Consider the following 54,972-nt stretch of genomic DNA (forward strand, 5'->3'; position numbering starts at 1 on the left):
GGTGGTCGTGGTGGCGGGCGTGGCGGCCTGGGCGGCGGCCGGGCTGAGCGCCAGGGCGGTGACGGCCATCGAGCCGGCCAGGGCGGCGGTCGCGAGGGTCTTACGCATGATCGGGCTCCGTTTCCTTCGTGTCGGTGCTGCCGGGCTTGTCCCGACAGCAGGGACACTACGGAGACCGCGAGCGATCATCTGTGCAGGAATCCACACATCGGCCGTGATCAGTGCCACACGCGATCACGTCATCCGGCGGGCCCTCTCGTTCGTACGCGCGCCGGTCAGCGGGGCGTCAGGCGCATCCGGATGTCGTCCTCCGCCCACAGCACGAACCGCTCCACCGGCACCACCGGGTGGCCCTCGACCGGCTCGAAGCGGAACCGCTTCAGCAGCACCGCCAGCACCAGCTCGGCCTCGACCATGGCCAGGCTCGCGCCCTCGCAGCTGCGCGGCCCCAGCCCGAACGGGACGTAGGCGTAGCGGGGGCGGCTCGCCGACGCCTCGGGGGTGAAGCGTTCGGGGATGAAGGCGTGCGGGTCCGGCCAGTGCTCCGGGTTCAGGTGGACGGCCCAGAACGGGTAGAAGATGGTGGTGCCGGCCGGGATGGGGTGGCCGCCGAGGGTGAGGTCCTCAGTGGTCTCGCGGGCGCCGTACGGGCCCGGCGGGTAGAGGCGCATCGACTCCTTGAGCACCATCTCCAGGTAGGGCAGGCGTTTGAGGTCGGCGTACGACGGGGCGGGCCGCTCGCCGAGCACGTCGTCCAGCTCGGCGGCCACCCGGGCGGCGGCGTCGGGGTGGCGGGCCAGGAGGTGGAGGGTCCAGGAGACGGCCACGCCGGTGGTGTGGTGCGCGGCCAGCATGATCATGAGGACGGTGTCGCGGATGCGGGCCGCGCTCATGTCGGCCTTGACCAGGGCGGCCACCAGGTCGCTGCCGCCGGCCGCGAGGACGCCGTCCACGACCGCGCGCAGGTGGGCCAGCGCCTGCTCGGCCCGCGCCAGGTCGTCGTCGCTCTCGTGGCCGCGGCCCAGGTAGACGGTCAGCACGGTCTCGAACGCGCTGACCACCCCGGCGGGGTCGTCGATGTCGCCGCCGAGGGCGTACTGACAGATCATGCGCAGCGACAACGCGCTCAGGTCCTGCTGGAGCGCCACCTCGCCCGCGGCGGCCCAGCGGTCGGCGAGGTCCGTGGCCAGGGCGGTGAACGCGGGGAAGTGCGCCTCATGGGAGCGGCGGCCGGCGAGGACCGACAGCAGCGCGCGACGGAACGGGCCGTGCTCGTCGGCGGGCAGGGTCTGCAGGTTGCCCGCCTCGCACAGCGGCTCCAGGAACGCGAACAGCCGGTCCGGGCGGCTGTTGACGGCGGCCGTGGCCTCCAGGAGCACGGGATCGGCCACCGAGACGGCCGACGGGGCGCCGGGGAGCTGGAAGCGCACCAGCGGGCCGTACCGTTCGTGCAGGTCGAGCTGGTAGGCGTGCAGGCCGCCCGCCGCCGTGATGGCGCTCAGCCCGCTGTCTGACTGGGTGGGAGGTCCGGGGATATCGCGCACGCCGCCACGGTCTCCCGATCTCGTTCGCTTGGCAACCCTCAGGACGGTTCCGTCAAGATCACCGTATGGTGTGATCAGGCGTGCCGCTCGTGGCGGTGCCGCTGTTCCTCGGTGCGGCGCCGATGGCACCGCACAGGGCGTTCGAGGACGAGGCCGCCCTGGCCGTCCGGGCCTGGCGGACCAGCGGCGCGGCAGCACACGTAGGTAGACGCTCGCGTATGGAAGCGAGCGCATCACCGCTGGACCGTCTCACTCGGCGGGCGTCACGATAAGACCATGCTTGCACTCGCGCTCATCACCCTCCTGCTGCACGGCGCCCTCACGGGCCTGTTCTACACCTTCTCCATGTCCGTCATGCCGGGCCTGAACGCCATCGACCCCGCCCAAGCCGAGGCCGCGATGCGCAGCATCAACCGCAAGATCCTCAACCCGTGGCTCTACCTCGCCTTCCTCGGCTCGCCGCTGGCGGCGCTGGTGGCGGGCATCCTCGCGAACGGCCCGGCCGCCCTGTGGTTCTTCGCCGCCGCCGCGGTGAGCTTCGTGGGCTCGTTCCTCGTCACCGTGGTGATCAACGTGCCGATGAACAACGCGCTGGACGCCGGTTCCATGTCGTTCAAGGACTACTCGCCGCGGTGGACGGCCTTCAACACGCTGCGCGCCGTGGCGTCCGCGGCCGGGCTCGTCCTGGTGGGGGTCGGGCTCGTCCAGCTGTAGGGATCGGAGCCGGCCGGGTTGACGGCGGGCGCCGGGAGCGCGCAGGCTCGGCGTCCGTGATCGAGATTCGCCGTGCCGGGCCCGACGACGCGCCCGCCCTGCTCGACCTGCGGCTGCGGCTGGACGAGGAGAGCAGTTTCATGTTGCTGGAGCCGGGCGAGCGTGACCCGGTGCCGAAGCCGCTCCGATCTGATGGGGCGTCGTTCGTGGTGGTGGCCATGGCGGAGGGCGGGGTGGCGGCCGGGTACGTGGAGGTGGAGGTGCTTCCGTACAGGCGCGCCCGGCGTACCGGATATGTCGTGATGGGGGTGCGGGCGGCACACGCGGGGCAGGGGCTGGGCCGGCGGTTGCTGGAACAGGCCGTGCGGGAGGCGCGGGCGGCCGGGATGGCGCGGCTGGAGCTGACCGTGATGAGTCACAACCTGCGGGCGCTCGGGCTGTACCTGGCGTGCGGCTTCCAGGTGGAGGGGTTGCGGCGCTCCGCGCTGGACGTGGACGGGCGGCGGGTGGACGAGTACTACATGGGGCTGCTGCTGGCGGCCTGACATGGAGGCGAGTGCCGCATGAGGCGGTTGCCGGCGGTCTGAAAGGATCGGAGCACGTTCTGAAGTGAAAGGCATCGAGATGGCTCCGAACATCGCTACCGCCCGCCGCGTCGACCTGCCCGAACTGCTCGACTTCCTGCGCCCCCGGCACCACGGCCTGCTGTCCACGACCCGGGCGGACGGGCGGCCGCAGCTCTCGCCCGTCTCCTGCGGCGTGGACGAGAGCGGCCGGATCGTGGTCTCCACCTATCCCGACCGCGCCAAGGCGGTCAACGCCCGCCGTGACGACCGGGTGTCGATCTGCGTGCTGTCGGACGACTGGAACGGCCCGTGGGTGCAGGTGGACGGGCACGCGGAGGTGCTGGACATGCCGGAGGCGCTGGAGCCGCTGGTGGAGTACTACCGGTGCATCGCCGGCGAGCACCCCGACTGGGACGAGTACCGCGAGGCCATGCGGCGCCAGGACAAGTCGCTGATCCGCATCGCCATCGACCGCTGGGGGCCCATCGCGACCGGTGGTTTCCCGGCGCGCCTGGTGTCGGCGGACTGACCTGATCAGGAAAGCGGTTCGCGCGCCAGGGCCTCGCCCCACCACCGCTCGACCCGATCCGGTGACCAGCCCCGTTCGACGGTGAGCGTGGTGTAGACGTCGATGCTGCACAGGCCCGCGTACACGTCGGTCGCGGCCCGCACGTCGAGGCCCGCGCGCAGGGTGCCGGCCGGCCAGGAGGAGAAGACCGCCACGCGGGTCTCATCGGCCCGGGCGCGGGCGTCGTCCTGTGGCGCTCCGAACGTGAGCGCGCCGAGGCGTGGTCGCTGCGCGCCGGGTTCGTCCGGCTCTGGCATGGGGTGCTGGGGTTCGTGACGGCGGCGCTCCAGTTCGCCTCGGCCACGCTCGCTACGCGGTCGTGCGGGAGGAGGGGCCGCTCGGGCTGATCGGGCTCGCCGGCTGGCTGCTGTGGGTGGTCTGGATCGTCGTGTACGGGGTCCGCCTCGTCCGCGTTCCTCACACCATCGCCAGGTAGGCGGCCAGGTCGTCGGCCGAGGAGGTGGCGATGCCGACGTAGCCGTCCGGCCGGACGAGGGTGTGCCGTTCCGTGCCGTACGGCCGCGCGGGCACGTACGCCCGGACCTCAGGACCACCGGGGATGCGCGGCGCCGGGTCCGGGGACAGCAGCGTGAAGTGCGGCCCCCTGAGCAGGTCGAACATGCGGGCCCGCCGCCCGTCCGCGAGCGTGATCGGGCCGTCGGGCACCCGCTCGCCGCCGCTCCTGGCCAGCGAGCCGCCCCGGTAGCTCAGCGAGAGCTGGTAGGTCTTCTCGTCGCGTTTGACCGACTTCCTGTCGTGCAGGCCCGCGCTGAGGCCGAGCACCCCGGCCGCGATCGGCCTGCGCTCCTCCTCGTACGTGTCCAGCAGCGCCTCCGGCGCCCCCGCCAGCACCCTGGCCAGCTTCCAGCCCAGGTTGTAGGCGTCCTGCACGCCGGTGTTGAGGCCCTGGCCGCCCGCCGGCGGGTGCACGTGCGCGGCGTCGCCCGCCAGGAAGACGCGGCCGCAGCGGTAACGGTCGGCGAGCCGGATGTTGACCCGGTAGAGCGAGGACCACAGCAGCTCCGTCAGCCGCACGCCGCGCAGCATCGACCGCTCCGCGAACAGCCGCTGGTACCAGGCCAGCGTCCGCTCCGGCTCGACGCCGGGCCTCAGCGTGGCGAGGAGCTGGAAGGTGTCGGTGCCGGCCATCGGGTGCAGCGCCACCATGCCCTTGCCCGGCCGTACCCAGACGTGGATGTGCTCCCTGTCCAGGCCCGCCACCCGCACGTCGGCCAGCGCGCTGCGCTGCTCTTCGCGAGTCTCGCCGGTGAAGCCGACGCCGAGCGCCTTGCGTACGGGGCTCCTGCCGCCGTCCGCGGCGACCAGGTAACGCGCCCGCACGCTCCGCCCCGAGCCGAGCCTGGCCGTCACCCCGTCCGCGTCCTGCTCGAACCCGGCCAGCGCCACCCCCTGCTCCACCTTCCCGCCCAGCTCGGCCAGCCGCTCGCGCAGCACCGCCTCGGTGCGCCACTGCGGGTGCATCATGACCGTCGGGTACGGCACCGCGTCCGTGGCGGCGGCGGGCTTGTGCATGCGGGTCCGCCAGACGGGCACCCGGCCCACCCTGACCAGCAGCGGCGGGTACGGGGTGGCGGTCGCGAGTATCGGTGCGACCACGCCGAGATCGTCGAAGACCTCCTGCGTGCGGGGCTGGAGGCCCTTGCCCTTGGAGCCGCCCGCGGGCTCGGGCGACTGCTCGACGACGCGGCAGGCGACGCCGCGGCGGGCCAGGTCGACGGCGAGGGTCAGGCCGGTCGGGCCGGCACCTGCGATGAGAACGTCCGTGATGTCCATGGCCGCGACGGTGCCAAAAGGCTCTGCCGGATCGCTGCCGGATCGCTGTCAGCCGCTGTCGTCCTCTGCCGCGCCCCGGCCGCTGTCGTTCTCCGCCGCGCCCCAGTCGGTGTCGCCCCCTGCCGCGCCCCAGTCCCACAGTGCTTGGAGCACCGGGCCGAGACGGTGGCCGCGCGGGGTGAGGCGGTAGGAGGTGCGGGGCGGCCAGCCGGGGCGGCGGTCGCGGACGAGCACGCCGCTGTCGGCGAGCTGCGCCAGCCGGTCCGTCAGCACCTTGTCCGACAGCGCCGGCAACGCCTGCGCGAGCTGCGTGAACGTGTGCTCGCCCTTGAGCAGCTCGCGCACCACCAGCGTCGTCCACCGGCCGCGCAGCGCGGCGAGCGTGATCTCCACCGGGCAGGACGGGGTGGGCTCGGCCACGGCGGCCCGGGAGTCGTCCGGCAGCCCGGGCGCGTAACGAACCGTTTGGTGAGCCACCGAGAAGCCTCCTAGCGTTGCCGTCACCTGTTTTCTACCTGCTCAGAGGGAGTGGTGGACGATGCGTGAGCTCGCGGAGCGGCCGCAGGACGTGCCCGGCGTGTTCGCCGAGCGCTTCAACAGCGGCGACCCGGCGGCGGTGGCCGAGGTGTACGAGGGCGGGGCGATGTTCGTGCCCGCGCCGGGCAGGGCGCTGACCGGCGCCGACGCGCACGCCGCGAACGTGGCGTTCATGGGGCTGGGGGTGCCGATCACGGTACGTCCCCGGCACGTGTACGCGGCCGGCGACCTCGCGTTGCTGGTCGTGGACTGGGAGATCGACGGCACCGGCCTCGACGGCGAGCACGTCCACATCGAGGGCACCGCCACCGACGTGGCCAGGCGCGGCGCGGACGGCCGGTGGCGGTACGCGATCGACAACCCGTTCGGAACGGCCCGCTGAGCCGGCCCGCTGAATTGTCGGTGCCGCAGGTCATGATGGGTGCATGACCGAGACACCCCCCTTCACCGCCCTCGCCGACGACACCGCCTACGCCGAGGCGGTGCAGCTCGCGGTCGACTCCGCCGCCGCCTACTACGGCGACGGCACCTCCACGATCGACGACGACGATTACGACCGGCTGGTGCGCGGCATCCAGGCGTACGAGGAGGAGCATCCCGAGTCGGTGCTGCCGTCGTCGCCCACCGGGAAGGTGGCCGGCGGCGCGGTGGTGGGCGACGTGCCGCACACGGTGCCGATGCTGAGCCTCGACAACGTCTTCGGCGCCGAGCAGCTCGCCGACTGGGCGGCGGGGGTGGAGCGCCGGCTGGGGCGGCCGGTCACGGCGTGGAGCGTGGAGCCCAAGCTCGACGGGCTGGCGATCTCGGCCCGCTACCGGCACGGCCGGCTGGCCCAGCTCGTCACGCGGGGCGACGGCACCGCCGGCGAGGACGTCTCGCACGCCATCGGCACCATCGTCGGCCTGCCGGAGCGGCTGGCCGACGCCGTGACGGTGGAGCTGCGGGGCGAGGTCATGATGACGGCCTCGCAGTTCGAGCAGGCGTGCGCGAAGCGGCAGGCGCACGACGGCACCACGTTCGCCAACCCGCGCAGCGCCGCCGCGGGCACGCTGCGCGCCCAGGACCGGCCGTACGTGTGCGAGCTGACGTTCTTCGGCTACGGCGCCCTGCCCGCACCCGGCGACACGTCCGATCTGGCCGTGGGCCTGCGCGAATGGCCGCACAGCACGATCATGGAGTGGGTGGCCGGGCAGGGCGTGCAGACCACGGCCGCCACTCCGGTGGCCGGCATCGTGGCCACCACGCTCGAGCAGGCGCAGAGCCGCATCGGGGAGATCGCGGCGGCGCGGGCGGAGCTGCCGTTCGGCATCGACGGCATCGTGATCAAGTGCGATCTGGCGGCCGACCAGGCGGAGGCGGGGTTCAGCTCGCGGGCGCCGCGCTGGGCGGTGGCCTACAAGCTGCCCGCCACGGAGAAGATCACCAAGCTCCTTGACGTCACGTGGAACACCGGCCGCACCGGCGTCATCGCGCCCCGCGCCGTGCTGGAGCCGGTCGAGCTCGACGGCAGCATCGTCACCTACGCCACCCTGCACAACGTCGCCGACATCACCCGGCGCGGCCTCATGCTGGGCGACAGCGTCACCGTCTACAAGGCGGGCGACGTCATCCCCCGCGTCGAGGCGCCGGTGGTGCACCTGCGCACCGGCGACGAGCGGCCGATCCCGATCCCCGAGGTCTGCCCGTCGTGCGGCGACGCGATCGACAGCTCCCAGGAGCGGTGGCGGTGCGTGCGCGGGCGCGGCTGCCGGGCGATCGCCTCCATCACGTACGCGGTCGGCCGCGACACCCTCGACATCGAGGGCCTGGCGGAAAACCGCATCAAGCAGCTCCTCGACACCGGCCTGATCGCCGACTTCGGCGACCTGTTCTTCCTGACCCGCGAGCAGCTGCTCGGCCTCGAGCGCATGGGCGAGACCAGCACCGACAACCTCCTGGCCGCCATCGAGCAGGCCAAGACGCGGCCGCTGAGCAGGGTGTTCGCGGCGCTCGGCGTGCGCGGCACCGGCCGCTCGATGAGCCGCCGCATCGCCCGCCACTTCGCCACCATGGACGCCGTGCGCGCCGCCGACGCCGAGGCGATCCAGCAGGTCGACGGCATCGGGCCGGAGAAGGCGCCGGTCGTGGTGGAGGAGCTGATCGAGCTCGCCCCGCTGATCGACAAGCTCGTCCGCGCCGGGGTGAACATGGTGGAGCCCGGCGCGACCCCGCCCAGCGAGGAGCCGAAGGCGCCGGCCGAGGGCCTGCCGCTCGCCTCGATGTCGGTGGTCGTGACCGGCGCGATGACGGGGCCGCTGGCGGCGCTGACCCGCAACGAGGTCAACGAGCTGATCGAGCGGGCCGGCGGCAAGTCCTCCTCCAGTGTGTCCGCCAAGACGTCGCTGCTGGTGGCGGGCGAGAAGGCCGGGTCGAAGCGGGCCAAGGCCGAGACGCTGGGCGTGCCGATCGTGAGCCCGGAGGAGTTCGCCGAGCAGGTGGCCGCGTTCATCCCGGCGCCCTCGCTTTAGTCGTTCTCCGACATCAAGGGCATTTCTCCACAAAGGACCGCGGGCTCGAATTCTGTCGGTGTCACCGTTCATACTCGCCATCAGCACCAACCTTCGGGAGGAAACGATGGCGAAGCGGCACGGACGTCGCAGGAAGCGCTCCAAGTCGAGCGCGCGGGAGCAGTTGTTGCTGCTCGGCCTCGTGGGCGCCGCCATCACGGTCGCACTCATGGCCAAATTCGCCATGGAGAATCCGGCGCAGGCGGTCGGCATCGCGGTGCTCCTGATCGCCGTTTTCTGCGGGGCCATATTCCTGCGATATCGGGTTATCCAAGCGCATCGGCGGCAATTCCTCGCGGCCAACACCGAATTGGCGAAGGTCGATCTCATGACCGGGTCCCAGTTCGAGCATCTCGTCGCCGAGCGCATGATCGCCGAAGGGTTCCGGCGCGTCCGCGAGCGGGGCCGTGCGGGTGACGGGGGCGTCGACATCACCGCCGTCGCGCCGGGCGGCACCCCGTACGCGGTGCAGTGCAAGCGTTACAGCCGCACGGTCGGCGCCCCCGAGGTCCGCAACTTCCTGGGGGCGCTGGCCAACACCTTCGCCGGCCACACCGGCGTCCTCGTCACCTCCGGCCGCCTCACCCGCCAGGCCCGCACCGAGGCGTCGAACGCCCGCCAGCCCCTCCTCCTGATCGAGCGCGACCAGCTCGCCGACTGGCTGATCGGCCGCACGACCCTGACCCCCCAGCGGGTGCCGCCACCGATGGCCGTGGAGGGAGACGAGCTGGCCGGATAGCCTCCTCGACGCCTTTCCGCCGCACCGCTAGGGTTGGGCGGTTTGTTCCTTCGCCCCCCGAGGAACCTCCCATGCTCCGCTACCGCCTCGGCCCCATCCTCATCGCCGCCCTCGCGGTCCTGGTCGCCGCGTCCGGCGCCGCCGCGCTCCTGAGCGGCGACGCCCGCCTGCTCCTGCTGCTCGTCTACGGCCGGTACGCCGGGGATCCCGACGAGCTGGACACCGACCACCTCCTGATGCTGGTCCTGGTGGGGCTCGTACGCGTCTGGGGGCTGTGGCAGCTCCTCCCGAAGCGCCACGACGGCTCCGGCGGAAGGCCGGGCGCGGACGAGCGGTGGCTGCGGATCACCCTGTACGTGTGGGCGCTGTGCGAGCTCACCGACCGCCTGCCCTGGGTGGACCTGCCGGAGATCGTCGTATGGGCCGCCGCCGTGGTGCTGCTCTATCGCGTGATGCGCGGGGTGTCCCGGTCGTTGCGGCTGGTGGCACTCGTCGTAGGGCTCCTGCAACCGGTGCGGGCCCTGGCCCACCTGGCACTGGAGCCGGCCTCGATCGATGCCGAGATCCTGTACCGGGTCCTGCCGCTGGGCGGGGTGACGTGGCTGCTCTGGCTCGTGCTGACCCTGGTGGCGCAGGCGAAGGACGGGCGGTGGCGGCGGGGCACCCTGTGGGCGGGCGCCGCGGTCGCCGCCGCGCCCGTGCTGGTGCCTGATTTGTCGTTCCCGTTCAGCCCGGCGTACATCTGGGGCGAAGGGGCCGGGCTGGTGATCGAGGTGATCACGGCTGTGTGGCTCGGCCGCTCCGCCCGCGAAGCCGGCAACCCGCCCAGGGCAGCGAACAACGCCACACCCCCAAGCCTTGGGCCCCGCGTCGCGCCGCCGGAGCCGCACGACACCATATCCCCGAGCCCGCCGAGCACCACGCTCCCGAACCCGCAACCCGCCACGTCCGCGAGCCCGACCGGCGCGTCCGCCAGCCCGCCGTCCACCGCACCGCCGAGGCCGCACAGCACCACAGCCGTGAGCGCCGCCGAGCCCCGCGTGCCACCGCAGCCGCACAGTGCCGCATCCACGAGCACCCGGCCTCCTGCATCACGCAGTGGCACAGCCCTGAGTCCCCAGGCTCGTGGTGGTGCTGCCACGGTTCGGTTGCGGTGGTGGCCGGTGCAGGTGGTGGCGGTGGTGCTGCCGTTGGTGCCTGCCGTCGTGAACTGCGTGGACGGCGTGTTCACCTGGGTGGGGCCGCGTGGCCCGGTCGCGTCGTGGTTCGACACGGGCGGCTGGTTCCTGCGGCAGCTCTGGCTGCCCCTGGACATCCTCGTCGGCATCGGCGGCGCGGCGGGGCTGGTGCTGGCGGCCGTGCTGGTGCGCACGCCCCGGCTCGTGCTCGGCACGGCCGGGGTGCTGCTGGTCGCGGCGGTGGTCGGCGCGGTGAGCGGTGTCGTCGGCCCCTCCAGCACTCTCCTGCCGGATTCGGCCTTGTACGAGAGCCCGTTACGTGGTGTCCCGATATTTCCGGATCAGATGCTTTCGGCCGGCCCCGGCATCTCCCCGCTCTGGTACAGCGCCACCTTCACGGCCTCCGCGCTGCTCCTGCTCCTCGCCCACGGCGGCAGCCCGCGCAGGCGCCGCCCGTACCAGACGGTGGTGGCGAGCGCGGCGACGGCGGCGGTGCTGGCCTTTGTGCCGCCGTCGGATCAGGCGCCCGGCCGGTTCACGACGGCGAGCGACTGCGAGGCGGCGGACCCGAGGATGTCGGGCGAGCAGCGGTTCGTCTGCGCGGTCCGGCGCATCGAGAGCCCGCCGTTCGGCAAGGAGATGCCCGACGAGCGGCTGATCGCGTACGGGCGGCGGCTCTGCGGCGTCTACACGCGCGGGGACCTGCGCGAGGCGGCCGAGTTCCGGGCCGCGCACGGCGTCGCGGTGCTCGACGAGACCGCTCTCCTTGGCGACATCTGCCCCAAAGCCAGGGCGGACGTGGATGCGGCGGTCGCCGAGGAGGAGGCCGAGATGCTGGCGTGGGAGGCCGAGGAGCAGGCCCAGTGCGACCGGGCGCCGCGGCACCGGCCGCTGATCGAGCCCGTGCGGGCCACCAGGGAGAAGGAGCCGGTCTGGCCCGAGGTCTGGCTGGAGGCGTACGAGGAGGAGGGCATACCGGACGACGGGGCGTACGAGCAGGACCTCGACCTGGTGGCCACCTCGCCCGGCCGGCTGCTCATCGAGGTCGACACCACCTACCGCGTCTGCGTCACCACCGAGACCTACGACCGCCGCCCGCCGGTCGAGACCAAGGGCTGGGAGCACGTGGTCGAGGTCGGCTACGACAGCCCGACCGGCAGCATCGTCCTCACCGACAACCTGGCCGGCGTCGAGCTCCCCGACCTCGCGCTGCGCGGCAGGAAGGGGCACTACCGGATCCGCGTCCACTACGACCCGCCGGACTGGGAGAAGAGGGTGGGGCAGCGGCTGCTCGTCATGGCCTGGCCGGGACGCGGCGACGACAGGGTGGTGCACCGGGCGGCTGTCCAACGCTGACGGGTGTCCCGGGCTGTGGCTCAGCGCTGACGGGTGTCCCGGGCTGTGGCTCAGTGCTGAGAGCAGAGGGCGGTGTCCAGGGTGGCTTCGACCTGCTGTTGAGCGGGGGCCGAGGTGGGGATGTGGGTGACCGCGATGGCGGCGGCGCGGCCGTCCTCCGTGGCGGCGTTGGAGGTGTAGTAGCCCGGGATGGAGCCGCCGTGACCCCAGGCGGTGACGCCGCACGACAGCTTCACGCGGATCAGGCCCAGCCCGTACCCGCCGTCGCGGCCGATCTGCGGCGCCGCGACCGTGGTGCGCATCTCCTTGAGCTGGGCGGGCTTGAGCAGCTTGCCGCCGAGGAGAGCGGTGAAGAAGCGGTTGAGGTCGCTGGGAGTGGAGATCATCTGGCCGGCGGTCCAGGCCCCGGAGGGGTCGAGCTCGGTGACGTCGGTCATCGGCTGCTCAGCCTCGTCCCGGTGGTAGCCGGTGGGGTGCGGGTCGCGGATCTTCTCGTCGCCGTCCGCCGGGAAGTAGGTGCGCTTGAGGCCGATCTTGTCGACGGTACGCCTGGTGATCTCCTCGCTCGCGCGGTGACCGGTGACCTTCTCGATGAGCAGGCCGGCGACGATGTAGTTCGTGTTGGTGTAGACCCACTTGGTGCCGGGGGCGAACTGCGCCTTCTTCCGCAGCGCCATGTCAAGAAGCTCACGGGGCTCGTGGTGCTCGTGCAGCATCGGCAGGATGCCGTTGGTGAACAGGGTGTCGGTGTACTCGGGCAGCCCGCTGGTGTGCTGCAGGAGCTGACGTACGGTGATGCGCCGCCCGTCGATGCCCTTGCCGCGCAGCAGGCCCGGCAGGTACTTCTCGACGGGGGCGTCCAGCTTGACCTTGCCCTCGCCGACGAGTTGCAGCACGGTCACGGCGGTGAACGTCTTGGTGTTGCTGCCGATGCGGACGTACCCGTCGGCCGGCGGACGTTCCTCTCCCTTGGCGGTGAGGTTGCGCAGCTTGCCGTCGCGCGCCTGCACGGAGGCCAGCGCGGCGGGGAAGCCGTTCTTGGCGACGAGGTCGTTCAGGGTCGCCTGGAGCGAGGGGGCGGTGGCCGCGGCCTGCGTGGCGGTGCCGCCGAGAACGGCGAGGGCGAGGGCGGAGGCGCCGGTCCACCGGCGGAGGCTCGTTACGATCATGCGGTCAAAACTACGGACGGTCAGGGATGATCTCGATCCCGTACACGGGAAACCTCGCGGTAGGGCCTGCCCTACCGCCCCTCCCCGAAGCGCGCCGGCCCTCCCTGGCGCGGAGGGACGCTTCCAGCTCGGCCCGTACGGCGGGCCGCGTCAGCCCTCCCTGGCGCGCCCAGGATCGCTTCCCGTGCAGCCCGTACGTCGGCCCGCGTCAGCCTTCTCTGGCTCGGAGGAACGCTTCCAGTTCGGCCCGGACGGCGGCCCGCGTCGGGTCCAGGGCGATGCCGTGCTCCCACAGGAGCTTGCCCACCGTGCCCGACTTGTCGTGCAGGAGGCCGAGGAGCATGTGCTCGGTGCCGATGTAGTTGTGCCGCAGCTCGGCCGTCTCGGTGAGCGCCGCCGCGAGGGCGCGCCGGGCGTCGGCGCCCACCGAGAGCGCCGCCGGCGACCCGGGGCCGGTGGGCAGCCGGCGTTCCAGCCCTTCCCGTACGGCGGCCGGGTCCGTGTCCTGGGCGGCGATGGCGCGGACGGCCAGGGTGTTCGGGTCGTCGAGGATGCCGAGCAGCACGTGACCGGCCTCGATGGAGGCGCGGCCGAGGCGGCGGGCGTGCGCTTCGGCGCGTTCGAGGGTCTCCTTGGCCCGGCCCGTGTACCGCTCGAACGCCCCCGACCTGGCCAGATCGGCGATGGTCAGGCTGGACCAGCGCCGCCCGTAACGCTGCTGGGCCGCCTGGCGGCTGATGCCGAGGTGGTCGCCGATGTCGGCCCATGAGCAGCCCTCGGCCCTGGCCAGCTCGACCAGGTAGCCGAGCAGGCGGTCGCCGACCTGCCGCAGGTCGGACAGCACGCCTTCGGCCACGGTGAGGCGGGTCAGGGCGTCGGTGTCGTCGGCGCTGCGTGCTTCGACGATCGACAGCAGCTCGGCGAGGTCGGGTAGCTCTGGCACCGTACCATTATGACTGTCAACGTTCACCTTGACGATATGGCAGCGTCAATGCCAGCCTTGACGCATGGACATCAGCACGCTGGGAGAGGCGCTCGACACGTTCGTGCCGGAGATCATGGAGCACTGCGGCACCCCCGGCCTGTCGATCGCGGTGGGGCTCGGCACGGAGGTGGCGCTGGCCAGGGCGTACGGCGTCGCCGACCTGGCCACCGGCCGCCCGATGACGACCGGCACGGTCGCACCCACGGGCTCCGACTGCAAGCCGTACACCGGGGTCGCCGCCCTCCAGCTCGTCGAACGCGGCGTGATCGGGCTGGACGAGCCCATCGAGCCGTATGTTCACGCCGTCAACCCGCACGGGCCGCGCCCCATCACGCTGCGGGACCTGCTCACCCACCACAGCGGGCTCGGCGCCGGCATGGGCAACTTCGACCGCGTGCCGCCCCCGCCGCTGGGTGAGCACCTGCGGCGGGTGCTCGACGCGGAGCGCTCCGACGCGTACGGGGGCACGATGGTGCCGTTCTGGGCGGGGCCCGTGGGAGCGCGCTACCAGTACAGCAACGTCGGGATCGCCGTGGCCGGCCACCTCGTCGAGCTGCTCAACCCCGACGGGGTGACGTTCTCCGAATGGGTGGGGCGGCACGTGTTCGCGCCGCTGGGGATGGAATCGACCGTGTTCCCGAGGGCGCAGCACCCCGACTTCGTGCCGGACGACCTGCTCGCCCGGCGCTCCACCGGCTACGCCACGCTGCCCGGCCTGCGGCTGCCGCTGCCCGACCTGTACCCGGGCGACTACCCGGCCGGCTCGGCGCTGAGCACGCCGTCCGACCACGCCCGGTTCGTGCTGGCGATCCTCGGCGGCGGGTCCCCCGTACTTTCCCCGGACCTGGCGCGGCAGATGATCACCGCCCAGGCTCCCGGGAGCACGCTCTTCGGGCCGCAGCCCGGCATGTCCGTCGGGTTCGTGTTCAACGTCTTCGGCGGCGAGCGCCCCTACATCGGGCACGGCGGCGAGTACCCCTGGGGCTGGACCCACTTCACCCGCGGCTGGACCGACGACCGGGTGGCGCTGGTGATCTCCGCCAACCAGTTCGACCTGGGCGACTTCGGCCTGTCCGACCGGCCCGGGCACGCGGCCGCCCGCCTGGTCGCCGAGATCGTCACCGCCTGGGTCCACGGCGCCGACCCCCGCCCCCGCCGCCCGCTCGCGACCGGCCGCGCCTACCTGGCCGGCCTGCTCGTCGGCGACCGCCTCACCTCCCGGCTCGGCATCGCCTCACAGCCGTCCCCCGAGGACGTCACCCGGATCGCCGAACGGGCCGAGGTCTCGTTCCCATGGGACCCGCAGGCGTTCCGGGAGGCTGTCGAGCAGGTACGGCTGACCGCTTCGCCGCTGGTGGACGGCGTGGCCACCATGCGGCGGGAACTGCCGGCGCACGAGCTAGCACTGCTGGCCCGGCAACTCGGCGTGCCCGGCTTGGCCACCCAACTCGCGACCGGCCCGGGTCCGCAGGCGGCGGGAGACGCCGCTCGTACGGAGAACAGCCCGAGCCCGCAGACGGCCGGGGACGCAGGTCCGACGAACAACCCCAGCCTGCCGGCAGCACGTGCGGCGAGCAGCCCGGGCGTTCAGGCGACCGCAGACGCACGTGCGGCGGACAACTCGAGCCCGCCGTCGACGGGAGACGCACACGCGACCGGTGACTCCGGACCGCAGGTGGCGGGGAGGTGAGCGTGGGAGACAGCCGCACGGTGCTGGAGGCGTTGGCGATCGCGGTGTCGGCAGGCGTGCCGACCCTGCTGTGGGGCAGCCCCGGCACCGGCAAGACCTCGGCCGTCGTGGCCCTCGCCGCCTCCCTGAACTGGCCCATCGAGGTGGTCATCGGCTCGATCAGGGAGCCGAGCGACTTCGCCGGCCTGCCGGTGATCTCCGACGGCGCCGTCCGGCTGACCCCGCCGGCCTGGGCCCAGCGGCTGGCCGCCGCCGGGCACGGCCTGCTCTTCCTCGACGAGCTGACCACCGCTCCCCCGGCGGTGCAGGCCGCGATGTTGCGGGTGGTGCTGGAGCGGGTGGTCGGCGACGTCCGGCTGCCGGACAAGGTGCAGGTGGTCGCCGCAGCGAACCCGCCCGACGAGGCCGCCGACGGCTGGGACCTGGCGCCGCCGCTGGCCAACCGGCTCGTGCACCTCAACTGGCCGGTGGACGGCCGGCACATCGCGCGGGGCCTGGCGGTGGGGTTCCCGGCGCCGTCGCTGTCCGGGTTCGCGCAGCCTCCGTCCCGCGAGCAGGTGATGGAGGCGCGTGCGACGGTGGCGGCGTTCCTGGAACTCCGACCCACCCTGGCACTCCAGGTCCCATCGAACGGCGGCGCGCGGGGACCGAGCGGTGGCGCGCCGGGCGCGGGCGGTCATGGGATGGGGACGGGCGGCGGTGGGCAGGGGTGGCCCAGCCCGCGTTCCTGGGAGGCGACCGCCAAGCTGATGGCCGCATGCAAGGCCGCCGGCGCCCCGGACGACGTGCTGGCCGTGCTCGTGACCGGCGCCGTCGGGGAGGGCGCGGCCCTGGAGTTCCTGTCCTGGCGGGACCACCTGGACCTGCCCGACCCGGCGGCGGTGCTCGCGAACCCGGACGCGTTCGAGCTGCCCCGGCGCGGCGACCGCGCCTTCGCCGTGCTCACCTCGGTGGTGGCGGTCGCGGTGTCCGCAGGTGACGTGGAGCGGTGGGACGCCGCCTGGCGGGTGATCGCCAAGGCCGCCCGTACGGCACCGGACGTGGCCACCCTCGCGGCCCGCACGCTCGCCGCCCACCGCCCTGCCGGCGCCCGCATCCCGGACGCGCTGCTGGAGCTGACCCCGATCCTGCGCGCGGCCGGGCTGCTCGATGGCTAGCCCCGAGCTGTGGGAGAAGTGGTCGGCCGCCCGCGTCCGCGCCGCCCACCAGGCCCCTTACCTCGCGAACGCCCTGCTCTCCCTCACTCCTGTCCTGGTCAGCGGCCCCTCCGCGGGCGAGCTGCGCCGCTTCCCCGCGGATCCCGGGTGGCACGTGTACGTCGGGACGGAGGAACTGGCGCGGCAGAGCGTCCAGGAGGTGAGCTTCTGGCTCATCCACCAGGTGACCCACCTCCTGCGCGAGCACTTCCGCCGCTACCCCGGCAGCACCGTGCACCCGAAGGCCGGGGATCAACACGCGTGGAACCTGGCCACCGACGCCGAGATCAACGACGACCTCACACCCCTCCACCCCTCCTCGGAGGTGACGACACCATCCACGCTCGGCCTCCCGGACAACGAGACCGCCGAACACTACTGGCACGCGCTACGCACGAACTCCCCACCCCACCAGCCACAGCCTGGAAACCCACCGAGCCCACCATCCCCCGACATCCCGGGTGACTGCGGCAGCGGCTGCGACGGCCTGCCCCGCGCCTGGGACCGTGACGACCTGCCCGCCCTCTCCCCCACCACCGCCCGCCTGACCGCCCTGGACACCGCCCGCAGGATCCGCGAACGCCTGAACGCCCAGGACGACGTCCCGGCCGGTTGGCGCCGCTGGGCCGACCAGGTGCTGGAGCCTGCGGTGAGCTGGCGCCGCCACCTGTCGGCGAAGGTACGCCACGGCCTCGCCGAGGCGGCGGGCCGCGTGGACTACACCTACCGCAGGCCGTCACGCAGGGCCGCCGCGCTGCCGGGCGTCCTCCTGCCGAGCCTGCGCCGGCCCCTGCCCTCGGTGACCGTGCTGATCGACACGTCGGGCTCGATCACGGAGACCATGCTGGCCCGGGCGCTCGCCGAGGTCACCGGCGTCCTGCGGGCCGTGGGGGTCGGGCGGCGCCTGCTCACGGTGATCACCTGCGACGCCCGCGCGTACCGCCCGCAGACCGTCACCCGGATCCCCGCCTTGCAGCTGGACGGCGGCGGCGGCACCGACCTGCGGGCCGGCTTCGCCGCCGCCCTGGCCAGACGCCCGCCACCGGACTTGATCATCGCCATCACCGACGGCCGCACCCCGTGGCCGGCCCGCCCGCCGCGAACCACCCGCGTCATCGTCGCCCTCCTGGACGCGAACGGGCAGGCGCCCGGGTGGGCGGAGACCGTACATCTGGAAGGAGCATCATGACGGCGCCGTTCGACCCGGCCCCGTACGAGGCCGCCGGGATCCCGCCCGCCGAAGCCCACCGCTGGTGGACGTGGCGGCTGACCGCCGAGCAGGCGTCAGCGTGGCGGCGCGCCGGGATCACCGACCCGGCGCGGGCCACCCAGTGGAGCACCGCCCACGTCACCCCCGACACTGTGGGCGAGTGCCGCGCCGCGGGCATGACCGCCTCGGAGGCGCTCCTCTGGCACGAGTACGCGTTCGGCCTCGCCGACGCCATCGCCCTCAAGCACCAGGGTCACACCCCGGAGCAGGCGTACGACCTCGAACGAGGCCGCAAACCCCGCGACCCCGACGACCCCACGGCCCCGGGTGACGCGTTCACCAGCCTCATGGCGTTCGCGGGCGGCGGCGACCCGCGCGACCGCGCCCACCGCTTCATCACCCGCCTCGGCAACACCGACGCCCTCGTCATCTACAGCTACTGCGGCGCCGACTGGGTGGACGACGAGGCCGCCGCCTGGGCCCGCCACAACGTGGACGCCCCGACCGCCCGCATGTGGCAGGAGCTCGGCCTCAAACCGTCCGAGGCCGCCCGCTACATCCAGCGCGGCCTGACCCCGATGGCGGTGGCGCGCGAGTGGTGGCGGGCCGGCATCCCGTTCGAGGAGACGGCGTCCTGGGCAGGCGCCGGCCTGACCCCGGAGGAGGCCGTCGCCCAGCGCGCCAGGGGCGTCACCGCCGAACAGGCCGAAACCCTCCGCGCCCTCCGCGACAACGATTGACGGCTCCGCGATATACCCGCATATTGACGCCAAGGCATTCCGCTTTACGGAAAGGACGCTTCATACGGTGCGGTGACATGTAGGTCAGCAAGGGCGAGGGGCGCATTCCCATGACCGACCAATCACTTCATGAAGATCTCAGCGACCTGGGGCGTTGTGATGTGGAGGAGGCCTATTCCCTCATCACGGCCAGGGATCCGGCGAGGCAGAAGAAGCTCCTGTACGAGTACGAGCGCGGAGGCAGAATTGCCGATCTGATCTGTTCGAGAATGGGCGCCGACCATTGCGCGGGCCTCCTGTACGGAATGGGGGCAGAGCGACTGTGGAGGCGGCTGCGGGAGCTCGGTGCGAAAAACCGGAACAACGTCCTCGTTCACCTGGCTCACCGCCTCACGCGGGAGGACGTGGACACCGCCACCAACCGGCTGCGGGATTACGCGGCCGTCGATCCGGAGTGTGCCGCCTGGCTGCTGTTCGCCATCGCCACCCTCGACACCCCGCCGGCCTTCGACTACAAGCACAGGGCCATCGAGCTGGTGCCCACCGCCGACTTCCTGCTGGCGCTGGAAGACGATGCGGCTCGCGACCTGATGCGCGCGCTGTTGTTCAAGGAGACGGTCACCGAGCAGGGTCAGCGGGAATCCGTGCCCGTGCTGGTGCCACATGCGCCCGGGCTGCTGCACCATCTGGTGGCCGAGGACAGCGACCGCACCGCTCGGCTTCTGGCAGGGCTGGACAGCGTGGACGCCTTCGCCGCGGCCGTCAGGAGTCTCCCCTTCGATGCCGCGGTCAGCCTGCTGCAGGCTTTGTCCAGAGTGTCGATCGAGGGGTCCGACGCCGTGCTGTCGCGGCTTCCCTGGCGCCTGGCCGCCGTCTTCCGATCGCAGATGACCCGAGAAGCTACGACATCAGCGAGCGGATGGTCATGGCTCGATGCCTTGCTGACGCTGTGGGCGTACCAAAGCTCGGCGCCCAGAGCGAACAGCGATGAGCTGCGTAAGATCTGGCACGCCGCCCGATCGGCGCAAAGAGACATCACGTATTACCGCCGCCAGCGCAACGTCTGCCTCGGCCTATCGGGCGCGCTCGTCCTCCTGGTGCTCGTTCTCATTCTCATGTAAGGCGCTCAGCCGGAGCTGACCGGCACGAACCCGGCCCCCGCCCGGTAGTTGGGTGACTGGTGCCGGAAGTAGGTGTTGTAGACCTGGCAGTATCGCCCGCCCTTGGCCAGCAGCGTGGCGTGGTCGCCCTCCTCCACGATCTGCCCGTGGTCGAGCACGATGATGCGGTCGACGTGCTCGATCGTGGACAGCCGGTGGGCGATGACGATCGACGTGCGGCCGGCCAGCACCACGTCGAGCCCTTCCTGGATCTGTGCCTCGGTGAGCGGGTCGACGCTGGCGGTGGCCTCGTCGAGGACGACGATCGCCGGGTCCTGGATGAGCAGCCGGGCCAGGGCGACGAGCTGGCGCTGCCCCATCGACAGGGCGCGGCCGTGCTCGCCGACGTCGGTCTCCAGGCCGCCGGGCAGGGCGTCGATCCAGTCGCCGCCGCCTACCGCCGACGCGGCGGCCAGCACTTCTTCGTCGGTGGCGTCGGGGCGCGGGTAGCGGATGTTGTCGGCGACGGTGCCGCTGAACAGGAACGGCGCCTGCGGCACGGCCCCGATCTGGCGGCGGTAGCTGCCCAGCTCAAGGGTGCGGATGTCGCGGCCGTCGATCAGCAGCCGCCCGTCCTGGAACTCGTAGAAGCGGGTGATCAGCTTGCTGAGCGTGGACTTGCCTGCACCGGTGTGCCCGACCAGCGCCACGCTCTCCCCGGCCTCGATGACGAGGTCGAAGCTCCGGAGTACGGGCTGCGCCGGGTCGTACCCGAAGGTCACGCCCTGGAACTCGATGCGGCCGGCCAGCCGCCCGGCCGGCTGGGCGTCGCTCTGCACGACCCGCGGCGGCGCGTCGATCAGCGCGAACACCCGCTCGGACGCCGACAGCCCCTGCTGGAACTGCGACCAGAACGCGGCGATGGACGTCAGCGGGAACCAGAAGAGCGACACGCCCTGGAGGAACAGGTACCAGTCGCCGGCCGACAGCCCGCCCGCGACGACGTGTGCGCCGCCGAGCTGGACGAGCACGACCGTGGCGAGCCCGGCCACGAGGAAGAGCACGGGGAAGATGGCGGAGAAGACGAACCCCTGCCGCAGCGTCACCTGGTAGCTCTGCTGGTTGATGGGCCGGAACTCGTCGTAGACCTGCTGCTCCTGCCGGAAGTTCTTCGCGACGGCGATGCCGCCCATGGTCTCCTGGAGGTTGGCGTTGACGCGGCTCAGCGAGCGCTGGGCGCGCCGCGTGCTGAGCCGGGCCAGCCGCCGGAACAGCAGCGCCAGCCCCACCACGACCGGCACCACGAGCAGCGTCAGCAGGGCCAGCTCGACGCTGCGCGCGAACAGCAGCGCCGTCACGAAGCCGACCATCAGCACCTGGCTGATCAGGTCCATGGTCAGGGTGGAGACGGTGGCGAAGTCGTCGGTGTCGGACGTCACCCGGCTGACGATCCGGCCGGACGGCGTCTCGTCGTAGAAGGACAGGTCGCGCGCCAGCACCGCGTCGAACGCGTCCTCGCGCAGGCGCAGCACGACGTCGCCGGTGACCTTGGCGCTGTTCTTCTGCCGGACGTAGTTGAGGCCCCACGACAGCACGCCGGTGGCCAGGATGCCCGCCGCCAGCAGCCAGCCGACCTCGCCGATCGTGCCGTCGGCGATGGCGTCGACGGCGAGGCTGCCGAGCGTGGGGATGACCGCCTGGGCCGCCGAGCCCAGCACGATCATGGACGCCACCAGCACCATCGCGCCCAGCTTGGGCCGGAAGTACGACATGATCCGGCGCAGCAGGTCGCGGTCGTTGTAGGTGCGGTCGTAGTCTTCGGCGTCGAGGCCGTCCATGAGGAAGCCCATCAGCGCACCCCTCCCTGCTCAGCGGCCAGGACCGGCTCACCGGCGAGGTCGGCCTCGTCGTAGTGGGCGAAGACGCGCCGGTAGAGGCGGCTGCGCCCGATCAGCTCGTCGTGCGTGCCGAAGTCGGCCACCTGGCCGCGCCGCAGCAGCAGCACCTTGTCGGCCCAGCGGATCTGGGAGAGCCGGTGGGTGATGAGCAGGGTGGTGCGCCCTTCGAGGATGCGCCCGATGGCCTGCTGGATCCTGTCTTCGGTGGCGGAGTCGATGGCGCTGGTGGAGTCGTCGAGCACGAGGATGGCCGGGTCGGTCAGCAGCGCCCGCGCGATGGCCAGCCGCTGCCGCTGCCCGCCGGACAGCGTGACGCCGCGCTCGCCGATCACCGTGTCGTAGCCGTCGTCGAGCTCCTCGATGAACTCGGCGGCCTGCGCGTCGCGCGCCGCCCGCTCCACCGCCTCGCGGTCGGCGCGCTGCCCCTTGCTGAAGGCGATGTTCTCGGCCACGGAGCGGGAGAACAGCACGATGTCCTGCTCGATCGTGGAGATCTGGGAGCGCAGCGAGTCGAGGTCCCACTCGCGTACGTCGACGCCGTCGACGAGGATGCGCCCCGAGGTGACGTCGTAGATGCGCGGCACCAGCTTGGTCAGCGTGCTCTTGCCGGAGCCGGTCTCGCCGACGATCGCCACCGTCTCTCCCGGCCGCACCGTGAACGACACGCCGCGCAGCGCGGGCTCGCCGTCGTCGTCGTAGCCGAACGTGACGTCCTCGAAGACGATCTCGCCGCTGATCGGCGCGGCGTGCCCGTCGGCGCGCTGCTCGATCTCGCTGTCTGAGGTGATGATGCTGAGGATCCGGCGCGCGGACACGATGCCGATCTGGATCAGCGAGAACGTGAAGATGGACATCTGTGTCGGGAACCCGAGCATGCCCATGAGCCCCATGAACGCGACCAGCTCGCCGATCGTGATCGCCCCGACGCTCTGCAGGTAGAGGCCGTGCCACAGCCCCGCCGCCATGGCGAACGCGAACAGCAGCGTCGGCAGGTAGCGCGCCTGCACGAGCCCGTTGCGGACGAACGAGTCGCGATAGCGCCGCGCGTTGGCACGGAAGCGCAGCCGCTCCTGCGCCTCCTGCGCGGTCACCTTGATCACCTCGATGCCGCGCACGGCCTGGTTGAGCCCGGCGTTGAGCTCGCCGAACTCCTCCCGCATCCGCGTCGCGACCGGGTTGAGCTGCCGCATGTAGTGCCACAGCGCCACCACGAACACCACCGCGAAGATCCCCGGCGCCAGCAGCAGCCGCGGATCGATGGCGGCGATGAAGAACAGCGGCACCAGCCCGGTCAGCCCCGAGTCGACGATGAGGTCGGCCCCGGGTGTGATCATGATGGAGAGCTGCCGGATGTCGTTCGCCGCGCGGGCCATCAGGTCGCCGACCCGCTGCCGGTTGTGGAAGGTCTGGCTCTTGCCGAGCAGGCTCACGTACAGCTCGTCACGCGCGTCGCGCTCCAGCCGCTTGGCCAGCACCTCGCTCGACAGCCGCGCCACCAGGTCGAACACCCCGCGCGCCACCACGATCGCCAGCAACGCCCACGCGATCAGCCCGAGCGCGTCCATCGGCTCGCCCCGCACCCCCAGCACGGCGTCGAACGCGTCGCCGGTGAGCTGCGGCACCAGCGCGTTGAGCACCACCATGACGACCGACCCGCCGAGGAAGCCGAGCAGGTGCAGCGGGTGACGGCGCAGGTGCGACCAGAGCCAGCGCGCGGGGCCGCGACGGTTGGTGCGCGGCCCGGCGACGGAGAACTCCGAGCCACTGGTGATCGACATGCTCAGGCCCCTTGCTAGGTGGAACCTGCTTTGTATCACCGGCCACCGACAGTTTTCGAACCCTTTTACGTGAGGGCGCGGCGCGAACCGGATCCCGCGCACGCGGCGATAGACAGAGACGTGAGACCCTCCGACTTCTGGCGCGGGCGCGCGGCGGACCCGCCGGCCGTCGACGCGGACAGCACCGATGCCGAGCTGCTCGCCGCCGTGGCCGCGCGCAGCACTGCCGCGCTGCGCCTGCTCCACCAGCGCCACGCCCCCTGGCTGCGCGCCAGGCTGTCCAGGCGCTGCGCCGATCCGGACGTCGTGGACGACGCCTTGCAGGAGACGTTCCTGGCGGTGTGGCGATCGGCGGGCCGGTTCGACGGCGGGAATCCGGCGGGCTGGCTGTGGACGATCGCCGTCCGGCGGCTGATCTCCGCGTTGCGCGGCGGCGGCGCCCGCTGGATCGGCACCGGCGCCGAGCCCGACGGGCACGCGGGCCAGGTGACCGGGTCCGCCGAGGAGGCCGTGCTGCTCGGCGTGGAGCACGGCGATCTCGGCACGGCACTGAACAGGCTCTCCCCCGAGTTGCGCGCGGTCATCGAGGCCACCGTCCTGGACGGCCTGACCACCAAGGAGGCGGCGCACCTGCTCGGCATCCCCGAAGGCACGGTCAAGTCCCGCGCGGCGCGGGCCAGGGCCCGGCTGCGCGAGAAGCTGTCATGACGAACGTGCGTATCCGCCCTCTTGAGGAGCTGTCATGACGAACTGGCACATTCCGGACGACCTGCGCGAACGCTACCTCGCAGGCACGCTGCCCCCCGCCCCCGCGATGTCCGTGGAGGCCCATCTCGAACGGTGCCCGGCCTGCCGGGCCGCCATCCCGTACGAACGGGAATGGCTGGAGACGTCCTGGCAGCGGCTGGAGTCCCGGCTGGCGGGGCCGCACCCGAGCCCGGCCGAGCGGATCCTGCGCCACGGCGGCGTCCCGGACCATCTCGCCCGGCTGGTGGCGGCCACGCCGACGATGAGCAGGGCCTGGCTGGCGGCGGTGGTGACCGCGCTGACGTTCGCGGTGCTGGCGGCGCGGGAGGCGCCGGAGCTGATGCCCGTGTTCCTGGTCATGGCCCCGGTGCTGCCGCTGGCGGGGATCTCGCTGGCGTACGGGCCGCGCGTCGATCCCGCGCACGAGCTCATGGCCGCCACGCCGATGGCCGGCCCTCGCCTGCTCCTGACCAGGGCGGTGGCGGTGCTGGCGGTCGCGACCGCGCTGGCCGCGCTCGCCGCGCCGCTGCTGCCCGCCCCGCCGGGGCTGAGCGCCGCCTGGCTGCTGCCTTCGCTGGCGGCCAGTGCGGGGTGCCTGGCCCTGTCTCACAGGCTGCCCGTGCCGATCGCCGCGCTCGCCGTGGGCGGGCTGTGGCTGGCCATCGTCGGCACGGGCCTGCTCGTCAGCGGCCCGCTGGCCGCGTTCGGACCCCTGGCCCAGCTCGGCTACGCCGGGGTCGCCCTCCTGCTCATCCTCCGCATCCGTAAGGCGAGCATTTCATGATCCAGATCAACGGCCTGACCAAGACGTACGGCGGCCGGCCCGCCCTCGACCACCTCGACCTCACCCTGCGCACCGGCGTCACCGGCCTGCTCGGCCCGAACGGCGCCGGCAAGACGACGCTGCTGCGCTGCCTGGCCACCACCCTGGCTCCCGACTCCGGCTCGGTCACCGCGTTCGGCCTGGACCCGGCGAGCCCCTCCCAGCGCACCGCGCTGCGCCGCCGGCTCGGCTACCTGCCGCAGGACCCGGGCTTCTACCCGCACTTCACCGCGTTCGACCTGGTGGACTACGTGGCCATCCTCAAGGAGCTGACCGACCGCGAGCACCGGCACGCGGAGGTGCGCCGGGTGCTGGCCGAGGTGGACCTGACGGGGCAGGCCAGGACGAAGGTCCGCAAGCTGTCGGGCGGCATGCGGCAGCGGCTCGCGCTGGCCCAGGCCCTGCTGGGCGAGCCGGACCTGCTGATCCTCGACGAGCCGACGGTGGGGCTCGATCCCGAGCAGCGGATGTCGTTCAGGGCGCTGGTGTCGCGGCTGGGTGAGAGCCAGGCGGTCGTGCTCTCAACGCACCAGACGGAGGACGTGGCGGCGCTGTGCGAGCGGGTCATCGTGCTGCGCGGCGGCCGGGCCGTCTTCGACGACACGCCGGGCGAGCTGGCGCGGGTCGCGGACGGGCAGGTGTGGCTGTCGGCGGAGGCGCCGGCGGCGTCCCGGATGTTCTGGCGCACGGCGGACGGCCGCTACCGGACGCTCGGCGACCGGCCGCCCGCCGCCGAGCAGGCGACGCCGGGGGTCGAGGACGGCTACCTGATGCTGCTCGGAGAGGAGGTCGCGGCGTGACATCAGGCGACGTGAGACCGACCGTGGACGCCCGGCGAGCCGGCGTGACGTGGGCGCTGTTCCTGTTCGAGGCCCGCCGGCTGGCCCGGCACCCCCTGGTGTGGGGCGCGACGGCGCTCGTGCTGGCCCTGCAGACCTACCTCGGCCACGACCGCCGGCCGCATCTGGGCGTGGATCCGGTGCACGCGACCGGCCTGTCCACCTGCCTGGGGGCGGTGGTGCTGGTCGTGGCGAGCCTGGCCGCCTCGCGCGACGGCCGCCACGGGATGCCCGAGAGCCTGTCGGCCCTGCCGGGGCGGGCCGAGCACAGGACCCGGGCGATCCTGCTGGCCACGCCGCTCGTCGCCGGGCTGGCGGCGGCCGTGGCGGTCGGCGGGTACCTCGCGATCAGGGTGCTGAGCGGCCCGGCGGCGGGCCGGCTCGACGTGTGGGAGCCGCTGACCGCCGTGGCCGCCGCGATGCTGGCCGCCACGCTGGGGGTGGCCGTCGGACGGTGGGCGCGGTGGCTGGTCGCGGGGCCGATGGTGGCGGCCGTGCTCGGCTACCTCATCTACATGAACCCGCAGCACGGCTCGGCCGGGTGGCTGCTGCCGGTGATGCAGGTGCACGAGGCCGACTGGGCGGACCGCCCGTCCGCCATCCACCTGCTGTACGTGCTCGCGCTCGCCGCCGGTTGCGCGGCCGTCGCGGCGCTGCGGCACCGCGCCCGGCTCGTGCCCGCCCTGGCCCTGGTGGCGGCGCTGGCCGTCGCGGTGCCCGCGGGGGCCGCCGTGGCGTCGGAGCCGCCGGCCCCGAGGCCGAAGCCCGGCCCGCAGACGATGGAGGACGTGGACCCGCGGGTGCGCGAGCGCTACTTCGGCCCCGACGCCTACCGCTGCGAGCGACGGCAGGGCATCACGTACTGCGCCTACCAGGGGTACGAGCCGTGGATCCCGCTGTGGGAGCAGGCCGTGCTCCCGGCGGCGAACGCGCTGCCCGCCACGCTGCGCGCCCGCGTCCCCCGCGTCCAGCAGCTCACCAGAACCTGGATGCACGGCGCCGACCTCGACACCTTCATGATCCGCCCACCGATGACGTGGGGCCACCCGGACCAGCGCGTCATCCTCGCGCGCGAGGTGGCGGTCTGGGCCACCGGTCTGCGCGGCGGACCGGCCCGGAGCCGGATGTGCGACGCGGGCGGGCAGGCCCGCACGGTCGTGACGCTCTGGATCATCGGTCAGGTCTCGCCGCCCGAACCCCCTCGTGAGCACCACCTGGACGACAAGCGCAGCCAGCTCTTCCTGGCCACATGGGGAGCCGCCGAGGTCGACTACGCCAAGCGCCTGCTCACCGTGCCCGACGCCCGCGAGCGCGTGCACGCCCACTGGGCCACGCTGACGAACCCCGCCACGACCATCGACCAGGCCCTCCCGTTGCTCGGCCTGTCCCGCACGCACGACACGCCCCAAGGAGCGAACCCATGTCCCTGACCATGCCCGCCGGGCTGGCGACGACCGTGCCCCGGACCAGGTGGCACGCGGCCGTCCTCCTGATCCGCCCGCTCGCCAAGGCCATCGACTGGGGCCCGCTCGCCCTCGTCACGGCCTTCGTCGGCGGCCTGCTCTCCCTCACACAGTCCGGGCAGCCGCTGTCCGGCCAGGACGCCCTGCTGCTCATGCGCGTCGCCGGCACCCTGCTCGGCTCGGCCGCCGCCTTCGCCCTGGTGGACGCCATGTCCGCCGACCTCGGCGCGGCGGCCGTCCCGCGCTGGGTGCGCCAGTCGCTGCGCTGCCTGCTGGCGGGGGGCGCGGCGGTGGCGATCTGGCTGGCCGCGTTCGCCTACGCCCTGACCCGGCTCCCCGACGGCGCCCTGTTCCCGGTCGGCGACCTGCTGATCGAGATGGCCGCCTGCCTGGGCATCGCCCTCGCGGCGGCGGCCACCGCCGTCCGCCACGCACCCGGCCGCCAGGCCGCCATGACCGCCGTGGTGGTGCAGCTCGGCCTGGTGCTGGCCACCATCCTGCTGCCGGACCAGGTCCGGCTCTGGCCGCCGACGTGCGGTTTCGGCTACTGGGACCAGGCGCACCAGCTCTGGCTGGCGCTGCTGCCACTCCCGTACGCGTGGCTCGCCCTGGCCCTCCGCGACCTGCGCCGCTGACCCGGGATCAACACCACGACCTCGGCATCAGCGCCACCGAGCTCGGACCGGCGCCGCGGCCCGGGATCAGCCCAGCACGAGGGGCAGCCGCCCGGCCAGCTCGCCCAGCTCGGCCCGCTCCTTGGCGGTCGCCGCCCGCCGTCCCGTGCCGACCAGCAGCGCGTCCGCGTCCGAGAACGACGCGGGGAACGCGGCCCCGGCCAGCTTCTCCAGCGTCGCGCGGGAGTGGGCCAGCGCCTCGGTGGACGGCCCGGCGACGCCCGGCAAGTGGGCGATCAGGTCGAGGTGGTGCAGCGTCCACTCCAGGACGTACGCGGACAGGTAGTCGCCCACCGTCAGGACCTGGTCCTTGGTTCCCACCCGGGCGGCCGGGTCGGCGAGCTCGGCGGCGCGCCCGGCCGCCGAGCCGACGTCGTCGAGGTGGAACTTGAGCAGCCGCGGCTCCTGGTAGGCGGCGGCGAGCCGGACGGTCAGCGCGTCGAGCGGGTCGTCGCCGGTCGGCGGCTCGACAAGGTCCCAGTACGTGACCGCGTCGCGGGTCGGCTCCCCGTCCTCGGGAGTGGCGAGGGTGATCAGCACGTCCTGCGCGTCGATGACCAGGTGGCAGGCGAGGTCGCGGATGAGCCAGCCGGCGCACCCGGACGGCCGCTCGAAGTCCTCGTCGGGCAGCTCGGCGACGGCCGCGCGCAGCGCCGCCCAAGACTGTGAGAAGAGATCCACTCGGGCACGCTAACAGCGCACACCCCCGTGAAGCGACCGGCCTCGTGGTAGACATGCGCCCGTGAACCAGCAGCCGCCGCCCCAGCACCTGCGCATCGTGCCCTCGGTCTTCACCATCGAGCACCTGCCAGAGGCGGAGCCGCCTCCAGGCGACGAATGGGTCGTGCTCGTCCGCGCGCCGGAAGGGCTGACCGTCGTGCGCGCCGCCCCCTGTTCGGCGGACCCGGACGAGGCATGGATCGGCTTCTATGGTGGCGCCACCGCCCACGACCTGGCCGTTCCCGGGATGCTGGCGGCGGTGCTCAAGCCTCTCGCGGATGCCGCGATCCCGGTGTTCGTCGCCTCCACCTTCCACGCCGACCTGGTCCTCGTTCCCGCACGAAGCAGGGACCAGGCCGTCACCGCTCTGCGGAACGCCGGGCACCGGGTCGAGGACCAGCCCAGCTGAGCGCGGCCGCCACGCACGCCACGGGGATCGCGGGCAGCACGTACCGGTGGTCGAAGTCGAGCGCGGCCACCGGCGCGACCAGCAGGAACATCGCGAACGACCACGGCAGCAACGCCGCCCTGCGCCCCCGCCGCAACGCGGCGACCCCACCGGCCACCAGCAGCGCCCCGAACGCGGGCCCGTGCAGCGGCCACGGGTACGGGTAGGCGGCCAGCACCGACGCGAACGGCTCGACGGAGCGCATCCCCCGGATGTCCCGGTCGTACTCGCTGCGGACCTTGCCGATGAGGGCGTGCTGCTCGGGCAGCGGCCAGGAGCCGCGCGGGAACGTGGTGTGCGCGCTCACCCGCCGGGGGTGGGCGACGGGCTGCCAGGTGAACGCGAGCGAGGTGTCCCGCGCCACCTCGCGCAGGTAGTCGAGCGGCTGGGCGGTGATCGCGGCGATGGCGAACGATCTGGCCAGGTCGTTGTGGGTGAACCGGTCGCCGGGCAGGCGGTTGAGCGAGGAGCCGGGAGCCCAGACGTACTCGGAGGCGGCGTCGAGGACGGTGCCGTTCGGGCAGAGCGGGGCCAGATGGGGTGGCGGCTGGATGCGCGAGCAGTCGGCGAAGGTCATGGTGCGGGCCCAGAGGGCGACGCCGTCGGAGCCGCTCAGGGCGAACCGGCCGTGGTGCTGGGCGTACCAGCCGGCGTAGGCCAGCAACGGCAGCCCGCCGGCCAGCGCGAACGCCACCACCCGCCGCCACGGCGTGCGGCGCGCCAGCAGGAAGATCGCGGCCAGCCCGAGCAGAGGGACGGCGGCGGTGCGGGTCAGCCCGGCCAGCGCGAGCAGCAGCCCCGCCGCGGCCACGGCCCTGGCGGAGGGACGCGCCCCGGGCCGCCACAGCAGCGCCAGCAGCGCGGCCGTGACGAGGAAGATCACTTGCAGGTCCGACAGGACGGCGTGCTCCAGCCGGACGAAGGACGGGTCGAACAGGACCGGCACCGTCGCCGCCGTGGCCGCCCAGCCGGGCGACGACCAGCGGCGCAGCAGCGCGTACAGCATCACCGCGACGCCGAGGCCCATCGCGTGCTGCACCCCCGCCACCAGTTCCACGCTGCCGAAGGGGCGCAACGCCCACAGGAACCACGAGTACCCGGCGGGGTGGAAGGCGCCCGGCGGCCTCATGTGCACGGCCGTGTCGAGGTAGGTGAAGGAGTCGTACCAGTAGAGCTGCGCGGTGTCGTACCCGAGCATGACCAGCACGCGCAGTGCGGCGGCCAGGACGAGCACGCACCCGAACACCCGATGCCCCGAGAGGCCGCGGCCGGAGGCGACCCCGCGCACGCGCGCCCGGGCCAGGGTGGCTGTCACGGACTTTCCCCCCGAGGAGCGGGCCGGGCTTGTCCCGGCCGTCGGGGAGGTAGTCCAGCGAGCAGGCCATAACCCGGCCGTCACCGGAAGTGGTTATGCCCGCGTTATCCCTGGTTGTGCTCAGGCGGCATCGAGTGCTGCGGTGATCTTGCGGATCATCTCGGCCAGCGTCGGGCTGGGCTCGCTCTGGTGCGTACGGGCGGCGGCTTCGACGGCGACGAGGACGGTGCGGCGGAAGTTCACGGCCTCGGCCGGATCGCTGCTGTTGAGCAGGCGCATGGCCGCGGTCAGGGCCGGCAGCACGATGTCGGCGAGCTCGGCCACGGACTTGCCGCGCAGGTTCACCCCCTTGGGCCACTCGGCGAGCACGTGCCCGGTCAGGCCGGTCGCGGAGGCCAGGGCGACGGAGCCGTGGGTGGCCGCCCGGTGCGGCCGGCCGGCGGCGTCGGCCGCGGCCATCAGCGAGACCGTGCCCCAGGCGGCGGTACGCATGGTGATCTTGTCCTGGGCGGTCAGGGTGAGGGACATGGCGGGGGTGCTCCGTTCCGTCTGTGCTGTGCTGGTGTGTGGTACTCACCTTCGCCGACCGCTCTGATACCGGGCCGCCGCCGCCCTGACACGACCCTGATCGCGGGCGCTCTCGATTCGGGCATGAGCGTCGCGGCGGCCAGGGCCTTGCGCCGCTCCGCCTCGTTCGTGAACACCGTGATCATGATGGACAGGTTGGTGGGCGTGATCAGCGAGCCGCCGACGCCCATCGCCACGCGGGCGGGCGATCAGCTCGCCAGGAGTGGTGGCGAGCACGCTGAGGCCGGGCCGCCCGGGTGAGTTCGGGCGGCCCGCCGGGCGTCAGTCCTCGATGGCCTGGTAGACGGTGGTCCAGAAGTCGCTCATCAGGTGGGCGGGGTTGGGGACGGAGTAGCCGAGCTGGCAGAGCAGGATGCCGGTGAGCTGGTTGGCGGGGTCGGCGTAGGCGGAGGTGCCGCTGCCGCCGTCCCAGCCGAACTGGCCGACGGGGGCGTAGTCGCCGCGGTAGGTGCGCACCGCCATGCCCATGCCCCAGCCGCCCTGCTGGCCCTGGCCGAAGGAGATGTGCACGTTGTTGGTGGCCAGCTCGGTGCGGGCGGCGTTCTGCTCGGGGGTGAGCCGGTTGGTGGTCATCAGCTCGACGGCGGGCTTGGACAGGATGCGGCGGCCGTTGTGGGTGCCGCCGTTGAGCAGCATCCGGAAGTAGGCGTGGTAGTCGTCGGCGGTGGAGACCAGCCCGCCACCGCCGCCCTGGAACGCCGGGGGCTTGCTCCAGCGGCCGTTCTCCGGCTCGTCCCAGGCCAGGAACTCGCCGGTGGCCGGGTCGGGGGCGTAGAGGGTGGGCAGGCGGTCGATCTTGTCGGCGGGGACGTGGAAGGCGGTGTCGTGCATGCCGAGGGGTTCGAAGATGCGCTCGCGCAGGAAGTCCTCGAAGCTCTGGCCGGTGACCCGGGAGACCAGCACGCCGGCCAGGTCGCTGGCGATGTGGTACTGCCACTGCTGGCCGGGGTGGTACATCAGGGGCAGCTCGCCCAGGCGGCGCATCCACTCGTCCGGCTCGGGCACCTCGACGGGCAGGTTGGGGGTCAGGCCGGCGGCGAAGACGGCGTTCATGATGGGCTTGCCGAGGGCGGTGAAGTCCATGCCCAGGCCGAAGGTGGAGGTGAGCACGTCGCGGACGGTGATCGGGCGGCGGGCCGGGACGGTGTCGTCCAGCTCGGCGTCGGGGCTGCGCAGCACCTTGCGGTCGGCCAGCTCGGGCAGCCACTGATCGACGGTGTCGTCCAGCCGCAGCCGGCACTCGTCCAGCAGCACCATGGCGGCGGCGATGGAGACGGGCTTGCTGGTGGAGGCCATCCGGAAGATCGTGTTGCGGCTCATCGGGGCGCCGCCGTCGTGCCGCATCGTGCCGATCGCCTCGACGTGAGTGTGCCCGCCGCGGCTGACCAGGGCGACCAGGCCGGGAATCTTGCCGGAATCGACGTGCCGGGTCAGCACCTCACGCAGCCGGCGCAGGCCCGTCGCGGTGAAGCCGTTGACGCTCATATCGGTCTCCTTCAATGGTGGTGATGTTCCGGCGAGTGCGTTCCTCGCCGCCGAACCCCTTGATGGCTCCAACCTTCGCCGGCGGCCCTGATACGGAGCCGTCGCCGTCCTGACACCGTCGCTGACATGCGGCCGAGCAGCTCGGCGTCAGCCCGGCCGAGCTCACGCAGTCCACGGGACGTCCCTCGCGCGGAGCCTCACGCTCGCCACCGGCCTCGGCCACGACGAGGCCGCCCGGACGCTCAGCCGAGGCCCTCAAGGCTTCGGAAGGTGAAGATCCGCTGCCGCACTGGCAGGCGCTCTGGCGGGTCGCCGAGTGGCGCGGTCGACACCGCAACCCGCGCCTCGTCGCCGGCCTGCGGATCCGTCAGGGCGAGGTCGACACGGCCACGAACCTGATGGACCAGGCCATCGCCGGTTTCGACGGCCGCGACGACCTGACGTCGTGGATGCGGCTGCGTCCCAGCTCGGCCCGGCTCGCCCTCCCGGAGGGCAAGCAGGACCCGGCGCTCGACGGGGTGCGCGAGCTCGCCGAGCGGGCCCAGCAGAGCGGCAACATGGACCTGGCGGCGGAGACCTGGCGTCTCATCGCGGAGTCGCTGGCGAAGTAGCTCACAGCTCGGTTGACGAGGCGCCGCTCACAACTTCTCGCGCAGCCGCAGATACTCGCGCCCCGCTTTCGTGATCCTGACATACCGCGTGAGGTCGAACTCCTCGTACGTATGCCCATGATCTTCGCGAATCGCGTTGAGCCCCCGCTGCGCGTCGACCGGCTCCACGAACCCCATGGCGTCCAGCCGTTCCAGCTCCAGCTGCAGCTTGCCGTCCTGCCGGAACCGAGCGGGCACCGGCCCTTCACCGGCCAGCCGGCGCAGATGGTCCCATTCGTACTTGGTGACCAGCCCGCTCAACGCCACCTGCAACGCCCGCAACTCCGACTCCAGCACCCGCTGCCTGGCCTCGGTCCTGTCCAGCCGCGCGCTCACCCCTCCCGCGCCGATCGAGAAGTCGGTGATGGAGTAGGACGAGGCCGCGAACCACACCCCGGCCAGCAGCGCCGCCGCCAGCGCCACCTCGTGCACCTCGAGCCGGTGCGTCACCAGGCCGAGTGGGATGCCCGCCAGATAGACCAGGTAGACGATCGTCAGCAGGATCGCGAGGAGAATCGTCCCGATGCGCCACGCCTTCATACCCGCAGTGTGCGACCCCCGGCTTCCCGAAAAAAGCACTGCCAAGCCCTGCCTCGGCGTTCTTCATGCCGCTTCGGTGTACGACCCGGCGAATCGCGCCCGCGCTGGTTACCCTTCGTAGGGTCCATCCGCCCGTCGGCAGCCGCAGGGGTCCCAGCATGGCGACGCAGGAGCAGATCAACGCCGCGCGCCGGCAGATCGAGCAACTGAACGATCAGCACAACGGCGACATTCGCGGGCTGATCCACCTCATCGACTCGGGCGCGATGAAAGGGCCCGCCGCCGACAAACTCCTGAACGACGTCCGAGCCTGGGACCAGGCGTACAAAAGCATCTTCACCCGCGCCCTCAGCCTGCTGGACACCCTCCACCCCGACAGGACCGGCCGATGAGCCCCGTGCCCCTCGGCATCGACCCGGCCCTGATGACGCAGCTCATCTCCTTGATGAAGCGGCTCAGCACGAGCATCCCCGAGGTGGGCGCGCAGGTGGACAAGGCGCTGAGCACCGTCCAACTGAGTCTGTACGGCCCCGGCACGGCCCGCGACATCGGCCACCAGATCAGCACAAAGGTCCCCGACCTGCAACGACGCCTCGACCTCATGCTGGCCGCCGAAAAGGTCACGCTCGACACATCCAAATCGCTCTGGGCCGACGAGTCGGCGTGGCTCTCCGACACACCCGCCGCCGGCGCCGCCACGGCCAAGCGCCTCGCGGACGCCCTGCGTACCGCCATGAAGAACGGAACCATCGACCCGCAGACCCTCGCCGAGCTGCAGAAACACCAGAACGACCCGTACTTCGCCCTCGCGTTCGCCACCCAGCTGCCCCCGCGGGAGCTCAAGCAGGTCCTCACCTCGCTCTACCGCCGCCAGACCACCGTCACCGGCTCCGACCCGGAAGCGATCGCCCAGCTGGACAAACTGTCGGCCGCCCTCAGCACCACCCTCGCCACCGCCTCACGAGGCGCCGGCGACATGAAACTCCCCAAGAACTACGCCGACCAGCTCCTCCAGCACCTCGACACCCCCGAAACCGCGTTCGCCCTCAACAAACTCCTGCGAACCGGCACCTTCGACGACACCTTCCTCCGCGAGATCGCCACCAAGGTCTACGACCACGAGCGCCAACAACCCCAAAGCTCCCTGTACTGGCGCAACCTCATGCCCGCCACCCAACCGTCCAACGACCTCCCGGCCGCCTACAAGGACCCGATGGCCGCCGTAGCCGCCGCCCTCGCCCACAACCCCCGCGCCGCCCAGGACTTCCTCACCGACCCGCAACGCAAACCGCTCGACTACCTGATGCGGGAACGCGTCTGGTACGAGGCCACCGACAGCGACCTCGGCCACGCCCTCGAAGCCGCCACGACCCGAATCCGGGATCACGATCTGCCTCCTGAGCAGTCACGCGGCTACAAGTCGGCGCTGATCGCGTCTTGGGCGATGCGCTTCTGGAGCAACCCGAAGGTGCAGGACAACCTCCGGAACACACGGCAGAGTGTGGGCAACATCTTGAGCTCTTACATGGGCGACCTGAACCGCACCACAATGGATCGGCTCGCGCACAAGGCGGGAGTGGTCTCACGTGACCCCGACACCAATCTCGAGGGCACCCAAGCCTACGGAGCCTCGCTGGACCGTGACGGCATCAAAGGCGTGATGAAGTGGGCCTTCGCGGATCCGGGCGTGTTCAAGACGGTGGTGACGGCGCAAGGACAGTACAGCCTCGACGTGCTGAACGAACGGGCCGCGAAGCTTTCGGAGCTGAATCGCGCCGACTTGGAGGAGTGGCGCAAGGCTCATCCGCATGCGACAACCGCCGAGCTCAACGACCAGCGACAGGAAATCCTTGAGAAGAGGATGACGAGCTCCGACGGAGCGACCTTCAGCCAGACCATCGAAAGACTCAGCCGCACCTTCTACATCGTCACCGAGGCGGGGAACATCGCCAACATCACAAAGGCGGATGAGCATGACAAGATGTTCGGCGCGTTCAAGGAGGCCATCACCAGCGTGGCCGACCTGGTTCCCGGCCCTCAGGGGAAAATCGCCGGCCTGCTCTTCGACAAGGCCAAAGCGCAGGTGTACGGCCAGTTCGTCGGCGAGCAGGGGGCGGTGGCACGCAGCCAGGCCAAGTCGACCACCGGCCAGACCATCGACATGTTCACCGACATCACGGCGGACGCGATGATGCGGCACGGCCTTTTCGGTGACGGAGAAGTTCCCGCGAGGACCCATCCGTATGCGTCCCTGAACTACCCGCGAGGTTCGGCAGGCGACTTCATGAACGGCGGCGAGATCATCCCGTGGAGCAAGATGACCGAGGAACAGCGCGAGGCGTACACGGAATGGGTTACCCATCCAGACATCGGAGCGGTGTTCCGCGATCCCTCCAACGCCGTCAACGATGGCTTCAAGTACGCGGGCGGCAGCTAAGGACCAGGCGGATGAGAAAATCCCTCCCAGCAGTGCTGATGGCGGTGACGCTGGCCGGCTCGGCTTGTTCCTCCTCGCCTCCTCCTGACACGCGTCCCTTGGGTGATGTCACGGCGCAGCCACAGGAGTGCGGCCTGATCTCCAGGCAGGCCATCGCCCGAGCCATCGGCCGGGACGATTTCCTCGCCTCGGGAAGCCGACCGGGAGAACGCTTCGACCGCTGCATCGTCAGCAAACCGCAGAGCGACGAGCCGGGTGCAGAGCTGTCGATATCCTTCGACGAGCCGTCGGCCCTGTCCCTGGATGAGCTGACAAGCACCAAGCAACACGATCGTGGGGTGGATCTGCCGACCGGCCTCGGGCCCGGCTACACGGCACAGTATGAGGGCAAGAAGGGGTTGAGCACCTACGCCTACGCCTGGACTCCTGACGCTCGCCGTCGCCTGTCCATCTACATCACCCCAGGCGCCCCCGGACGCGACCACCGGGCGGATGCCATCGAATTCGTCCGCCAGCTCAAGCCCATCCTGCTCACCCCTCCAAGTAACTAACCCGCCATCCCACCTTCCGCAGTAGCATCGCCCCGCCGGCCATCGCAGCCGCCGCAGCAACGGCGGCCACGGCCGCGACAAGAGCGGTGGCCGGAAATCCGAAGGCACTGGAGAGAGCACCGAAGGTGAAGGGAGCGATGGTGGCCCCCGCGTACACGCCGACCTGCACGGTGTGTCCCGCCTCCTCACTCCGCCCAGGCACCAGCCGCAACGTGGTGGCGAGCAGAAGCCCGGTCCACCCCCAGCCCGCGGAAAAGGCCAGAATCGCACCGAGAACGAACATGGCCGGCGTCCCGATGGCGATCAGTGCCAGCCCGAGCCCTCCAGTGAGCATCATCATGACGATCACCGCCGAGTTGCGGTGCGGAGCCCGGTCGGTGAGCGCCCCGGCGATGATCCGGACGGCGATGGCGAACAGGGCGCTGAGCGACAGCAGGTTGCCCGTGACGATGGTGCCCAGCCCGGAGTGGGTGCCCAGTTCGACGAAGTACGTGGCCACCGCGTTGTTGCCGGCGGCGGAGAGCGCGGCGGCCAGCGCCCAGAGCCAGAGCACCCGCCCTACCGTCCGGCGCTGGTCACCGGCCTCCTTCGGCCTTGCAGGCTGTGGGCCTTCGGGTGTCCGGGCCAGCGGGGCGAGCGCGGCCGGAATGAGCGCGGCGATGCCCGCGACGAGCAGCGCGTTCCGCCAGCCGTGAGCCGGGAGGACCAGGGCGACGAGCAGGCCAGGAACGAGGGCGCCCGCCCCGAGCGCCGCGCCGATCATGCCCGCGGCCAGCGAACGCCGGTGTCCGGGGACGCGCGCCGCGATGAGCCGCCCCGCCACCGGCTGGACGAGTGCGTTGCTCAGCCCGCCCACCAGCAGGATCGCTGTCAGCGTCCCGGCCCCGGTCGCCCGGGCCGCCACCATCAGGACCGCCGCCGCGACCAGCGCCGCGCCGGCGAGGACGGTGGGGACCGGTAACCGCGCCGCCACCCGTTTGGCGACGGGCGAGCCGAGGGTGGTGGCGGCGTAGAAGAGGCTCATCGCGAGGCCGACGGCGTTGCGGGAGATGTGCAGGTCCGCTTCGATCGCCGGGGCCAGCGCCGCGACGGTGAACCCGGGCATGCCCGCGACGGTCGCGGTCAGCGCGGTCGCGGCGATTCCCGGCCAGTGCCGTGCGGGTGAGCGGACGGGCAGGCCGGGGGTGAGGGTCGTGGTCATGGGTTCAGACGTTCAGGGGGTGCCAGGCGGAGCCGGTGCCGTCCCGGCGGACCTGCCCGAAGACCGCGTCGGCGAAGTGGATGCCGAAGCCGATCGTGTCAGGCTGTTCCAGCTCGGCGACGAGCCGGCGGCGATGCTCGGCTGACTGGGTGGGGTCGTGGTCGTAGAGGCAGGACCATTCGGGGTGGTCCACCTGGATCGGTGAGTGCAGAGCGTCGCCGAAGGCGATCAGCCGGGTCCCGCCCCCGGTGATGACGTACTGCGTGTGCCCGGCCGTGTGACCACCCGTGACCTGGGCCCGTACGCCAGGAAAGATCTCCTGCCCGTCCGCCACCGTGCGCACGCGCGGCGTCAGCGCGGCGGCCTCCTCCTCGCTGATGCCCTGCGCGAGCAGGTCCCGCTGGTCCCATTCCGGCTCTGCCACCAGATATTCGGCCCGCGTGAACACGGGCCGGCCTCCCGGAGTGAGATGCCAGGCCCAGCCGAGGTGGTCGATGTGCAGGTGCGTGAAGGCCACCGTCTCGATCTCTTCCGGCCTGCGCCCGAGCTCGGCCAGGCTGTCCAGGAGCGCACCGCCGTGAACGGCCCCGTTCGGGCTCTCGGGCTCGGCCGGCAGCGACACCGGCCCCCACCCCGCGTCGATCAACAGCGCGCGGTCACCGTGCTCCACCAGGAGACCGCCGATGCTCGCCACAAGATGCCCGGACGCGTCGAGGTACTGGGGGTGGGCGGCCCAGGTCTTGTCCGTGGTGTCCGGCAGCCACCGATGCGGTCTGCCCTGGATGGCCCCGTCCGGCACGAAGGACACCTTTGTCTCACCCAGTTGCACCGAGCGGATTCCCGCCGGCCGCCGCAGCCGTTCGTCCTGGTCAACCGCGGTGTTCGTCATGGTCGCATCCCTTCGAGAAGCCATCGCCGCGTCCCTCGCCGGCGACCAGGCCACCATAAGCATCAAGCTTGAAGCAGTCAAGCTTGAACTATGTTGACTAGAATCATCCAAACTGAAAAGGTGCTGGCTTGATGGAGTTGCTACGATGAGGGGTATGACCATGTCCCCGGAGCCGCAGGCCGTCGCCGAGCGGGAGCTGTGCGGCCTGGTGAACGGCTTGGCCCAGCAGATCGCCGTGCACGTACGCGAACGCGCGGTCACTCTGGGCCTCACCGCCGCCCAGGCGACCGCACTGCGGGAGATGACCGGCCCCATGACCATGCGCGAGCTCGCCGAACGCATGAGCTGCGAGCCCTCCAACGCCACCTTCATCGTCGACAAGCTGGAAAAACAGGGCCTGATCGAGCGCCGCGCCCACCCCACCGACCGCCGGGCCAAACAACTCGTCCTCACCCCGGAGGGCACCACCCTCCGCGACCGGCTCCTCGAACTCCTCGTCCAGGACTCCCCCCTGGCCGCCCTCGACGCCGAGCAGCAACGCACCCTTCAGCACCTGCTCGAACAGGCCATCGTCCGTTCCTGAGCCGACACCCGCACCCCTTGCCGGCCCCTCCCCCGGGTGCGCCGATGTGGGCTTCACTTTCGCCTCATCGCCGCCGGGCGACCATACTGATCACCGCGCCCATCACCCGGCCCGGAAAGGAGCAGCACATCCATGACACGGCTCGACCCTGCCGAAATCACCGCCCTGTACCGCCGCTGCTACGCCGACCCGCCCTGGTCGGAGCCCCCGGAGCAACTCGACGCCTACCCCGATCGCCTGGCGGAAGCCATGAAACGTCCCGGCTTCGCCGCGTGGACCGAACGCGACCACGAGGGGCGACTGGCCGGCGTCTGCTACGGCTGGCCGACCCCCGCCGACCTGTCAGGCAACCGCATCTATGACGTGCTCAAGCAGTCCTTCGACGCATCCACCCTGTCCACGATGATCGCGGGCTCCTTCGAGGTGGTCGAGCTGTTCGTCCACCCAGAAGCCCGAGGAAAGGGAATCGCCTCGGCGCTGCTGACCCAGGCCATCGCCGGTTGGCCCAAGGCCTGGCTGATCACCTCTCCCCAGGCACCGGCCGCCAAGCTGTACCACCGGCTGGGCTGGCGGGAGGCCGGCCCGCTCCCGGGCGAGCCACCGCTCGCGCTGTACACGTTCGAAAGTGATCAGCACATTACGTAGCTCATCGTGCGGCTGAGCATGAGGACGAAGTGCCGGGGGATCGGCCTGCAGGATCAACGATCTTTGCCTGTACTGACCTTCGCATCGCGTTCGGAAGGCAGAAAGATCGTCTGGTGGCTCTTGCGGGCAGCGCGAGCGGCCGGGATGCGGGCAGCGGTCGCGGCGGGCAGTTTGGTGGCCGCTTCTCCCCAGGGCCAGAACTGGGCAGCGTCGAGCTCCTCGGTCTGCAGCCGAATGCGGGAAGGATCGGCGATGGTCCCACCGTCGAAGACGAAGTTCATCATCGGCCGCCGCCGATCCCCGGCCGGCGGCATCCAGTCGACCACGAGCAACTTGCCAAGCTCGACCTGCAACCCGAGTTCCTCACCGATCTCGCGAACGGCACACGCGTGGGGTGGTTCGCCTTCGTCCACCATCCCACCGGGCATCGCCCAGTGGCTGCGGTAGTTGGGCTTGACCAGCAGGACCTGATCGGCGTCGTCCGTGAGCAGCATGCACGCCGACAGGTGCACCGTGGGCAGGCTGGCATACCACTCCGCGGGGGGCAGAAAGGTCTGACTCACCACACGTACGCTACTCCGACGTAGCTTGCTGGCCTGGCTATTTTCTGTATTTCACTCGTGCGGCGCCGCTGCTACGTGCCGCGTTACTGTCTACACCAGCGCCCGAAACTTCTCATAGCGTTCTTCGAGAAGGAGCGGGTCTGGATGGTCACTTCGCCGTCTCGGAAGCGCAAGCTTGTGCTGGTGCATTGCTTGGAGCCCATGTTTCAGCATCGGTCCGTCGATTTCTTGAAGGATGTCACTTCGCACCTCGATGATCCCATCCGGCCGGACGCCGAGAATGTTTTCGTCGTACGCCGCATGGTGGATCTTGCAGAGGGAAACTCCGTTAGACACGGCAGGAACACCACGCGCCTCACGGTCAGGGACGATGTGAGCGGCATCCAGCAGTGCTGTATGCCGCAGACGGCACATGGCGCAGCAACTCTCGTACGCGTGGATCACACGTTGCCGAAACACGGGTTGATGCAACCGCTGCTTGGCGATTCTCAGTGAGTACCGGCGCTCGATCTCGCTCGTCACGCCATCAACCCTCAGATGTCGCTGAGCGTCCTCCAAGGCGACCGCGACCTGGGAGCGTTCAGGCTCTACAGCAACGATCCACACGGGGAAGAACGGCAAATACAACCCCTCCCCCACGCCAAAGAACCACAGCAGAGGCACGCCGCGGTCGGCAGCAACCTGCAGAGACACGTTGGTATAGTGCCGCGGATTCCCCTGGAACTTATATCGCAGCAGGCCGTCATCGCCAACGGCATCGTCATACGGCGCAGGCGCACCGTCGCGAGTGTACGTCGTCAAAATCGATAGCGCGGCGTCCAACATCTTTGGCTTTCTGATGCCCAACCGACTGTCAACTAGAGGCAGCGGTCGCCCTTCGAACTGGAAGGCGAGCAGCTCATCTCGACGGACAACAGGCTCTCCACGTGCACTTCTCTCACGGAGCCAGGCCATTGCCGCCGCTCTTACTCGTCCATCCACGTCGTCACGCACCGTATCGCTCACGACTGCTTTTCTACATCGATGACGATGGGACTTGCTAGAGGTCCATGAGACGCAGGCCCCTCAGGGAAGTCACACTCCTCCCTCCCCGGCTCCGCCATGACTCGCCCAGCACGGACGCGAAATCGGATATATAGGACTCTATCGCCACATACGCCCTCGAACGCACTAGATGCCGGCAAGGTACCTACATGCGGTGATATCATCCATCCCCCGCTGGGATGTTCGAGGAGCACAGAATGACCACGATAGGCATACAGCTAATCGGTGAACGATCAGATGAGGAACTCCGTTCGCTACATGCCTGGCTCATCAAAGATTCTTATCTTCGCCAGAATGCAGAAGTGAAGCTAGTGCCACAGCAAACACGACCTGGCACCATGGGCGACGCCCTGGATCTAATTTCGCTACTCGTGACCAGCGGCCTCCAGTTGCCTAGCTTCATAAGTACCCTAATGACCTGGCGAAGCACGCGCCCGAGGAAATCATCGATCGTCATCAAAAAGGGCGACACAACCATGACCATTACGGACACAGATCAAGAGACCGCCTTAAAGCTGTTTCAAGCGCTACTGGAGAAGCAATGAGTCTTCCCGATCCAGTTGAGTCACGTGCCATACTTATTGGCGTAAGCAAATTTGATCACCTCGCACAACTTCCTGCCGTAGAGAACAACCTAACGGCGATGCGCGAGATCCTGCTAGCGCCGGATTTGTGCGGCCTGCTGGCTGAAAACTGCACGGTCGTGCACAACCCTAGCAGCCCAATAGAACTGATACATCCCATACGGCAAGCGGCAGAAAAAGCCAAGGACATGCTATTGGTGTACTATGCCGGGCACGGGTTTCCTGATCCTACTGGGCGCGATCTAACCTTATCGGTCACATCCTCAGACGGCATCAACGCTTATCTTGCTGCCGATTACAGGCACATCCGCGAGCTTTTGCGCACCTGCACAGCCCGACGAAGAATCGTGATTCTTGACTGTTGCTTCAGCGGCCTCGCTTTGAACCATATGGGAAGCGACAGTACTCCAGCCATTCAGTTGGCGAATGTGGCCACTCAGAGTGGTACGTATCTGATGGCCGCTGCCTCCGAGAACGGTCTTGCGGATGCAGGCGATGAGTACACTACCTTCAGCGGCCAGCTGATCAAATTAGTGCGCGAAGGGATCCCAGAAGAAGCGAATTTGTTAAACCTTGAAACGCTCTTCAACCATCTAGCCGCAACACTTCGCGAGAACACTGCCACTAGCCCTCAGCAACGCGAAAGCGACCATGGCGGGAAGTCGCCCCTATTCAAAAACCGCAGCTACTCGCGGTCAATTCCACCCATGGTTCAAGGAGGACGGTATGGAGATCTAGAAGGGGTTACAGTAGGCCAGCTGTTCATGAGCAGACGAGAGCTGTATGACAGTGGAGTACATCGGCAGCTTCAAGCTGGAATTTGCGGCACCGCTAAACGGGGCGGAGCAGAGTCGATTGTCGTCTCCGGTGGCTACAAGGACGATGAGGATCTAGGCGACATCCTTTTCTATACCGGCCATGGTGGCCGGGACCCCAACACCGGTGTGCAAGTACGGGATCAAGCGCTGGGAGATCCTGGCAATGCGGCACTTGTAACAAACATGGCGACTGGAATGCCCGTGCGGGTTGTTCGAGGCGCAGGAGGCAAAAGCAGATTTTCACCGGAAGTCGGATACAGGTACGATGGGCTCTTCGTCGTTACCAATTACTGGACCACACTGGGTGCTGATGGTTTTCAAGTCATACGATTCCGTCTAGAAAAGTTCAACAAGCCCCGTCGGGGATCACACACGTACCTTAATCCGGGTCGCTGGTCACCTGCAGATGATGATGGCGTCTATACAGACAGGTCTCTAGCCGCAGAGCTAAAAGACATCTACAACTACTCATGCCAGGTATGCTCCACCACCTTGCAACTTCCGGGAGGGCTCCGTCTCGCTGAAACTGTTCATATCAGAGACATAGAAGCTCCTCATCGAGGCTCCGACACCTTGGCTAATATGCTATGCCTCTGCCCGAATCACTACAATCTCTTCCGGTTCGGTGCCATTGTAATTGACGCCAACTTTGCTGTGATCGATCAGGTGACGGGTGAGTCCATCGGCCCTCTTTTGGTGAAGCACTCCATTGACCGTGAATCACTTGCATATCATCGAAAGCGGCACATGTTGGGCGGGCACTAGCGCCCAAAGATGGTGCGAGTGAAGTCCGTTGAGTTCTCGCGCTCTTCTCATCTTCGAAAGCCCCCAACCGCTTGTGGCTACGGCTGGGAGGCCCAGCGAGCTGGCCACGATAAGTTTGCTACCTCAGGAGAGAATAGGATCATCCGTCCTGAGGCCAATGGGCCCTGGGCGCGACGAACGTCCCGCGGCCCTGGATCGTGACCACCCAGCCCTCCTCTCGCAACACTTCCATGGCACGCCGCACTGATCCCCGAGCGATGCCGTGCTCTTGCTGCAGCGAGCTCTCGGAAGGCACCAGTTGCCGTTCCTCCAGGTCGCCGGCCTTGATGCGTTTCCTGATGATCCGAGCTAGTTGCTCGTAGATTGGTGTGGGGTCGAGCTGGTCGATCCTCACACGACAACACGTTAAGGACGTACATGCATGGGAGTTACGTCGGGTACGAGCTATACGTACCGAACGTGTCGTACGTGTCGGACGTACGCTGGCGAGCAAGCCGATAAGGCCCGCCCCGGCGGTGATAGCGCCGAGGCGGGCCCTTGATCGGACAGAGGAGGTCCGACGCCATGGGCAACACACTCACAGATGTCCGATTCACACCCCTGCTTGCGGCGGAGGTGCGGGCCGTGCTGGAGAGGCACGGTTACCGGCTGCCGAAAGAGGGCGGTCACGTTCACGGGCTCGTCATGGCGCGGGTCCCGCAGAGCTCAAGAATCTCGTCGAGATCTTCGAAGGGCGCGTCCGGTGAGTGCTCCGGGTGAGATCCCGGACTATCACGGGCCGCACGTCCGGCCGCCCCTCACCGACCACATCAAGCTGGCGTGGTAGGGGCCCGCCGGGCGAGTACTGCGTATCCGGGTCATCTCGCACAGCTGCACCTGTCAGGTGGTGACGTACGAGCTTTGCGCCGCCGGTGGTCAGGGATTCGTTCGCCGTACGGATCGTAGGAGGCGGACCGTACGCGAGACTTCCTGGACGTCGACCGCGGCCGCGAGGCGGACGTTCGAGCAGATTCTGAACGGCGAGGCCGCGTAGGGGTGGTGCGGCAGACGACGGCGCCCTCCTTACTCGTCTGCCGTCAGGTCTTTTGCGATGCCCACCAGGTCGGGTTGTTCGGCGAGCGTGAGAGCGAGCAGCTGGATCTGCGCTGACCTATGATCGGGCGCAGGCAAGGTGACGGGCCACTATGAGCACGTCTGTCCTTCGCGGCGATGGTTCATCCCGATGGGAGTGGTCACGCGTCGGTAGGCCATTCCTGGGGCTCGTGGCGGACAGCGGTCAGGTGGCGTTGGGCCATGTGCCGCACGCCTTCGCGCAGCTTCTTGTGGAGGGACGGGTCCATGCCCTCTGCGATGAGGACGGCGTCCGTGAAGGCGTCCACGCTTGTGAAGGGCGACTGTTCGAGCAGCTGCTGTCGCTTCTCGGTCGGGAGGCAGAACCCCTTTCGGGTGCAGAGCTCATCCAGGAGCCACTGCACCTCATCGGGCCGGACGCCCTCCTCCATATGTGAAGTATGACCTGAGAATTGATGTCGGCCGATGGGCCGGGTACGGCTTGTCGGCAGCCGAGGATGTCCCACTCCTGCTCAGGGGCCACTCCGCACAGGTAGGTGGCCTCCTTGAGCAAGCGGGGTGTCGGCTTGATTGCCGGTTGTGCCGGTGCCAGTTGTGGCCGTTGCCAAAGGCAGGACCGGGGGCGCTTGGCGAACAAGGACGCGGAACTCGGCCCAGGCCGGGGGTCCGGGTGCCGGGAGGCCCCCGGCAAGGGGGTGTGGGGGAGCTCGGCTCCCCCACAGGGCGCTGCCCGGAGTCCAATGCGCGAAGCGCTGCCAGAAGCGGAGGACCGAGCAGTGAGCTTGGGGCTTCCCGGTGCCCTTCAGATCTTGCCGACGCCGGCGCCGGACATGACCGCGGTCTTGATCGTGTTCGGGTCTGCCAGCGTGTACGAGTAGTACGTGGACGGTTCCTGGACGGTGCCGCTGCAGTCGGGCGCCCCGGAGTCGTCGGCGAAGACGTTGTTGCGGGCGACGCACCGTCCCGAAGGACCGGCGTACGAGTTGGTGACCGGTTCCTCCACTCGTTCGAAGTAGTTGCCCTCCACCAGGCAGCCGGCATCAGCCTGGCAGGCCACCCCGACGTCGGTGTTGTACACGTAGTAGTTGTTGAACACGTGGACGGGCTCGCCGAAGCGGACGCGGGGGTTGCGTTGCGGGGTGCGGTCGAACCAGTTGTGGTGGTAGGTGACCTTGAGGCGGCCGACGTCCTGGGCGGCGTTGCCGTCGTCGTGGCCGAGCAGCATGTTCTTGGTGTGGTTGTGGGTGTGGTTCCAGGAGACGGTGATGTAGGAAGAGCCGCGCTTGATGTCGATGAGGCCGTCGTAGCCGTCGGCGAGGTCGTTGTGGTCGATCCAGATGTGGTGGCTGAACATCTGGACGTTGATGGAGTCGTCGGTGGCGCCGCGGAAGGTCAGGTTGCGGATGATGACGTTGTGGACGGCGTTGGCGGGCGGGGTGGTGATAGAGTCGTCGGCGGGCAGGCCGATGTTGAGTCCGCCGCCGGTGAGGCCGGAGGTGGCGCCGACGCCGAGGATGGTCTTGTCCGAGGTGACGTTGTGCATGCCCGACGGAAGGGTGATGGTGCCGAGGACGCAGACGGTGAGGGGGCCCTGCCGGCCGATCGCGGCGAGGAATTCGGCGGCCGTGTCCACGGCGACGGTGGGTCCGCCGGCGCCGCCGGTGGTGCCGTTCTGGCCCCAGGCGTTCACCGAGGCGAAGCCGACGGGTGAGCCGGCGGGCGGCAGGCAGCTTCCGGGCGGGATGGTGGGCACGGTGGGTGAGACGGTGGGGCCGCCGAGGTCGGTGACGAGCACGTCGTCGAACGTGGCGCTGGCGTAGTAGCCGGCCAGGCCGGCCCGCCCTGAGGCGAACGTGGTGTCCGTGGCGGTGGCCACCTGCACGTCGTTGACGAAGCCGCGCAGCGTGCTGCCGAACGCCTCCAAGCGGACGGTGTGCCACTCTCCGGGCGTGATGGTGGCGGAGCCGGTGGCGAGGGTAATGGGCGCGCCGCCGGTTCGCTTGCCGAGGACGGCGGTGCCCGCGTTGGTCAGGCCGAGGAAGTAGTAACTGCTGGTGCTCTGCGCGCGGGCGAGCACGGCGGCGTACCGGCCGGAGCCGTTGTAGGAGATCGGCTTCACGCGGGCCTGCACCGCCTGGTCGGTCCAGCCGCTGCCGGCCAGGGCCCGGGCGTCGGCGCTGGTGCCCGACTGGCGGTAGGCCGGGGAGCCGTCGGTCACCACCGACCAGCTGCCGCCGGAGCGGGACCAGCCGGCGGCGTCGCCGTCCTGGAAGTCGTCGTTGAACAGGGTCGCGGCGGACGCGCTCGGCATGACCAGGAGGGCCATGACGAGAGCCGTGGCGAACGCGGCGGCGATGAAGGGCACTCGCCATGTCGCGTGGAGCTGGTTGTTGCTGCGCACCGTGGAGCCTCCGGGGGTGAGGGGCGGCGACGGGGCGCGTGTGCTGTTTCGACAGCGAAGACCGCCCTGGTCGCGCTGCCTGACGGGACGAGCTTCACATCTTTATGCAACCGATTGTTAGGCGCGTCAACCGGTTTGGTGTGCAGTTTTGTTGCAGGATGAAGAGTGGCTCTCGCAAGCGATTGTAAGAGGCATCGTCACGGTAGGTGATGTCTTCTGCCGATCGCGTGATCCCCGCCGGGCTCGGCGGCTATCTTGGGGGGCTCCATCCGCCGGAGCCGACACGAGAGCCTACGCACCCCCATGGACGAGCACGTCATCACGACCGAGTGGGTCCCTTTCGCCCCCGACGAGATCGCCTACCACGACTACGTCGAAGGCACCTACAACACCTTCTCGTGCACCTGCCACCAGCCCCTGGCCGACCGTGACGCGGCCACCCGCCATGCCGCTGAGTGGGGCCGGTGCATGATGTGTCTCGGGTCCGGGACGATCTCCATCAACCCGCACGCCAGCAGCGGGTGCGACAGTTGCGCCGGGTCGGGGCGGTCGGAGCCGGGCACGGTGATGGTTCAGGCGCGGGTGACGGCGAGCTTCGTCAGGGAGGTGGCCGCGCTGCTGCCGGCGGAGTTCGGGCTGTGCGACGTGGTGACGGTGCTGCTCGATCGGCTGCCGCCGGCGCGGGACCGCGGGGCGGAGGCGCTGCTGTCGGTGGCGGCGGGGCTGATCAGGTATCTGGAGGTGCAGGGCGAGGTGGTGCTGTGCTCGGTGCCCGACTACGTGCCGGGGGACGGGGCGGAGCAGCGGCACCACGACCCCCGGTGGATCCGCGTCTCCTGATCGATACGGTGGGTCCGAAGTAACCCGCCGAGCACGGTGGGTCGGAAGTGACCCGCCGAGCACGGTGGGTCGGGAGTGGTCCATCGAGCGAGGAGTGCGCCCCGAGATGACGGTGACGGCCTGGGCGGCGGTGGCCGTCTTTCTCGGAGCCTACGCGCTGATCGCCACCGAGCGGGTGCACCGGGTGGCGGCGGCGCTCGGCGGGGCCGGCGTCATGCTGCTGTTGCACGCCACGCACGCGGGCGCGGCGTTCTTCTCGCAGTCGTCCGGTATCGACTGGAACGTCATCTTCCTGCTGCTCGGCATGATGATCATCGTCGGGGTGCTGAAGCAGACGGGGGTCTTCGAGTTCCTGGCCATCTGGGCCGCGAAGCGGGCGCGCGGGCGGCCGTTCCGGTTGCTGGCGTTGCTCGTGCTGATCACGGCGAGCGCGTCGGCGCTGCTGGACAACGTCACGACCGTGCTGCTGATCGCCCCGGTGACGTTCCTGGTGTGTGAACGGCTGGCGCTGCCGGTGGCGCCGTTCCTCATCGCCGAGGCCATGGCCTCGAACATCGGCGGCACCGCCACCCTGATCGGCGACCCGCCGAACATCATCATCGCCAGCCGGGGCGGCCTGACGTTCAACGACTTCCTGGTGCACCTGGCGCCGCTGATCGTGGTGCTCATGGTGGTGTTCATCGGGTTGTGCCGGTGGTTGTTCCGCCGCAGCTTCCGTTACGACCCGGAGCTGGCGGCCGAGGTCATGGCGCTGAACGAGCGGGAGGCGATCGCCGACCGGCGGCTGCTGTGGCAGTCGCTGGCGGTGCTGGCGCTGGTGCTGGCGGCGTTCGTGCTGCATCCGGTGCTGCACTACGAGCCGTCGGTGGTGGCGTTGCTGGGCGCGGGGGTGCTGGTGGCGGCCACGAAGGTGACGACGGAGGAGGCGATCAGCGAGGTCGAGTGGCCGACGCTGGTGTTCTTCGCCGGGTTGTTCGTCATGGTGGGGTCGCTGGTGGAGACGGGGGTGATCAGGCAGGTCTCCGACGCGGCGGCCGCCGCCACGCACGGGCAGCTCGGGCTGACCACGATGGTGCTGCTGTGGGCCTCGGCCGGCCTGTCGGCGGTGATCGACAACATCCCGTACGTGGCCACGATGAGCCCCATCGTGGCCGACCTCGTGCAGGCGAACGGCGGCGGCGAGCACGCCCAGGTGCTCTGGTGGGCCTTGGCGCTCGGGGCCGACCTGGGCGGCAACGCGACGGCGGTGGGGGCGGCGGCGAACGTCGTGGTCGTCGGCATCGCCGCCCGCAACGGCACCCCGATCAGCTTCTGGCAGTTCACGCGGTACGGGCTGGTCGTCACGCTGGTCACCGTGGCGGTGTCCACCCCGTACCTGTGGCTGCGTTACCTCACCTGAGCGGGAGCACGTCGATGCCGCGTTCGTCGTCGCCGCGCGGCCCGAAGATGCGCCGCTGCGACTCCTCGATGCGCACGTCGTTGATGCTGGCCTCCCTGCGCCGCATCAGCCCGGACGCGTCGAACTCCCACTGCTCGTTGCCGTAGCTGCGCCACCACTGGCCGGCGGCGTCGCGGGACTCGTACTGGAAGCGGACCGCGATGCGGTCGCCGAGCACCGCCCACAGCTCCTTGCGCAGGGCGTAGTCGAGCTCTCTGTCCCATTTGCGGCGCAGGAACGCCCTGATCTCGTCGCGTCCGGTGACGAACTCGCCGCGGTTGCGCCACACCGAGTCCTCCGTGTACGCGAGCGCGACCTTGTCGGGGTCGCACGTGTTCCAGGCGTCCTCGGCGGCCTGGACCTTGATCCGGGCGCTCTCCTCGGTGAACGGCGGGACGGGCGGGCGGGACATGGCGGCCTCCTCGACACGTGAGAACGGTCGTTCTCGCGAGCTATCGTAGAGAACGACCGTTCTCCGGAGCAAGCGAGGTGCCATGGAACACGCCGAACGACTGCTCGCGGCGGCCGGCGAGCTCTTCTACCGGCGCGGCATCCGGGCCGTCGGCATGGACGACGTCAGGGCCGCCTCCGGGGTGTCGCTGAAGCGGCTCTATCAGTGCTTTCCCTCCAAGGAGGCGCTGGTCGTGGCCTATCTGGAGCGGCGCGACGAGCGGTGGATGGGCTCGCTCACCTCCTACGTGGCGGAGCACGGCGGGTCGGCCGAGGCGGTGTTCGGGTGGCTGGAGCGGTGGTTCGCCGAGGACGGCTTCCGCGGGTGCGGGTTCGTCAACGCGTACGGGGAGCTGGGCGCCACCTCGGAGGCGGTCGCCGAGGTGGCGCGGCGGCACAAGCGGCGGCTGCGCGACTACCTGCGCGGCCTGGTCGCCGACGACCTGCTGGCCGACCAGCTCCTCGTCCTGGTGGACGGCGCCACCGTCACCGCCATGGTCGACCCGGAGCGGGCGACCCGGGCGGCACGCGCGGCCGGCCAGGCCGCCCGCGCGCTCATGACGGCTCGCGAGAAATAGACAAACCGAGTGAGCAAGCCGCTCACAGCAGCTTGTCGAGGGTGATCGGCAGGTCGAGCACCCGCTTCCCCGTCGCGTGCCGCACCGCGTTGGCCACCGCCGCCGCGGCCCCCGTGATGCTCACCTCCCCCACCCCGCGCAGCCCCAGCGGCATGCCGGAGTCGGGCTCGTTCAGGCAGTGGACGTCGATGCGCGGGATGTCGGCGTGCACCGGCACGTGGTACTCCGCCAGGCTCGCGTTCATGATCCGCCCGTTGCGGTGGTCGATCAGCGTCTGCTCCGACAGCGCCATGCCGATGCCCATCACGATGCCGCCGCGGAGCTGGCTGGCCGCCGTCCTGGCGTTGATGACGGTGCCGACGTCGAAGACGCCGAGCCAGCGCGAGACGCGTACCTCCATGGTGTCGGGATCGACGCGCACCTCGCAGAACTGGGCGCCGGTCGCCGCGCGCACCCAGCGCCTGCGCTCGCGCAGCGTCCGCGCCATGAAGCCGAGCATGCCCGCCTTGCTCTCCACCTCCACGTGATCGCGGCCGGCCGCCGCCAGGATCTCCGCGTACGTCTGACCGGCGGCCCCCGCGTACAGGCCGCCGTCGCGGGCCTCCACCTCGTCCGGTTTGCGGCCGCGCAATGGCGAGCCGGGCGAGCGGCGGACCAGGCCGAGCAGGGTGCGCTTCAGCTTGGCAGCGGCGTCCTGCACGCCCGCCGCCGCGCTCGCGGTCTGCGTCGAGCCGCCGGCGCCGGGCGCGACCGGCAGGTCGGAGTCGCCGTACTCGACGCGTACGGACGCCAGCGGCACCCCCAGCTCGTCGGCGGCCATCTGCCCCAGCACGGTCGCCGTGCCCATGCCCATCTCCTGGAGGCCGCAGCGCACCACGGCCGTGCCGTCCGCGTTCAGGCGGATCGTGACGTTCGCCGGCATCCGCAGCGACGGGTGGTAGGCCGTGGCCACTCCCATGCCGACCAGCCACCGGCCGTCGCGCATGGCGCCCGCGCGCGGGTCGCGCTCGCGCCAGCCGAACCGCTCCGCCCCCAGCGCGTACGCCTCCCGCAGCCTGCGGTGCGCCAGCCGCTGCCCGCCCACCGGGTCGCGGTCGGGCTCGTTGAGCAGGCGCAGCTCGACCGGGTCGAGGCCCAGCTCCCAGGCCAGCTCGTCCACGGCCGACTCCAGGGCGAAGGTGCCGATGGACTCGCCCGGCGCCCGCATGAACGTGTTGGCCAGCAGGTCGAGCCGGACGGTGCTCTGCCGCAGGTGGATGTTGGGGGCCGCGTACAGGTGCCGGGTGCCGGCGGTGATCGGCTCGCCGTTGCCGCCGCTGCGTCCCGTCCTGGACACGGTGGTGTGGAGGACGGCGGTCAGCTTCCCGTCGGCGCCGGCGCCCAGCGCGACCCGCTGGATGCTGCCCGTCCGCCCGCCGACCGTGTGGTAGACGCCCTCCCGGGTGAGCGCGAGCCGCACCGGGCGGCCCGTCGCGCGGGCGGCGAGCACGGCGAGCAGCGTGCCCGCCCACACCGAGCCCTTGCCGCCGAACCCGCCCCCGACGTAGGGGGACAGGACCCTGACGTTGCGCTCCGGCACCTCGAAGCGCTGGGCCAGGTGCTTGCGCGTCCACGTGATGTTCTGGGTGGCCTCGTGCACGGTCAGCCGGTCGCCGTCCCAGACGGCGGTGGTGGCGTGCGGCTCGATCGCGTTGTGGTTGTGCGGCGGCGTGGTGAAGGTCAGGTCCACCTTGTACGGGGCGGCGGCCAGCGCGGCCGGCGCGTCGCCCTTGGTCGCCTCGGCCTCGCTGATCAGGTTGCCCTTCTGGGGGACGGCGTTGCCCTGCTCGGCGGCCAGGTCCACCGCGGCGGGCAGCTCCTCGTACGACGGGCGCACCAGCGAGGCCGCGTACCGGGCCGTCTCGGGGGTCTCGGCGACCACGACGGCGACCGGCTGGCCGTTCCAGAGCACCTCGTCGGTGGCGAGGTAGTTGACCGACGTGCCGGCGACGAGCGTGCTCAGATCGAGGAAGCTCACCTTGGGGGCGGGCTTCATCGGCCGGGTGTTCTGGTGGGTGAGGACGTCGATGACGCCGCGCACCGCCAGCGCCTCGGCGGTGTCGATGCCGGTGACGCGGCCGCGCGGGATCGTGGCGTGCACGAGCGCCGCGTAGGCCAGCCCTGGGTACGGGTACTCGGCGGCGAAGCGGGCCTCGCCGGTGGTCTTGGCGGGGCCGTCGACCCGGTCGATCGCCTGGCCGACGTACTTCTCCGTGGTGCCGGTGCGCGGCTCGGTCTCGGCGTACCTGATGCTCATCGGGCCGTTCCTCCCAGCTCTCGCAGCGTGGCCGTGATCGTGGCCACGGCGAGCCGGGCCTTGAACGCGTTGCCCTCCCTGGTGGTGGCGCTCGCCAGCTCCGCCTCGGCGGCGCGGCGGAAGGCGCCCTCGTCGGCCGGGCCGCCGAGCAGCAGGCGCTCGGCCTCCGTGGCGCGCCACGGCTTCGGGGCGACGCCGCCCAGCGCCAGCCGCACGTCGGTGATCGCGCCGTCGCGCACCTCCAGCGCCGCCGCTACCGAGACGAGGGCGAACGCGTACGAGGCGCGGTCGCGGACCTTGCGGTAACGGGAGTTGGCGGCGGCCGGGGCGGGCGGCAGCTCGACGGCCGTGACCAGCTCGCCGGGGGCCAGCGCGGTCTCGACGTCGGGGGTGTCGCCGGGCAGCCGGTGGAAGTCCGCCATCGGGACGCGGCGGGTGCCGTCCTGGCCGCGTACCTCCACGATCGCGTCGAGGGCGGCCAGCGCCACGCACAGGTCGGACGGGTGCGCGGCGATGCAGTGCTCGCTGACGCCCAGGATGGCCGTGCTCCGGTTGAACCCGCCGAGCGCGTCGCAGCCGGCGCCCGGCTCGCGCTTGTTGCAGGCCGAGGCGTGGTCGTAGAAGTAGGGGCAGCGGGTGCGCTGGAGCAGGTTGCCGCCGACGGTGGCCATGTTGCGCAGCTGGGCCGAGGCGCCCGACAGCAGCGCCTGCGACACCATCGGGTAGCGGGTGCGCACCCGCGCGTCGGCGGCCAGGGCGCTGTTGCGGACGAGCGCGCCGATGCGCAGCCCGCCGCCGGGCAGCTCCTCGACGGTGTCGAACGGCAGGCCGGTGACGTCCACGACGGTGTCGGGGCGTTCGATGCCCTCGCGCATGAGGTCCACCAGATTGGTGCCGCCGCCGAGGAACTTCGCGCCCGGCCCGGTGGCCGCGCGCACCGCCTCGTCGACGTCGGCGGCCTTGACGTAGGCGAACGGTCTCATCCGGAGACCTCCTTGATCGCGTCCACGATGCCGTTGTAGGCGCCGCAGCGGCACAGGTTCCCGCTCATGCGCTCCCTGATCTCGGCGTCGTCGAGGCCGTGCGAGCCGGTCACGGCGCTGGGCATGCCGGCCTCGTACTCCGCCAGCATGCCGATCGCCGAGCAGAGCTGGCCGGGCGTGCAGTAGCCGCACTGGAGCCCGTCGTTGCGCACGAACGCCTCCTGCAGCGGATGCGTCACGCCCTCGATCGTGGTGATCTCCCTGCCGTCGTACTGGACGGCCAGGGCGAGGCACGCGTTGATCCGCACGCCGTCGGCGAGCACCGTGCAGGCGCCGCAGGCGCCCTGGTCGCAGCCCTTCTTGGGGCCGGTCAGCCCGAGCCGCTCGCGCAGCGCGTCGAGCAGGCTCACCCACGGCTCGACGTCGAGGGACTCGACGGAGCCGTTCACCTTCATCCGTATCTCGGTCACTGGCATCCTCCCGGCTTTGCACCGGACGCTAACAGAACGACGTTCCCTTAACAAGTGAACGCTGTTCTTTTAAATCCGCGCCAGTATGCTGAGGACGACATGACGCGGTCGGCATTCCTCCGGGCCCGGCGGCCCGAGCACAAGCAGCAGCGGCGCGAGGCCATCCTCGCCGCCGCGCGCGAGCTCGCCCGCACCTCAGGGGTACGCAACGTCAGCCTGGGCGCGGTCGCCGAGGCCGTAGGGCTGGCGAAGTCCAACATCGTGCGATACTTCGGCACCCGCGAGGAGATCTACCTGGAGCTGCTCATGGACGAGTGGCGCCAGTGGGGCGAGACCGTCGCCGAGCGCCTGCGCACGGTCGGCTCCACCGCCGAGGCGGTGACCGTGCTCGCCGAGACCATCGCCGACCGGCCGCTGTTCTGCGACCTGCTCGGCCACGCCTCCACCAGCCTCGAGCACAACGTCTCCGTCCCCGCCGCCCGCACGTTCAAGCACGCGGTCCTCGACCAGGTCGTCGCGATGGGCGCCGAGCTGGCGCGAGCGACCGACCTCACCGAACGCGAGGGCGCCGAGCTGGTCGGCGCCGCCAGCGGGCTGGCCGGCATGCTCTACCCGGCCTCCAACCCGCCGCCCGCGCTCGCCCAGGTCTACGCCGAGGACCCCGAGCTGGCCGCCACCTGCCCGGTGCTGCTGCCGACGCTCCTGCGGGCGCTCTCCGCGCTGGCGGCCGGCCTGCCCACGCTCAGGGAACGGTGAAAGTTTCAC

General features: G+C 70.7%; 56 protein-coding genes. 31 read left to right on the forward strand and 25 right to left on the reverse strand.

The annotated features are described in order from the left end of the window. Positions 1–275: 275 nt before the first annotated feature. A complete protein-coding gene (locus HCN51_RS62440; RefSeq protein ID WP_206068060.1) occupies positions 276–1,544 on the reverse strand; it encodes a cytochrome P450 in 1,269 nt (422 codons plus the stop codon). A 276-nt stretch (positions 1,545–1,820) separates the two neighbouring features. Here HCN51_RS62440 and HCN51_RS30050 point away from each other — a divergent pair, with 276 nt between their 5' ends. From HCN51_RS30050 to HCN51_RS30060, 3 genes are all read left to right on the forward strand, one after another. Next, on the forward strand, positions 1,821–2,258 hold the full coding sequence (locus HCN51_RS30050; protein ID WP_168013876.1) for an anthrone oxygenase family protein: 438 nt from the start codon (positions 1,821–1,823) through the stop codon (positions 2,256–2,258). Positions 2,259–2,314: 56 nt separating this feature from the next. Then, the gene (locus tag HCN51_RS30055) at positions 2,315–2,803 is read left to right on the forward strand and encodes a GNAT family N-acetyltransferase (protein ID WP_168013878.1); all 489 of its coding nucleotides are present in this window, start codon (positions 2,315–2,317) and stop codon (positions 2,801–2,803) included. A 79-nt stretch (positions 2,804–2,882) separates the two neighbouring features. Further along, complete coding sequence (locus tag HCN51_RS30060; protein ID WP_080047456.1) at positions 2,883–3,353, forward strand: PPOX class F420-dependent oxidoreductase; 471 nt, start codon at positions 2,883–2,885, stop codon at positions 3,351–3,353. Between the two features lie 5 nt (positions 3,354–3,358). Here the strand turns inward: HCN51_RS30060 and HCN51_RS30065 are convergent, their stop codons facing one another. The 3 genes from HCN51_RS30065 to HCN51_RS30080 form a co-directional block, all read right to left on the reverse strand. After that, complete coding sequence (locus HCN51_RS30065; RefSeq protein WP_206068061.1) at positions 3,359–3,649, reverse strand: hypothetical protein; 291 nt, start codon at positions 3,647–3,649, stop codon at positions 3,359–3,361. Between the two features lie 160 nt (positions 3,650–3,809). Beyond that, on the reverse strand, positions 3,810–5,186 hold the full coding sequence (locus tag HCN51_RS30075) for an FAD-dependent monooxygenase (protein ID WP_168013880.1): 1,377 nt from the start codon (positions 5,184–5,186) through the stop codon (positions 3,810–3,812). Positions 5,187–5,234: 48 nt separating this feature from the next. Then, a complete protein-coding gene (locus HCN51_RS30080) occupies positions 5,235–5,663 on the reverse strand; it encodes a winged helix-turn-helix transcriptional regulator (RefSeq protein ID WP_168013882.1) in 429 nt (142 codons plus the stop codon). Between the two features lie 61 nt (positions 5,664–5,724). On the opposite strand from HCN51_RS30080, the gene HCN51_RS30085 reads away from it, so the two are divergent. Next, positions 5,725–6,105, forward strand: coding sequence for a YybH family protein (locus tag HCN51_RS30085; RefSeq protein ID WP_168013884.1), 381 nt, complete (start codon positions 5,725–5,727; stop codon positions 6,103–6,105). Positions 6,106–6,148: 43 nt separating this feature from the next. Next, entirely contained in the window at positions 6,149–8,230 is a 2,082-nt protein-coding gene (gene ligA / locus HCN51_RS30090) for an NAD-dependent DNA ligase LigA (protein ID WP_168013886.1), read from the forward strand. A 61-nt stretch (positions 8,231–8,291) separates the two neighbouring features. Here ligA and HCN51_RS30095 read toward each other — a convergent pair whose 3' ends face one another. After that, positions 8,292–8,621 (reverse strand): nuclear transport factor 2 family protein, encoded by a 330-nt coding sequence (locus HCN51_RS30095; RefSeq protein WP_168013888.1) that lies wholly within the window; start codon positions 8,619–8,621, stop codon positions 8,292–8,294. Here HCN51_RS30095 and HCN51_RS30100 point away from each other — a divergent pair. After that, on the forward strand, positions 8,598–9,008 hold the full coding sequence (locus HCN51_RS30100; RefSeq protein WP_168013890.1) for a restriction endonuclease: 411 nt from the start codon (positions 8,598–8,600) through the stop codon (positions 9,006–9,008). The genes HCN51_RS30095 and HCN51_RS30100 overlap by 24 nt on opposite strands. Before the next feature lie 71 nt (positions 9,009–9,079). After that, entirely contained in the window at positions 9,080–11,542 is a 2,463-nt protein-coding gene (locus HCN51_RS30105) for a hypothetical protein (protein ID WP_168013892.1), read from the forward strand. Between the two features lie 50 nt (positions 11,543–11,592). Here the strand turns inward: HCN51_RS30105 and HCN51_RS30110 are convergent, their stop codons facing one another. Further along, positions 11,593–12,711 (reverse strand): serine hydrolase domain-containing protein, encoded by a 1,119-nt coding sequence (locus tag HCN51_RS30110; protein ID WP_168013894.1) that lies wholly within the window; start codon positions 12,709–12,711, stop codon positions 11,593–11,595. 208 nt (positions 12,712–12,919) lie between these two features. Beyond that, entirely contained in the window at positions 12,920–13,654 is a 735-nt protein-coding gene (locus HCN51_RS62445) for a Clp protease N-terminal domain-containing protein (RefSeq protein WP_168013896.1), read from the reverse strand. Positions 13,655–13,718: 64 nt separating this feature from the next. Here HCN51_RS62445 and HCN51_RS30120 point away from each other — a divergent pair, with 64 nt between their 5' ends. The 5 genes from HCN51_RS30120 to HCN51_RS30140 all read left to right on the forward strand — a co-directional run bounded on the left by HCN51_RS30120 (position 13,719) and on the right by HCN51_RS30140 (position 19,653). Beyond that, complete coding sequence (locus tag HCN51_RS30120; RefSeq protein WP_168013898.1) at positions 13,719–15,386, forward strand: serine hydrolase domain-containing protein; 1,668 nt, start codon at positions 13,719–13,721, stop codon at positions 15,384–15,386. Then, positions 15,383–16,543: an AAA family ATPase gene (locus HCN51_RS30125; RefSeq protein WP_346433851.1), complete on the forward strand. Its 1,161-nt coding sequence runs from the start codon at positions 15,383–15,385 to the stop codon at positions 16,541–16,543. Before HCN51_RS30120 ends, HCN51_RS30125 begins: the two co-directional genes overlap by 4 nt. Then, positions 16,536–17,771, forward strand: coding sequence for a vWA domain-containing protein (locus HCN51_RS30130; protein ID WP_168013900.1), 1,236 nt, complete (start codon positions 16,536–16,538; stop codon positions 17,769–17,771). The genes HCN51_RS30125 and HCN51_RS30130 overlap by 8 nt, the downstream gene beginning before the upstream one ends. Then, positions 17,768–18,532 (forward strand): hypothetical protein, encoded by a 765-nt coding sequence (locus tag HCN51_RS30135; protein ID WP_168013902.1) that lies wholly within the window; start codon positions 17,768–17,770, stop codon positions 18,530–18,532. Before HCN51_RS30130 ends, HCN51_RS30135 begins: the two co-directional genes overlap by 4 nt. A 110-nt stretch (positions 18,533–18,642) precedes the next feature. Further along, positions 18,643–19,653, forward strand: coding sequence for a hypothetical protein (locus tag HCN51_RS30140; protein ID WP_168013904.1), 1,011 nt, complete (start codon positions 18,643–18,645; stop codon positions 19,651–19,653). 5 nt (positions 19,654–19,658) lie between these two features. Here the strand turns inward: HCN51_RS30140 and HCN51_RS30145 are convergent, their stop codons facing one another. Together HCN51_RS30145 and HCN51_RS30150 are read right to left on the reverse strand one after the other, a co-directional pair. After that, positions 19,659–21,482: an ABC transporter ATP-binding protein gene (locus HCN51_RS30145; protein ID WP_168013906.1), complete on the reverse strand. Its 1,824-nt coding sequence runs from the start codon at positions 21,480–21,482 to the stop codon at positions 19,659–19,661. Then, entirely contained in the window at positions 21,482–23,308 is a 1,827-nt protein-coding gene (locus HCN51_RS30150; RefSeq protein WP_168013908.1) for an ABC transporter ATP-binding protein, read from the reverse strand. The genes HCN51_RS30145 and HCN51_RS30150 overlap by 1 nt, the downstream gene beginning before the upstream one ends. A gap of 120 nt (positions 23,309–23,428) precedes the next feature. On the opposite strand from HCN51_RS30150, the gene HCN51_RS30155 reads away from it, so the two are divergent. Genes HCN51_RS30155 through HCN51_RS30175 form a run of 5 tightly spaced genes read left to right on the forward strand, consistent with a single transcriptional unit; the run spans position 23,429 to position 27,815 of the window. Next, positions 23,429–24,016, forward strand: coding sequence for a sigma-70 family RNA polymerase sigma factor (locus HCN51_RS30155; RefSeq protein WP_168013910.1), 588 nt, complete (start codon positions 23,429–23,431; stop codon positions 24,014–24,016). Positions 24,017–24,050: 34 nt separating this feature from the next. Next, the gene (locus HCN51_RS30160; RefSeq protein ID WP_168013913.1) at positions 24,051–24,839 is read left to right on the forward strand and encodes a zf-HC2 domain-containing protein; all 789 of its coding nucleotides are present in this window, start codon (positions 24,051–24,053) and stop codon (positions 24,837–24,839) included. Beyond that, on the forward strand, positions 24,836–25,678 hold the full coding sequence (locus HCN51_RS30165; RefSeq protein WP_168013915.1) for an ABC transporter ATP-binding protein: 843 nt from the start codon (positions 24,836–24,838) through the stop codon (positions 25,676–25,678). Before HCN51_RS30160 ends, HCN51_RS30165 begins: the two co-directional genes overlap by 4 nt. 11 nt (positions 25,679–25,689) lie before the next feature. Beyond that, positions 25,690–27,147 carry a hypothetical protein gene (locus tag HCN51_RS30170; RefSeq protein WP_168013917.1) on the forward strand — a complete coding sequence of 486 codons (1,458 nt, stop codon included), beginning with the start codon at positions 25,690–25,692 and terminating at the stop codon, positions 27,145–27,147. Further along, positions 27,138–27,815 (forward strand): hypothetical protein, encoded by a 678-nt coding sequence (locus HCN51_RS30175; protein WP_168013919.1) that lies wholly within the window; start codon positions 27,138–27,140, stop codon positions 27,813–27,815. Before HCN51_RS30170 ends, HCN51_RS30175 begins: the two co-directional genes overlap by 10 nt. Before the next feature lie 66 nt (positions 27,816–27,881). Here the strand turns inward: HCN51_RS30175 and HCN51_RS30180 are convergent, their stop codons facing one another. Further along, the gene (locus HCN51_RS30180) at positions 27,882–28,535 is read right to left on the reverse strand and encodes a maleylpyruvate isomerase N-terminal domain-containing protein (protein WP_168013921.1); all 654 of its coding nucleotides are present in this window, start codon (positions 28,533–28,535) and stop codon (positions 27,882–27,884) included. Positions 28,536–28,596: 61 nt separating this feature from the next. On the opposite strand from HCN51_RS30180, the gene HCN51_RS30185 reads away from it, so the two are divergent. Next, a complete protein-coding gene (locus HCN51_RS30185; protein WP_168013923.1) occupies positions 28,597–28,983 on the forward strand; it encodes an ACT domain-containing protein in 387 nt (128 codons plus the stop codon). Here HCN51_RS30185 and HCN51_RS30190 read toward each other — a convergent pair. Together HCN51_RS30190 and HCN51_RS30195 are read right to left on the reverse strand one after the other, a co-directional pair. After that, positions 28,934–30,337: a hypothetical protein gene (locus tag HCN51_RS30190; RefSeq protein ID WP_346433852.1), complete on the reverse strand. Its 1,404-nt coding sequence runs from the start codon at positions 30,335–30,337 to the stop codon at positions 28,934–28,936. The two genes, HCN51_RS30185 and HCN51_RS30190, sit on opposite strands and share 50 nt — an antisense overlap. 120 nt (positions 30,338–30,457) lie before the next feature. Then, on the reverse strand, positions 30,458–30,865 hold the full coding sequence (locus HCN51_RS30195) for a hypothetical protein (RefSeq protein WP_168013925.1): 408 nt from the start codon (positions 30,863–30,865) through the stop codon (positions 30,458–30,460). Between the two features lie 123 nt (positions 30,866–30,988). Here HCN51_RS30195 and HCN51_RS30200 point away from each other — a divergent pair, with 123 nt between their 5' ends. Then, a complete protein-coding gene (locus HCN51_RS30200; protein ID WP_168013927.1) occupies positions 30,989–31,165 on the forward strand; it encodes a hypothetical protein in 177 nt (58 codons plus the stop codon). A 21-nt stretch (positions 31,166–31,186) separates the two neighbouring features. On the opposite strand, the gene HCN51_RS30205 is transcribed toward HCN51_RS30200, so the two are convergent. Beyond that, entirely contained in the window at positions 31,187–32,410 is a 1,224-nt protein-coding gene (locus HCN51_RS30205) for a serine hydrolase domain-containing protein (RefSeq protein WP_168013929.1), read from the reverse strand. 398 nt (positions 32,411–32,808) lie between these two features. On the opposite strand from HCN51_RS30205, the gene HCN51_RS30210 reads away from it, so the two are divergent. After that, entirely contained in the window at positions 32,809–33,021 is a 213-nt protein-coding gene (locus HCN51_RS30210) for a hypothetical protein (RefSeq protein WP_168013931.1), read from the forward strand. A gap of 27 nt (positions 33,022–33,048) precedes the next feature. Here HCN51_RS30210 and HCN51_RS30215 read toward each other — a convergent pair whose 3' ends face one another. Continuing rightward, positions 33,049–33,600, reverse strand: coding sequence for a hypothetical protein (locus HCN51_RS30215; protein ID WP_168013933.1), 552 nt, complete (start codon positions 33,598–33,600; stop codon positions 33,049–33,051). Between the two features lie 158 nt (positions 33,601–33,758). Here HCN51_RS30215 and HCN51_RS30220 point away from each other — a divergent pair, with 158 nt between their 5' ends. The 3 genes from HCN51_RS30220 to HCN51_RS30230 are packed head-to-tail and all read left to right on the forward strand — an operon-like array spanning position 33,759 to position 36,588. Beyond that, complete coding sequence (locus HCN51_RS30220; protein ID WP_080044841.1) at positions 33,759–33,992, forward strand: hypothetical protein; 234 nt, start codon at positions 33,759–33,761, stop codon at positions 33,990–33,992. Further along, a complete protein-coding gene (locus HCN51_RS30225) occupies positions 33,989–36,037 on the forward strand; it encodes a DUF6571 family protein (protein ID WP_168013935.1) in 2,049 nt (682 codons plus the stop codon). The genes HCN51_RS30220 and HCN51_RS30225 overlap by 4 nt, the downstream gene beginning before the upstream one ends. Positions 36,038–36,048: 11 nt before the next feature. Beyond that, positions 36,049–36,588 (forward strand): hypothetical protein, encoded by a 540-nt coding sequence (locus HCN51_RS30230; protein ID WP_168013937.1) that lies wholly within the window; start codon positions 36,049–36,051, stop codon positions 36,586–36,588. Here the strand turns inward: HCN51_RS30230 and HCN51_RS30235 are convergent. Both HCN51_RS30235 and HCN51_RS30240 read right to left on the reverse strand, forming a co-directional pair. Then, positions 36,569–37,789, reverse strand: coding sequence for an MFS transporter (locus HCN51_RS30235; RefSeq protein WP_168013939.1), 1,221 nt, complete (start codon positions 37,787–37,789; stop codon positions 36,569–36,571). The genes HCN51_RS30230 and HCN51_RS30235 overlap by 20 nt on opposite strands. Before the next feature lie 4 nt (positions 37,790–37,793). Then, positions 37,794–38,678, reverse strand: coding sequence for an MBL fold metallo-hydrolase (locus HCN51_RS30240; protein ID WP_168013941.1), 885 nt, complete (start codon positions 38,676–38,678; stop codon positions 37,794–37,796). A gap of 154 nt (positions 38,679–38,832) precedes the next feature. On the opposite strand from HCN51_RS30240, the gene HCN51_RS30245 reads away from it, so the two are divergent. Both HCN51_RS30245 and HCN51_RS30250 read left to right on the forward strand, forming a co-directional pair. Beyond that, on the forward strand, positions 38,833–39,261 hold the full coding sequence (locus HCN51_RS30245) for a MarR family winged helix-turn-helix transcriptional regulator (protein ID WP_168013943.1): 429 nt from the start codon (positions 38,833–38,835) through the stop codon (positions 39,259–39,261). A gap of 132 nt (positions 39,262–39,393) precedes the next feature. Next, entirely contained in the window at positions 39,394–39,906 is a 513-nt protein-coding gene (locus HCN51_RS30250; RefSeq protein WP_168013945.1) for a GNAT family N-acetyltransferase, read from the forward strand. Positions 39,907–39,959: 53 nt separating this feature from the next. Here HCN51_RS30250 and HCN51_RS30255 read toward each other — a convergent pair whose 3' ends face one another. Beyond that, positions 39,960–40,469, reverse strand: coding sequence for an NUDIX domain-containing protein (locus tag HCN51_RS30255; RefSeq protein WP_206068062.1), 510 nt, complete (start codon positions 40,467–40,469; stop codon positions 39,960–39,962). A 90-nt stretch (positions 40,470–40,559) separates the two neighbouring features. Next, entirely contained in the window at positions 40,560–41,474 is a 915-nt protein-coding gene (locus HCN51_RS62450; RefSeq protein WP_206068063.1) for an HNH endonuclease, read from the reverse strand. A 236-nt stretch (positions 41,475–41,710) separates the two neighbouring features. On the opposite strand from HCN51_RS62450, the gene HCN51_RS30265 reads away from it, so the two are divergent. Both HCN51_RS30265 and HCN51_RS30270 read left to right on the forward strand, forming a co-directional pair. Then, complete coding sequence (locus HCN51_RS30265; RefSeq protein ID WP_168013947.1) at positions 41,711–42,058, forward strand: effector-associated constant component EACC1; 348 nt, start codon at positions 41,711–41,713, stop codon at positions 42,056–42,058. Continuing rightward, on the forward strand, positions 42,055–43,680 hold the full coding sequence (locus HCN51_RS30270) for a caspase, EACC1-associated type (protein WP_168013949.1): 1,626 nt from the start codon (positions 42,055–42,057) through the stop codon (positions 43,678–43,680). The genes HCN51_RS30265 and HCN51_RS30270 overlap by 4 nt, the downstream gene beginning before the upstream one ends. Positions 43,681–43,819: 139 nt before the next feature. Here the strand turns inward: HCN51_RS30270 and HCN51_RS30275 are convergent, their stop codons facing one another. From HCN51_RS30275 to HCN51_RS62455, 3 genes are all read right to left on the reverse strand, one after another. Then, positions 43,820–44,074, reverse strand: coding sequence for a GntR family transcriptional regulator (locus HCN51_RS30275; protein ID WP_168013951.1), 255 nt, complete (start codon positions 44,072–44,074; stop codon positions 43,820–43,822). A gap of 838 nt (positions 44,075–44,912) precedes the next feature. Then, the gene (locus tag HCN51_RS30280; RefSeq protein ID WP_206068065.1) at positions 44,913–45,182 is read right to left on the reverse strand and encodes a hypothetical protein; all 270 of its coding nucleotides are present in this window, start codon (positions 45,180–45,182) and stop codon (positions 44,913–44,915) included. A gap of 371 nt (positions 45,183–45,553) precedes the next feature. After that, on the reverse strand, positions 45,554–47,152 hold the full coding sequence (locus tag HCN51_RS62455) for a pectate lyase family protein (RefSeq protein WP_206068066.1): 1,599 nt from the start codon (positions 47,150–47,152) through the stop codon (positions 45,554–45,556). Positions 47,153–47,455: 303 nt separating this feature from the next. Here HCN51_RS62455 and HCN51_RS30290 point away from each other — a divergent pair, with 303 nt between their 5' ends. Beyond that, on the forward strand, positions 47,456–47,992 hold the full coding sequence (locus tag HCN51_RS30290) for a hypothetical protein (RefSeq protein WP_168013953.1): 537 nt from the start codon (positions 47,456–47,458) through the stop codon (positions 47,990–47,992). 106 nt (positions 47,993–48,098) lie between these two features. Then, the gene (locus HCN51_RS30295) at positions 48,099–49,391 is read left to right on the forward strand and encodes an ArsB/NhaD family transporter (protein WP_168013954.1); all 1,293 of its coding nucleotides are present in this window, start codon (positions 48,099–48,101) and stop codon (positions 49,389–49,391) included. On the opposite strand, the gene HCN51_RS30300 is transcribed toward HCN51_RS30295, so the two are convergent. After that, positions 49,384–49,842, reverse strand: a complete 459-nt coding sequence (locus tag HCN51_RS30300) for a nuclear transport factor 2 family protein (RefSeq protein ID WP_168013956.1) — start codon at positions 49,840–49,842, stop codon at positions 49,384–49,386. The two genes, HCN51_RS30295 and HCN51_RS30300, sit on opposite strands and share 8 nt — an antisense overlap. Positions 49,843–49,924: 82 nt before the next feature. On the opposite strand from HCN51_RS30300, the gene HCN51_RS30305 reads away from it, so the two are divergent. Then, the gene (locus HCN51_RS30305) at positions 49,925–50,458 is read left to right on the forward strand and encodes a TetR/AcrR family transcriptional regulator (protein ID WP_168013958.1); all 534 of its coding nucleotides are present in this window, start codon (positions 49,925–49,927) and stop codon (positions 50,456–50,458) included. Positions 50,459–50,480: 22 nt separating this feature from the next. Here the strand turns inward: HCN51_RS30305 and HCN51_RS30310 are convergent, their stop codons facing one another. The 3 genes from HCN51_RS30310 to HCN51_RS30320 are packed head-to-tail and all read right to left on the reverse strand — an operon-like array spanning position 50,481 to position 54,213. After that, on the reverse strand, positions 50,481–52,754 hold the full coding sequence (locus HCN51_RS30310; RefSeq protein WP_168013960.1) for a xanthine dehydrogenase family protein molybdopterin-binding subunit: 2,274 nt from the start codon (positions 52,752–52,754) through the stop codon (positions 50,481–50,483). Next, positions 52,751–53,737, reverse strand: a complete 987-nt coding sequence (locus HCN51_RS30315; RefSeq protein WP_168013962.1) for an FAD binding domain-containing protein — start codon at positions 53,735–53,737, stop codon at positions 52,751–52,753. The genes HCN51_RS30310 and HCN51_RS30315 overlap by 4 nt, the downstream gene beginning before the upstream one ends. Further along, the gene (locus HCN51_RS30320; RefSeq protein ID WP_206068067.1) at positions 53,734–54,213 is read right to left on the reverse strand and encodes a (2Fe-2S)-binding protein; all 480 of its coding nucleotides are present in this window, start codon (positions 54,211–54,213) and stop codon (positions 53,734–53,736) included. Before HCN51_RS30320 ends, HCN51_RS30315 begins: the two co-directional genes overlap by 4 nt. Before the next feature lie 93 nt (positions 54,214–54,306). On the opposite strand from HCN51_RS30320, the gene HCN51_RS30325 reads away from it, so the two are divergent. Beyond that, positions 54,307–54,963: a TetR/AcrR family transcriptional regulator gene (locus tag HCN51_RS30325; RefSeq protein ID WP_168013964.1), complete on the forward strand. Its 657-nt coding sequence runs from the start codon at positions 54,307–54,309 to the stop codon at positions 54,961–54,963. Positions 54,964–54,972: the final 9 nt, after the last annotated feature.

Source organism: Nonomuraea composti, from assembly GCF_012034275.1.
GTDB lineage: Bacteria > Actinomycetota > Actinomycetes > Streptosporangiales > Streptosporangiaceae > Nonomuraea > Nonomuraea composti.

Excerpts from the sequence above, each read along its gene's own strand:
- HCN51_RS30050 (WP_168013876.1), top strand. The coding sequence starts at position 1,821 with ATGCTTGCACTCGCGCTCATCACCCTCCTGCTGCACGGCGCCCTCACG.
- HCN51_RS30060 (WP_080047456.1), top strand. The coding sequence starts at position 2,883 with ATGGCTCCGAACATCGCTACCGCCCGCCGCGTCGACCTGCCCGAACTG.
- HCN51_RS30065 (WP_206068061.1), bottom strand. The coding sequence starts at position 3,649 with ATGCCAGAGCCGGACGAACCCGGCGCGCAGCGACCACGCCTCGGCGCG.
- HCN51_RS30075 (WP_168013880.1), bottom strand. The coding sequence starts at position 5,186 with ATGGACATCACGGACGTTCTCATCGCAGGTGCCGGCCCGACCGGCCTG.
- HCN51_RS30085 (WP_168013884.1), top strand. The coding sequence starts at position 5,725 with ATGCGTGAGCTCGCGGAGCGGCCGCAGGACGTGCCCGGCGTGTTCGCC.
- ligA (WP_168013886.1), top strand. The coding sequence starts at position 6,149 with ATGACCGAGACACCCCCCTTCACCGCCCTCGCCGACGACACCGCCTAC.
- HCN51_RS30100 (WP_168013890.1), top strand. The coding sequence starts at position 8,598 with ATGACCGGGTCCCAGTTCGAGCATCTCGTCGCCGAGCGCATGATCGCC.
- HCN51_RS30095 (WP_168013888.1), bottom strand. The coding sequence starts at position 8,621 with ATGCTCGAACTGGGACCCGGTCATGAGATCGACCTTCGCCAATTCGGT.
- HCN51_RS30105 (WP_168013892.1), top strand. The coding sequence starts at position 9,080 with ATGCTCCGCTACCGCCTCGGCCCCATCCTCATCGCCGCCCTCGCGGTC.
- HCN51_RS30110 (WP_168013894.1), bottom strand. The coding sequence starts at position 12,711 with ATGATCGTAACGAGCCTCCGCCGGTGGACCGGCGCCTCCGCCCTCGCC.
- HCN51_RS30120 (WP_168013898.1), top strand. The coding sequence starts at position 13,719 with ATGGACATCAGCACGCTGGGAGAGGCGCTCGACACGTTCGTGCCGGAG.
- HCN51_RS30130 (WP_168013900.1), top strand. The coding sequence starts at position 16,536 with ATGGCTAGCCCCGAGCTGTGGGAGAAGTGGTCGGCCGCCCGCGTCCGC.
- HCN51_RS30135 (WP_168013902.1), top strand. The coding sequence starts at position 17,768 with ATGACGGCGCCGTTCGACCCGGCCCCGTACGAGGCCGCCGGGATCCCG.
- HCN51_RS30140 (WP_168013904.1), top strand. The coding sequence starts at position 18,643 with ATGACCGACCAATCACTTCATGAAGATCTCAGCGACCTGGGGCGTTGT.
- HCN51_RS30145 (WP_168013906.1), bottom strand. The coding sequence starts at position 21,482 with ATGGGCTTCCTCATGGACGGCCTCGACGCCGAAGACTACGACCGCACC.
- HCN51_RS30150 (WP_168013908.1), bottom strand. The coding sequence starts at position 23,308 with ATGTCGATCACCAGTGGCTCGGAGTTCTCCGTCGCCGGGCCGCGCACC.
- HCN51_RS30160 (WP_168013913.1), top strand. The coding sequence starts at position 24,051 with ATGACGAACTGGCACATTCCGGACGACCTGCGCGAACGCTACCTCGCA.
- HCN51_RS30165 (WP_168013915.1), top strand. The coding sequence starts at position 24,836 with ATGATCCAGATCAACGGCCTGACCAAGACGTACGGCGGCCGGCCCGCC.
- HCN51_RS30175 (WP_168013919.1), top strand. The coding sequence starts at position 27,138 with ATGTCCCTGACCATGCCCGCCGGGCTGGCGACGACCGTGCCCCGGACC.
- HCN51_RS30195 (WP_168013925.1), bottom strand. The coding sequence starts at position 30,865 with ATGTCCCTCACCCTGACCGCCCAGGACAAGATCACCATGCGTACCGCC.
- HCN51_RS30200 (WP_168013927.1), top strand. The coding sequence starts at position 30,989 with ATGAGCGTCGCGGCGGCCAGGGCCTTGCGCCGCTCCGCCTCGTTCGTG.
- HCN51_RS30205 (WP_168013929.1), bottom strand. The coding sequence starts at position 32,410 with ATGAGCGTCAACGGCTTCACCGCGACGGGCCTGCGCCGGCTGCGTGAG.
- HCN51_RS30210 (WP_168013931.1), top strand. The coding sequence starts at position 32,809 with ATGGACCAGGCCATCGCCGGTTTCGACGGCCGCGACGACCTGACGTCG.
- HCN51_RS30215 (WP_168013933.1), bottom strand. The coding sequence starts at position 33,600 with ATGAAGGCGTGGCGCATCGGGACGATTCTCCTCGCGATCCTGCTGACG.
- HCN51_RS30220 (WP_080044841.1), top strand. The coding sequence starts at position 33,759 with ATGGCGACGCAGGAGCAGATCAACGCCGCGCGCCGGCAGATCGAGCAA.
- HCN51_RS30225 (WP_168013935.1), top strand. The coding sequence starts at position 33,989 with ATGAGCCCCGTGCCCCTCGGCATCGACCCGGCCCTGATGACGCAGCTC.
- HCN51_RS30230 (WP_168013937.1), top strand. The coding sequence starts at position 36,049 with ATGAGAAAATCCCTCCCAGCAGTGCTGATGGCGGTGACGCTGGCCGGC.
- HCN51_RS30235 (WP_168013939.1), bottom strand. The coding sequence starts at position 37,789 with ATGACCACGACCCTCACCCCCGGCCTGCCCGTCCGCTCACCCGCACGG.
- HCN51_RS30240 (WP_168013941.1), bottom strand. The coding sequence starts at position 38,678 with ATGACGAACACCGCGGTTGACCAGGACGAACGGCTGCGGCGGCCGGCG.
- HCN51_RS30245 (WP_168013943.1), top strand. The coding sequence starts at position 38,833 with ATGACCATGTCCCCGGAGCCGCAGGCCGTCGCCGAGCGGGAGCTGTGC.
- HCN51_RS30250 (WP_168013945.1), top strand. The coding sequence starts at position 39,394 with ATGACACGGCTCGACCCTGCCGAAATCACCGCCCTGTACCGCCGCTGC.
- HCN51_RS30265 (WP_168013947.1), top strand. The coding sequence starts at position 41,711 with ATGACCACGATAGGCATACAGCTAATCGGTGAACGATCAGATGAGGAA.
- HCN51_RS30270 (WP_168013949.1), top strand. The coding sequence starts at position 42,055 with ATGAGTCTTCCCGATCCAGTTGAGTCACGTGCCATACTTATTGGCGTA.
- HCN51_RS30280 (WP_206068065.1), bottom strand. The coding sequence starts at position 45,182 with ATGGAGGAGGGCGTCCGGCCCGATGAGGTGCAGTGGCTCCTGGATGAG.
- HCN51_RS30290 (WP_168013953.1), top strand. The coding sequence starts at position 47,456 with ATGGACGAGCACGTCATCACGACCGAGTGGGTCCCTTTCGCCCCCGAC.
- HCN51_RS30295 (WP_168013954.1), top strand. The coding sequence starts at position 48,099 with ATGACGGTGACGGCCTGGGCGGCGGTGGCCGTCTTTCTCGGAGCCTAC.
- HCN51_RS30300 (WP_168013956.1), bottom strand. The coding sequence starts at position 49,842 with ATGTCCCGCCCGCCCGTCCCGCCGTTCACCGAGGAGAGCGCCCGGATC.
- HCN51_RS30305 (WP_168013958.1), top strand. The coding sequence starts at position 49,925 with ATGGAACACGCCGAACGACTGCTCGCGGCGGCCGGCGAGCTCTTCTAC.
- HCN51_RS30310 (WP_168013960.1), bottom strand. The coding sequence starts at position 52,754 with ATGAGCATCAGGTACGCCGAGACCGAGCCGCGCACCGGCACCACGGAG.
- HCN51_RS30315 (WP_168013962.1), bottom strand. The coding sequence starts at position 53,737 with ATGAGACCGTTCGCCTACGTCAAGGCCGCCGACGTCGACGAGGCGGTG.
- HCN51_RS30320 (WP_206068067.1), bottom strand. The coding sequence starts at position 54,213 with ATGCCAGTGACCGAGATACGGATGAAGGTGAACGGCTCCGTCGAGTCC.
- HCN51_RS30325 (WP_168013964.1), top strand. The coding sequence starts at position 54,307 with ATGACGCGGTCGGCATTCCTCCGGGCCCGGCGGCCCGAGCACAAGCAG.